Origin of the sequence: Nostoc sp., assembly GCF_036917415.1 — a bacterium.
GTDB lineage: Bacteria > Cyanobacteriota > Cyanobacteriia > Cyanobacteriales > Nostocaceae > Nostoc.
This window is the reverse complement of record NZ_JBALDJ010000114.1, coordinates 1-57671: the sequence shown is the minus strand read 5'-3', so window position 1 is coordinate 57671 and position 57671 is coordinate 1. Positions and strand designations below refer to the sequence as shown.

The window sequence follows — 57671 nt, the reverse complement described above, 5'->3', positions numbered from 1 at the left end:
TGAAAATGCCTAACAATATCAAGCAACAAATTCAAGCCGACCTGCAACAAGCAAAAGAAACTGGACAATTAAGAACTGAGCGGATTCGAGAAATAGTAAAATCCGCAGTTTCTCAAGTAGCTTCTGAGTTTAAACAAGGTTCTAGTGAAGTTCGTGGCCTTGTGAGAGATGCAGTATCTGCTGTAGTTGAAAACTTCCAAGAAAAAGGTAGTGAACTCAAAGATGAAGTGACAGCTTCCATTGAAGGAGCGCTGGAAGGAATTAATAGTCAAAGACACGAAAACATTGCTAAAACTCAAACAGATATCAAGCGGCTACAGGCTCAATTGGATGGTGAAGAAGAACAACTCCAACAAGAGGTTGATGTAATTCTGGCAGAAATTGAAGAGACAGGTAAGGAAAAACCTGCGAGTACCAAAACTGCTATTGATTCTGCTGTCAATGCTATTAAAGATAGTGAAGAAGTAGGATTGTTAAAGAAACGTTACGCGCAACTGCAAGCACAGCTAGCCATTGTTCGAGCTAATATGGCTGCACGCTATGGCGGACGGAATATGGAAGTTCAAGATTATCTAGACGAGGCTAAACACTGGTATGATAAAGCTCGTCCCCAAGCAGAATCTATGGTTGTACAGGTAGAACAGAAGCGATCGCAACTAGAAGAACAATTAGGAGAAGCTGGTACATCTTTAGCAAGAAAAGAGCGCCAAATCAAACAAACATTGAGGCAATTACTCTTAACGGCAGCTGACTTGTTCAAAGATAAGCAACCTGTTGAGAAAGAGCGTGAGACTATTCATAAATAGACTGTTTTAACGTTTAATTGACTTACAAAAGTAGGGTAGGAAATTCTCACCCTACTTTTGTTGAAACGGTAGTTTTCATCAGACTTTTTGTATGAATCAAAAGTTCTCATCCTAAATCCCTCTCCCCATCTGGGGAGAGGGACTTTGAAATTAGCTCCCCTTCTCTCAATTTGGGGAGAAAGAGTTGGGGGATGAGGGCTTTACATTGCACTGTATTATATATAAAAAATAGTAAATGGGTAATTATCTATCGTGCAACAATTACCCATTTATAAAACTCTTATTGCGTATTAGTAAATACGTCCTTCTTGATTAACTTGCTCGTCATGCTTGGCGATAACCCAAATTGCATGAATACTACCAGGAAGCCAACCTAAAACTGTGAGCAAAATGTTAATAATCAGAGTCGGGCCAACTCCAACTGTCAAGAAAACGCCTAAAGGAGGAACTAACAAACCTAAAAGAAAACGAACTAATTTCATGATGTTACAACTTTGTGATTTTGTTTAATTACATTTGAGATGCCGAATTAGGAAATCCATCTTCGGAGATTTTATCTAGGAGAGAAACATGACTTAACTTCCGTTTCTACTAGTTCTAACTTATCTAGAAGAAGGTAATTCAGCTTGATTCTTTACATCACCACTGCTGGTTAAAAGGTTTCTTTCAACAAAGTAGTTGTTAATAAATGTGTTAGCAAAAGTTAAAATTACTGGCCCAAGCAGAAAACCAATAATTCCACGAACTGCGAACCCAGGAACTAGCACTGCTGCTAACCAAAAACACAAACCGTTGACAACGAGCGAAAATGCTCCAAATGAGAGAAAGTTAAGTGGTAGGGAAAGAGCAGACAAAACTGGTTTAACTGAACCATTAATTAGACCAATTACTAAAGCAGCAATCAAAGCTGCGGGGAAATTGGCAATATTAACGCCTGGAACAACGATATCGACAATCAACAGGCTCAAAGCTGTAGCTAGTGCAGTTAAAAATGGAGTTAACATTGTTTTTACCAAATAACTAGAGATTTTTTTGCGACTTCTTATATCATCTTTGACTATCTGCTAGGGTTTCACCTCCCTTGCAAGATAGAATTTCTTTCTACCATTAGGTCTATCATTGATAAAAATATAGCGGTTTTAAATACATTTTATGGGCGCCCATCTGTACGCCTATACATTAGACATAGGAGTAGAGACATAGCAGTACTACGTCTCTATAAGGGTTGTGGATAACGCATATTAATTTCTGGAGATTTCTAACATATTGCAATATTTTTAAGGGCGCGTTAAACAAATTTAACGCACCATAAAAATTTAAGATTAATTTAATGTCACAAGGCAAAAATCACTCAGATTTTCCCAAATCAGGCTTATAATAAAGGGCTGATTTATATAAGACTTGTTCTTGATGGGTTTCTAAAGTGCAATCAGACAATGGGTAAGTTACACAAGTAACAACATAACCAGCCTGTACTTCATTTGGACGCAGAAATTTTTGCTCGCTTTGATCGACTTCACCACTAATAAGTTTAGCAATACACGCAGAACATTCGCCTTGTTTACACCCAGATGGTAGGCGGATACCAGCTTCTTCCGCCATATCCAAAATATATTGATCGTCTGGTACTGGAATGGTGCGATCTAATCCAAGTGTAGGATTGATAAATCGAACTTGATAAACTGCCATCTGCTGTTTCTAATTATTGTTTAACTGCTTTCATCGACAAACCAATCCGTTTGAGTTTCTCGTTGATTTCTAAAACCTGCACTTTGACTACTTGTCCAACTTTAACCACTTTATTGGGATCGTCTATAAATCTATCAGCAAGTTGGGATATATGCACTAAGCCATCTTGATGTACGCCAATATCGACAAAGGCTCCAAAGTTGGCGACGTTCGTCACAATTCCCTCTAATTCCATTCCCACATTTAAGTCCTTGATTTCCTTAATTCCTTCTCTGAAGGTGGCATACTTAAACTCAGCACGAGGATCTCTACCTGGTTTTTCGAGTTCGCTAAGGATGTCGCGCAGTGTGGGTTCGCCGACGCTATCGGTAACGTATTTCTTCAGATTGGTTTTTTTGAGTTTTTCGGCAATTTGTGTTACCTGATTTAATGGCACATTTAGATCGGATGCGATCGCTTCTACTACAGAATAACTCTCTGGATGCACTGCTGTATTATCCAAAGGGTTGTCACCGCCGCGAATCCGCAGAAAACCCGCTGCTTGTTCAAAAGCTTTTGGCCCCAACTTCGGAACTTTCAACAGTTGTCGGCGATTTTTAAAGGCTCCATGCTGGTTGCGATGGGCGACAATATTATTGGCGACTGTTGCCGTAATTCCAGAGACGGATGTTAAAAGTTCTTTGGAGGCGGTGTTTAAGTCTACGCCGACGTAGTTCACGCAGCTTTCTACAGTGTCATCCAATTTCTTTTTCAACAATTTCTGATCGACATCGTGCTGATATTGTCCCACACCAATAGATTTGGGATCGATTTTCACTAGTTCCGCCAAAGGGTCTTGCAAACGGCGACCAATGCTAATTGCGCCGCGCACGGTAATATCTAAATCGGGAAACTCTTCCAGTGCCACTTTGCTAGCAGAATATATAGATGCGCCAGACTCATTCACCATCACCTTAACTGGTTTGCGTTCTATGGTTTGTAATACTTGCGTGACAAATTCCTCTGTCTCGCGAGAGGCTGTACCGTTACCAATGGCAATTAACTCAATTTTGTACTTTTCAATCAGATTTTTGACAGTTTGTGCAGCTTTGAGTCGTTGTTCAGCCGCTTGGTGGGGAAATACCGCCTGATATTCCAAAAATTGTCCAGTTTGGTCGAGGACAGCAACTTTACATCCAGTTCTAAATCCAGGGTCTATCGCCAGGGTTGGTTTCATCCCTGCTGGTGCAGACAGCAGCAACTCCCGCAGATTAGTTTCAAATGTCTTGATTGATTCTATGTCTGCATAAACTTTTTTCTCAGAAATTACCTCTCCCATAAGAGAGATTTTCATCAAACGATTGAATGCATCCTTCAGCATCGCCTGATAAAAATCTCGAATTGTCCGTACTTTGGTTTTAATTTCTTTCGACTCAAGATAGTAAAGTAGGGTATCTTCATCGAAAGCAATTTCAAAGCTTAATATTTTTTCAGTTTCACCCCGACACAACGCCAGCATATTGTGGGGTGCAATATTTTTTACCCTAATTTGATAGTTACGGTACATCTCAAATTTGGTTGTACCTTCAGGATAATCATCTTTGATGCGGGAGAGAAATACCCCCTCTTCTAAAAGATAGTCGCGGATATATGCGCGTAACTCAGCTTTTTCAGCTACTTCTTCCGCCAAAATATCAGCAGCACCTTTTAGTGCTTCTTCTGCTGTTTTTACTCCCTTCGTTTCCGAAATATACTTAGCCGCTTCCTCTAGTGAAGCCGTTGTACCATTTTTAACATTTAGCGACTTGATAAACTCTGCTAGTGGTTCGAGTCCTTTTTCTCTGGCAATGGTAGCACGGGTACGCCGCTTTGGTCGATAGGGTAAGTATAAATCCTCAAGTTCAGTTTTTTGTAAGCAGGATGAGATTTTGGCTTTGAGTTCATCTGTAAGTTTACCTTGTTGGGCGATCGCACTTAAAATCACCGATTTCCGTTCTTCCAGTTCTGTTAAATAAGTATATCGATCGGCCAGTTCGCGTAGTTGCACTTCATTCATCTCATCGGTGCGCTCTTTTCGGTAACGTGCAATAAACGGAATTGTTGCACCCTCCGCCAAAAGTTCCAGCGCGTTTTGCACCTGATGGGATTTGAGGTTTATTTCAGTTGCCAGTATTTGAGGAATGTTCAGCATTAGGTGTCTAAAATGAAAATGCTACTTCTAAAGGTAATATGCTAAATCCTTATCCTGGCGCAAGGCCAAAGTTTTAAGCTAATTTACCAGATGATTGCTCACAAGAGTAAAATTGGCGAAATAGACAAAACGCACCTACGCAAGTTTTATAACCCTTTCAATTTGCGTAGATGAATGAGAATTTGTCTAGTATTAGCACCTTGGCTGAGTCGGGAGAACGGCAAAAGTAGCATCACCCACAGGAATTGTCTGTTCCTAAACACTACGCAACTTCCCATACCACCTCATACGTACTTTTAAAGCTTGCCGCGCACACCATCGACCGCAGAAAAAAGAGTTGTCAAGCTTTTAGGCGCTTCATGTGTCGCAATAATTATTCCAATTGGCGTAATATACGACGTTGCGTAATCTTGATTTTCTATAATATTTATTTCGCTCGACTGTTGTAGCTAAAACCTCATTGGATGTAAGATTAACCACACTTACAAAAAATTTGTTTTAAAAACACTGCAACCTTTAGTTCAGAGGTTAATAAAATGCCTTTGTTTTTCTTGATACCACTATGTACGGCTTTAGCTACTGGCTATTTCTTTAAAAAGAGTACTGATGAGATAGCATATCTTGCAGGTGTATTCGCAGCGATTAGCTCGATCTTAAGTTTAGTATTAGCACCTTGGCAGATTCAGTTTGGATTATTAATCATTGTCTTCGTCATTACCAACAGACTTTTACAGGATAATGAGTCCAAACAATAGGAAAACAACCTAGAGAAACCTCTATTCAGCCAAGGGAACTTAGCGTTGTTTTTCTTGATACCACTATGTCCTGTTTGAGCCACTGTCTCCTTGTTTAAAAAGAGTACTAATTAAATTGCATACTTTGCAGCTATTAGCTTGATTTTAAGTCTATATTAACACCTTGGCAGATTCAGTTTAGATGGTGAATCATTATTACCAACAGATTTTTGTGAGGATAATGAGTCCAAACAAGAAAAAAACCTCTATCCAGCCAAAGAAAATTGGCAGACTACTAACTCTGTCTGAAATATATAAATTTAGATGAAGACTTTTGTAAATAAATAAAAAACAATTCAAACTCTCGATTGTCATCTAAAAATTCAGGCTGTAATTTAGTATAATGTTGTGTGATATTATCAGCACAAGTACTGTTGTTCAAGGTTCAATTTTTTTTGGATCAACTCTTAGCTTTGTATTTATCGAGTCTAATACTAACTTTTTACTTATACAAGTTTAATACCCAGAAATTACTTCATAAATGTACAAATTTCCAAGACAAAAATTCATGATAGAGGAGGATTTGTGTTTTATGAAGTTTTTGTTTAAGTGTATTTGTGAGTAGATAAATTCTTGATAAAGTATGACGATAAATTTGTAACATGCCTTTCTCGTGGTATTCTAGTAAGTAATTACATGTAACAATAAATTTTGAGAAAACAGCTAATTTAAAATTATCATGAAAAATCAAGCAACCCTAATACTAAATGGTGTAGGAATATCTCAAATTCAATGCAAGCAACTTCAACTTAAAGTTGATTAGCCAACGCTAGTTTGAATTAGTTGTTTTGTTAAAAAGGCTCTATTTGGACATTCAGTAAAATTCCCTATAAACCTGTAAAGCGTATTACTGTAAATTGATTTATCTCTCTATAATTTATGCAGCCAGTCAGACTTGTATTACTTATTGTATTTCCATGCCCAAAAGAGCACGTATACATACTCAATTTGAGTAAAAACCATTACTTTTATAAATCGGCTTAATTTCCAGCCGAGATTACAGATACGTCTGTAAGCCAGGAGAAATTTGATGATATATCAATACATTAATTAACTTTCCTGGAGCAAATAGAGAATATTTATCAATCCAGCTAGGTTTTATAGTTTGAGAAGATCGATAGTATCTTCAAAAGATTCTACAACAGGATACAACTGATGAAAGTTAATGAATGGGTTAATCAAAAATTATAGCAATCCATTTTGATTTAGGTGCATCTGTTGAATATGTGCATGGAATCAGAGTTCAGTAGCAGCGATGTCTACGACGGGCTACATCTACGCACACTGCAAACTTTATGTATGTAAGAGAATTTGTGACAAAGTTCTTAACCTTCCTATGTCTGCATCTACTACTAGATTATCGCGATCGCGCTAAAAATAGTCTTGGAGCAAACCTGGGTAGCATAGAAAATATCTGTAATTTACAGTTGGGCAAACTCTAAATTGATTGTCCCAATTGTCAAGCAATAAACTGGTTTGCTTGGGAGTCTAATCCAGTAAAACAATTAAGCGTGCTTTACTTTGAATCATATCGAACGCTGCCATGATAGAGCAATCATCCTGGAATAGGACATAGTATTTAGTTTTTAACTCTAGAGCATGAGCTTCAACGATCGTTTTGATATCAGTCACTTCAATATAGTCTTCCTAATTTTGTTATCTATTTACTGAAGTGGAGGTCGAATTGTAGAGAAGGTTTCGCCGAGATATGAAACGTTCAAAACAACTGGTTTTTTACTGCCCAGTTCATACCTACTATCTTGATTAAGGCAAAGTAAGATGAAATCTATGTCGCAAAAAAGTTCAAACTTTAAAATAATCCCTTATATTATTTTGTTTGTAAGTATTTTATTTAGTATCTGTGGACAATTGCTGATGAAAAATGCCATGATTTATACAAATGAGGGAGTATTGAATTGGGAGTTTTTTCAGAAACTATCATTAGCTATTACTGTCTACTGTTTAGGAATAGTAAATTGGATCTTGGCTCTGCGATCTGTAAAATTGAGTATTGCTTATCCCCTAACTAGTTTAAATTATGTCGGGATACTTTTCGGTTCATACTACTTCTTTAATGAGGTGATTACATTAACTCGAATAGGAGGAGTAATCACTATCTTCTTGGGTGTTCTTTTAGTAGTTAATCCCATAAGAAAGTTAAAATTTAAATAATTAATTACTTAAAAAAACAAAAATGAGTATTTTTACCTGGCTAAATTTAATGCTTGTCGTTTTGTTTGGAACAACAGCTCAACTTTCACTCAAGTATGGACTTTACATTTCTAACTCTAATAAAGGAGAAAGCGGATCTATCAAAAATCTCTTATTATCTCGTTATTTTTTGATTTGGTTTATCTGCTATACATTTATGACTATATTGTGGCTTTATGTATTGCGGAAAATTCCTTTAAGTCAAGCCTTTCCAGTTTTAGGATTAATGTATGCATTTGTACCAATTGCCTCTCACTATCTTTTAAAAGAAGAAGTTATGTTTAGCCAGTGGTTAGGAATTTCCGTTATTATAACTGGCGTAATTCTAGTTGTACATTAATAGCTTAATAGGCAAATAATCAGATTATTAATCTTAACAGCTTCTGAACATCATCCTTTAAAACATTTTCACAAAATCTAAATTTAATTTATGAATATAGGTATCGTTGGCGGAGGCATAACTGGGCTAGTATTAGCTCAACGTCTTTCACATCAAGGACATAAAGTCACTGTCTTTGATAGTAACAAGCAGCTTGGTGGACTTACTACCTATCATGATTACGGATTATTTACCTGGGATCGCTTTTATCACGTTATCTTACCTTCTGATACTCACTTAATAAACTTTATCAGAGATATTGGTCTTGGAGATAAACTGCGTTGGCATAGAAGTTTAACAGGCTTTTATGACAATAAAAAGTTTTATTCTATTAGTAACACTATAGAATTCCTACGTTTTCCTTTATTTGGACTTATAGGTAAAATCAGATTAGCTTTTACTCTATTATATGGTTCACGCCTTAATAACTGGCGGCGCTTAGAGAAGATTTTAGTTGAAGATTGGCTATTAAAACTCGGCGGTAAAAACACATACGAAAAGCTCTGGAAACCTTTGCTTTTATCCAAATTAGGAGAAAACTATAAGCGAATATCAGCAGTTTTTATCTGGGCTTATATCAAACGACTATTTTCAGCGCGCGATTCTTCATTAAATAAAGAACAACTTGGTTATGTCTCTGGCGGTTATAAAACTGTTTTTGACCATATAGAAAAATTAATTTACGCGGCTGGAGGTCATATCCACAAAGGTGTTGCAGTTGAATATATTGCACCTCATCCAGGGGGTGGAATGTGGGTAGAATATCAGGGTAAAAAAGAGCATTTTGATAAAGTCATCTTTACTGGCCCAGTTAATATCTTGCAACAGGTTGTTGCCAAGGAACTAGTGAAAGTTTCAGGCACTGGTGAAACAGTAGAATACCTGGGTGTAATCTGCATGGTACTGATTACTCGTAAACCTCTAGTTCCTTATTACGTAGTAAATATTGCCGATAAAAATATTCCTTTTACCGGAGTTATCGGTATGAGCAACTTAGTTTCTTTGCAAGAAACAGCAGGATATCACATCACATTCCTACCAAAATATATACTTTCCACTGACCCTTTGTTAAAACAACCAGATGACGAATTACGTCCAATATTTTTCCAAGGTATACGTTTAATGTTCCCCGAACTCAAAGCAGATGACATTGTAGCAGCACATATTAATCGAGCGATTAAAGTACAGCCACTACAAGTTTTAAATTATTCAAGCCTTGTTCCAAAAGTGAGTACTGAAAACGATGATTTTTTCGTTGTCAATACCTCACAGTTGGTCAATGATAGCGTCAACAACAACGCAGTAGTTCGACAAGTCGATGAATTTCTCAAAAAATCAGCATTACTGAATTCTTGAAATTTGAGCGTTCGCATTTTATTTTAAAAATCACACGAGGTCTTTATGAGTCTTTTTGTTCTTTTACCCGCATATAACGAGCAAGAATCAATTCTACCCTTGTTCAAAAAGTTTCAAAGATTGCAGCAAATCTTTAATATAGAGATAGAACTGATTCTTGTCGATGATGGCAGTAGCGATAAAACTGCTCAGACTGCTTTAGAAGAATCTCAATCATTAGATATATCACTTAAATTAGTCCAACATCCCAAAAATGCTGGTTTAGGTCAAGCAATTAAAACAGGTTTTACGACTTTCTTAGAAATTTCTAAAGAAGGTGATTTTTTAGCGGCGATGGATTGCGACAATACTCAACCACCAGAACTGTTAATAAAAATGTATGACACTATGATAGCTGGTAGCTATGATATTGCGATCGCATCTAGATATCGAAAAGGTTCAAAAGTCATAGGCTTATCAAAATTTAGAGAACTGATGAGTTACGGAGCCAGCTGGCTTTTCAGAATTGCCGCCCGTGTACCAGGCGTAAAAGACTATACTTGTGGCTACAGGCTATATAACCGTACTTTCGTCAGTAAACTGGATATGTATTATGGTGACAGTTTATTCACTGAAAGTGGATTTGCTTGCATGATAGATTTATTGCTGAAAGCCAAAGTACTCAAACCAAAAATTGTAGAAATTCCAATGGTTTTGAGATACGATCAAAAGCCGACTGCTAGCAAAATGAAAATTCTTAAAACTATTACTCGAACATTAAAGCTCTTGTTTAAGAATCTAGCATCAACAGAGCCAACTTCCAATTTAGATCGGATTTTTCATGAGCAAGAAACAGCAAGAATTCCCCTGAAAATGGCAAATCGTAAATAAACCTGATAATAAATAGGTTTTCACTAAGAATTAACTCGATGGGAAAATACTAATTTATCAACGGTGGGATTATAGGGATGAGCAAGGCAGAAATCAAAAAGAAGTTTGTTTAATGAAATTGTTGCTTTTACTAATATATCTGGGTGGATCTTCCTTTCTATAGTTTCAGAAATTATAAGGCAGTCTTAGACTGTCTTATAATTATGTATGAAAAATATTACGTCCAGTATTGCAACTGATTCTCTAAGTATTCTCTTCATTGATTACCAGGGCGCAACTATGCTATAGATAATTTGAATATTTTGCTTCAAACCAAGGAACAGCGACAAGATATTGTAACAAGGCATCAACATCCTTAATAGCTTTAGCGGTAAGCCGAACTTTTCCAGTTGGTGTTTGTGTCCAAGAAAATGCCGGAATTGGAAAACCATGAGCAAAACTGTGTCTGACTTGCAGAATATCGTTTAGCATCTGTCGAGTGACGAGTGCATTCATGCTTCTTTTTGACCAAACCCAATCATTTATAGGGTCATAGCCAGTATATTGAAACAAAAGGTTACGCGAATTATCTGCATTTGGTGTATTAAATTGTTTAAGCGATCGCTCCCTCAAGTGCATTACTTCTAAGATATTTCTTCTTCTCCTGACTTTTATCTAGGCGTAGAAGCTAAAGTCCAAGTGCAGTGAGGAAACCCCTACTGCATAACTGCCAACTGTGGCTTTCACTCATTTGTTAGACTGAACACACCAGGATTTTTCAGTCAAATCTCTGAACTACGCCAGCAGACGAGGCTACCCATGCTTACAAGTACGCTACTTCTCTCGAATCAACTTCCCACTCTCCAATATTCCTCCACACCAGAGCGTTTCGATGAAACGTGGGAAGCCCCCCTGGCTACCCTTCTGGGACTAGGACGCGCCGCTGGTGCTGACTTCATCGAATTATTTTTAGAGCGTCGCAACTATATTAGTTCTCTTGCAGAAGATGACGCTATCACGAGTATTTCACCCAGTCTGTCTACAGGTGCGGGAGTCAGGGTATTTCGCGGCAAAGCTGACTGCTACGTTAGCACCAATGACCTTTCGTTTTCCGGTTTGAAAGCAGCCTTAGAAAAAGGTCTTTCTATCTTGGGATTACAGCTACCCAGTGCTAAGGCTTTCATTCCAGAAATCAATTTAGAATTACTCAGGGATTACGCCACCAAAAGAGGTAAAGATGCATGGCTACCGATGTGTAGCTCCATCCGAGAAATGGGAGAAATCCTCCTAGATGGTACAGCCCACCTGAAGCAAAAAGCTAACCACGTCCAATCGCGCCGTGCTACCTATTTCCGGGATTGGCAAGAAGTTTTAATCGCCGCTAGTGACGGGACTTTTGCGCGTGATATTCGCCTTACCCAGTCAGTAGGATTTAACCTGTTGTGTGCTGATGGTGCTAATCGTACCTCAATTGGCGATCGCGCGGGTAATACTAGTGATGCCAACTTCTTGAGAACTTGGGATTCTCAACAAGCCGCCGATAAAATAGCAGAATCGGCTGGAAAAATGCTTTACGCAGATTACGTGGAATCGGGTACTTATCCCATCATTATGGCCAATCACTTTGGCGGCGTAATCTTCCATGAAGCTTGCGGACACTTGCTAGAAACCACTCAAATAGAACGCAATACCTCTCCCTTTGCTGACAAAAAAGGCGAAAAAATTGCCCACGAAAGTTTGACAGCCTGGGATGAAGGGCGCTCTGAAAATGCCTTCGGGACTATTGACATGGATGACGAAGGTATGCCTGCTCAAAGAACCCTCTTAATTGAAAAAGGCGTTCTGAAAAACTTCTTAGCAGATAGAACAGGTTCCTCACGCACTGGACACCCCAGAACTGGAAGTGGACGCCGCCAAAACTATACCTATGCCGCTGCTAGCCGGATGCGTAATACTTATATTGATTCTGGCGAATATAGCATCGATGAATTATTTGCCTCTGTTGATAAAGGTATTTACTGTAAAAAGATGGGTGGTGGTAGCGTTGGTGCTACAGGTCAATTTAACTTTAGTGTTGATGAAGCCTATTTGATTGAAAATGGCAAAATCACCAAACCGCTAAAGGGAGCAATTCTCATCGGTGAAGCCAAGGAAATTATGAATAAAATTTCCATGTGTTCTCAAGATTTGGAGATTGCACCAGGTTTTTGTGGCTCAGTCAGTGGCAGTATTTACACCACAGTCGGACAACCTCATATTAAGGTTGATTCTATTACCGTCGGTGGACGATAACCTCATTTACTCGTCAACTTCCAGGTTCTACCTGGAAACGCCTTCTTCGTGGCTCTGCCACTTATTTTATCTAGGAGGTATTAAGCCCTCCATTATTACACTCCCAGTCTGAAGCAGGGAGCAAGAAAATCCAAAATCCAAAATTGACTATGCCGAATATCAATGAAATTGCAAATTCTGCCAAGAACAATGCTGATAAGCTTGGCATTAAGAAATTCGACATTTATGGTTCAACAGTCGATGACACTAGCGTGCAAGTAGACCAAGGTGAGCCAAAACAGGTCAAAGCTTCAAACCGCTCTGGCGTTACTGTTCGTGTCTGGAATGAAGATAATACAATGGGTGTCACCAGCACCACAGATGTAGACTCCAAGGGACTAGAATTAGCTTTGAAAACTGCCTACGAAGCCAGTTTCTTTGGTGTTAAAGAAAATGTTCCTGATTTTAGTCCAGAGGCTACTACTCCGATTTCAAGTAAACCTCAGGCTAAAACATCCCAAGCACCTGTTGCTGAACTTATAGAAAAATTGTTGGTAGCTGAAAAAGAATTACTAGCGGCTCATCCAGCAATTAAAGGTGTACCTTATAATGGTTTGTCACAAAGAGATATTGACAGATTTTATCTCAATAGCGACGGCGCAGTGAGAACTGAATCTCACTCTTTGGCATCAGTTTATCTGTATAGCAAAACTGAGGAAGATGGCAAAAAGCCGCGCAGTGCAGGCGCTTTTAGAATCAACCAAAATTTAGATAATCTAGATATTAATGGTTGCATCAAAGAAACCGCCGAGAAAACTATCAGTCACTTGAATTATGAAAAAATCAAAACTGGTAAATATCGAGTTGTTTTCTCTGCGGAAGCTTTCTTAAGTCTGTTGGGCGCTTTTTCTAACTTGTTCAATGCCCAAAGTATTTTAGACAATCAAAGTCTATCTACTCCTGATGATTTAGGTAAGCAAATTGCTTCTCCTTTGATTTCAGTTTTTGATGATGCGTTGCACCCAGCTAACGTTGGTGCGGAAAGTTTTGATGGCGAAGGGACCCCCACTCGTCAAATCTCGCTAATTGAAAATGGCGTTTTAACAAGCTTTCTCCACAGTGCTGGCACTGCTAAAAGGTTAAATGCCCAGCCAACTGGTAATGCTAGTATTGGCGCAAAAGTCAGCGTTAGTCCCAATTTTTATCACGTATTTTCAACAGCAACTCCTGAGCAAGAGTTTAGTTTAGAAACTGCTGAAAATGTGATTTTTATCGATGATTTACAAGCTCTCCATGCTGGAGTTAAATCCTTGCAAGGTTCCTTTTCTTTGCCGTTTGATGGTTGGCTAGTTAACAAGGGAGAAAGAACAAGTATTGAGTCAGCAACTGTTGCTGGCGATTTCTTGGAACTTTTGAAGTCAATTATTTATGTAGAAAAAGAGCCAGAGTTAACGCCAGGTGGGGTTTGCCCGAAAATCTGGGTTAATGAACTATCGATTACCGGCGAATAAAACTTAGGAAGTGATGAGTTAAGAGTTTAACTCTTAACTCATCACTTGGAAATCATGATTCACCATTAGTATTCACCACCAATGCTAATGGCAGTATTAAATACATCAGCACCGCTTAAATCAACACCAGCTAAAACAGCGCCATCTACGTCACTATTATATAAACGGGAATTACTTAAATTCACGTTGGTAAGATTGGCATTATTTAACATCGTATCGCTAACAAATGCTTGTGTGAGATTAGCGGACTTTAAATTAGCTCCAGTTAAATCTGCACCTTCTAAATTAGCACCTTCGAGATTAGCTCCTTTTAAATTTGCATTTCTCAAGTCAACACCGATTAGATGAGCACCCTTGAGGTTAGCTCCTGCTAGATTGCATCCCGAACATTCTCTAGTTTCTAACAAGCGGCGGACAGGGGCGGAATTTTCTGCTTTGACGGGAATGGGAGCAGCTAAGGATAGCGTGCTGAGTAAGGCTGCTGCCGTCAAAAAAATTCGTTTCATAATTTACCTCGGACACTTCTAGAAGTCATTAAATTCTCAACTTCTACGATACCAGTGTGCCAAGATTACAGAATTCTGTCCTCATGCGATCGGAAGAGTAATAAATTCTATGAGATTAGATATTTTTCTGTAACATAGTCCGATGGGAGGAAATTTGCAACTGAAATTATATTAAGCCTTGCCGCTACCTAATAGGTACAAGAGTGCCATCCGAACAGCAACACCGCTGGTAACTTGTGATTGAATCAGACTAAATTCTGGGTCATCCATCAATTCAGAACTAATTTCAACACCACGGTTGACTGGGCCTGGATGCAAAACTTTGACATTAGGTTTACAAAATTGCAGTTTTGTGCATGTAATGCCAAACAGCTGATGATATTCTCGCAAACTTGGCAATAAATGAGCCGTCATCCGTTCCTTTTGCAGGCGCAAAGTCATGACAAAATCGGCATTTTGCAAAGCTGGTTCTAACTGCCAATGTAAAAAAAGTTGGGGATTGGGAGAATAACTCCTGACTTCTGACTCCTGACCCCTACCTTCTACTTCCTCCGAGATAAACTCAGCAAAGAATTTAGGTAAAAGGGTTGGTGGTGCTGCCAGATGCACTTCGGCACCACTGGCAATTAAACTCCAAATATTCGATCGTGCCACGCGAGAATGGAGAATATCCCCAACAATGGCAATCTTTTTCCCCTTTAAAAGTTCCAGTCGGGGACGATCTGGGTCAATAAAAGTAGTTATGGTAAATAAATCTAACAGTGCTTGGGATGGATGCTCGTGTTGACCATCACCAGCATTCAGGACGCTAACTCGTACACCTAGACGATCCATTTCAGCCGCGATCGCATTCGGTACTCCTGCCTCTCGATGGCGAACTACCATGATATCAGTTCCCATAGCCAAATAGGTTTTCGCCGTGTCGAGAATTGTTTCTCCTTTAGTCATAGAAGATGTGGCGGCGGCGAAGTTCAGCGTATCCGCACTTAAGCGTTTGGCTGCGAGTTCAAAACTGCTACGAGTCCGGGTAGACGATTCAAAAAATAAATTCGCCACTACTTGTCCCTGCAAGGTTGGTACTTTCTTCGTCCGCCGTGATAGCACCTCTTGAAAAGAGGCAGCAGTTTGCAAAACTGTATCGTATTCAGCGGCAGTAAAGTCAGCTAGGGAAAGAATGTGATGACGATTCCACGTGGTAGTAGGCATAAATAGCAATTAGTTTCCTGGATAGAGATACGAGCGTAGACGCAAAGCGGCTTGTCGTCAGACATCGCGTCTCTTCAGCTTTTTAATTTATAGATGCACAGGAAATGATATCATCCGTCTTCTATCTAGGACTTACGCAATAACTCTCTGAAACTCTCATTCCTTTGTGTCCTTTTCTGACGAGACGCTGCGCGAATGCGTCTTAACCTGCAGGTTCGCTCTTAGCGTTCTCGTAAGAGTAGCCGCTTCGCGTCTATGCGGTTCGTTTTTTCATTATTTTGCGTAAGTCCTGTATCAAACTAGCTACTTGTTCTTTCTAGCATCAAGGATTTACATAGCGTTTGTCAATTGGATTAGGTATTACAGAAATCACCTTAATTTTTGCCCATCTCCCCCGAAAAAAATCGCTCTTTTGGTAATCCTGCCGCTGTCTGCCCTCTAACTTTCACTGCAACTACTAACCCTGTAGACCAGTTAATTTTTGAAAGCATCAAATCGCTCCTGGATTCTAAGTTTGAAATGAGTTGGCTAGCTTTTGAAGATTGATCCTCAGACCAGATGGCTTGAGGCAACATATCATCAATAACGTATAAGCCACCCAACTTAAGCAAATTGAGCGTATCCTCAAGGCAGCTATATTTTCCTACCCATGCATCAGCGAATATAAAATCAAACTTTTGAGCAGCTATTTTACCTAAAAAAATCGTCGCGTCCTCTGTATGGAAAACCACTCTCTGATCCTGGCCCAAATACTTTTTGGCAACAGCTATCACTTTGTCATCTTGGTCAACTGAGACTAGCTTGGATTCTCGATCCATACCGTTCAAAAGCCAAGCAGCAGACAGACCAGTTCCTGTGCCCAGTTCAAGAAACATACCAGCAGGTTTGCTCGCAGCAAGTGTTCTTAAAAAAGAACCTGTCAGTGAGTCTGAAGCCATACGAAAATTTAGGGCTTCAGATTCTGCCTGAATGTGCTTCAAAACGTTAGGATATTTCAGATTTTCTTGGTCTTTCATACGTCCATTAACTTGGTAAATGGAAAACGTTTAAAGCTAAAGAAATTAGGCTGAGGAACGTTAAAAACCCAATTGTATCTAGCATTGTAGTCACTAACGGCCCACTAACCAAAGCAGGGTCAAGCTTCAGCCGTGTCAAACCCATTGGCAGTAGAGTACCGAGTGTAACGGCCACAATTGTATTAGTTGCCATTACCATTCCGGCAATTAAAGCCACCCATCGCTCTTGGGGTTGTGCCCAAATTAAAGAAAGCAGGATCATCGTTGTAGCTAAAGCAAGAGCTGTACCTAAACCAGCTAGAAGTTCCTTGCGAAGAATTTTTAAGGTATCTTTGGGTGTTACCTCTCCCACTCCCAAGCCGCGAATTGTCACCGTTAATGATTGAATCCCAACAGTACCACCAGTGTTAGAAAAAATCGGCATGATTACTGCTAAAACTGGCACTGCGGCGATTACAGATTGAAAAGGCGCGATCGCACTGGCTGCACCAATATATAGTGCCATGATCCCCAACAGCCAAGGTAAGCGGTTGCGGATGGTGAGTAAGGGAGAGGATAAAGCAGCTTCATCACCACTCACACCTGCGAGTTTTTGGATATCTTCTGTGGCTTCCTCTTCCAAAATATCCATGACATCATCAATGGTGACAATGCCCACCAATCGGTCTTCTCGATCGACTACGGGGATCGCGATTAAGTCGTAACGCTGCATAATTCGCGCCACTTCTTCTTGAGGGGTTTCAGTTCTAACTTTGATGACGCGATCGCTAGCAATATCTTTAATGAAAACATCGGGAAAGGTAAACAGCAACTGGCGCAGTGAAACTACTCTCACCAGCGTCCGGTTGTCATCTGTGACGTATGCATAGTAAATCGACTCCTTATCTTCGTCCTGACGGCGGATTTTGCTCAAGGCTTCGCCTACAGTCAATCCTTGCCGCAACCGGACATATTCGGTTGTCATCACCCGCCCAGCAGTACCTTCTGGATAGCCGAGAATCGTTGCTGTTGCTTGCCTTTGTTCTGGACTCAGTTCTTGCAATAGCCGTTTGATTACCCCAGCAGGTAGTTCATCAAATAATTCTGCCCGTTCGTCAGGGCTCATCTCTTCTACAAGGTGCACCACCTGGACATCATGCAGAGAATTAATTAGTTCTTCCTGTACCTCTGTCGGCAGATATTCAAATACATTAATTGCCTGACCTTTGTTGAGTAAACGGAATGCGATCGCCCGCTGTTGTTCAGGCAATTGTGTAATGTATTCTCCCACATCCACAGGTTGCAAGCGATTTAAATCCCATTTCAACTGGTTTAAATCGGTAGTATCACTTAACAAATCACGAATATCTTCTGTGAGCATAATATATATCTCCTAAGTCTCCCCCGCGCTGGGAGACTTCCTCGCCACAGCTCAGAGGAGGTTGATACTGCCATCTTGTGGACTATGGTCCATAAAATTTCAACAATTCAATATCGATAGCTAAATCAAAGCATTGCTAGTCATCATCCTAACCCGGAATAGCACTCTCCGGTAGATACTGAGAAATTTTTAGATTTTTAGTAGCTTTATGTACATTTTTTAGCTTAATACCCGGATTTTTTGGGGAATTATTCTGCGTTCGTAGTAAGTTTTGCTACTTATATAATCTGTGATAACTGGCGATCGCTAATAAATAACCATACGGATGGCTAAAAAAAGGAGAGTCGTCTCCAAACAAGGGATTAGGAAACTTCTGCGTATTAACAAATGCTTGAGGTTCAGTAATCTAAATTGAAATACTCTTATAGGACTTACGCAAAATATCTCTCAAACTCTGATTTCTCCGTGCCGCGCCAGTTGCTACAAGTCGGGGAACCCGCCCAACGCACTGGCTTCTCTGTGCCTCTGCGGTTCGTTATTCCGTAACTTGTGCGTAAGTCTTATGTTACTTGAGTGTCGTTAACTAATTACTAAATCATAAATAGCTTCTAGCTTGGCAGTTTGCTTGCGAATATCAAAATTTTCGCCAATAAACTCTCGTCCTTTTTTACCCATACTTTTAGCTAAAGCCCGGTCAGACAAGAGAATATCTAATTTTTCCGCCAGAGAGCGATCGTCTTTTTCATCAACTAAAAAGCCAGTTTCTCCATCTAAAATAGCATCAGGGATAGCGCTATGCCAGGTAGAAGCTATTGGTAAACCAGAAGCGGCGGCTTCCAATATTGAAAGCGGTAAACCTTCGCTATCACCGTTCTTTGCTGTTTGACTCGGTAGAGAAAATATTTCTGCATTTCTCATAGTTTTTTGAATTACTTCATAAGGTTTTGCCCCCATAAAATTTACTCTATTACTAATACCAAGCTCATCTGCTAAAGTTTTGAATTTTTCAGTCATTGTGCCATTTCCAATTTGGATAACTGATACATCTGGATGCTTACTGGCAATCTGAGAAAAGGCTTTTAATAGGGTATCAATTCCTTTTTTTTCAGTATGTCTGCCTACACATAAAATATATCTTTCATCTTTTGATTCACTCGCTGGGGCAAACTTTTCTAAATCTATACCACTATTTAGTTTAATAATTTTATCTTCAGGATAACCATATTCAATCATCTTTTTATACAAGAAACTAGAAAAAGCAATAAATTTAGATGCTTTTTGTTTTAATTCTTCTTCATGCAAAAGAAATTGATAAAATGCCGGATTACCTGACAGCCACATAGATAAACGTGAAACTGTAATATCAAAACCGTAAAATGTAACGATGAAAGGAATATTTAATTTTTCTGCCAATCGCATTGCGTAAATACCATCTGGCCCAAAATGTCCGTGAATTAATTTTAGATTTTTTAGTTCAGCCTCTTTTCCAAACATATTTGGTGAAGCTGTAATTAGATGAAATAATTGCTTAATTTTCCATCGATCATTATTACTAACAGCAATACTGTCAAAAGGAATTTCTTCTAATAGTTTACAAGTAAGAAATAATGGTTTATATGTTTGTAAATTATGCGCTTGCTCTCCAATAAAGGTTTCTGATACTCTCGGATAAGCTCGACGATACATCCCAACTGTTTTCATTGTGTTACTCCTTTTAAGATTAATGTTTCTCTTTCCAAAAAATGAATAAGATATTTATTGGGTAAAAAACTTTTAAATTTGTTATACATTTACGCCCTCGGTTCTATGTGCTGCTATGTTGGATAAAATGGTAATTACCTGATTTATTCAGAACAGCAATAACAATAATAACTTTAGTTTTTTAAAGCCAATATTATTCTCAATCAGGGCTTCATCAATTATTTATATTAGTAAGTGAAATAATAATTTTTATTGAAACTATTATTTAGAAAACATCTTAGAGTGTAATAAAGCAAACTAGGATATTTATTATGTAAACAAACCGATTAATTTTTTATGACTTACGCATTAACAAAGAAGCCAAAATAGCAACTATGCTTTTCAAGGCTTATAGCTAGATTTTTGCTAGCCTACACAACTAACAAAATATGGTTTGTAAAAGACTGAATCAAGGTATTTATGTGAATGCACAAAATGATTTATTTGTACAGTGCATAAGCCCTATTTTTTATCAAACTTGATTGGGTTGAGGATAGCCTCCCTTTGTTTACTGCAATTATTTGCTGAATATTTAACATAAACACATCAATTTTAAAACATATTTACATTAAAATTATATTTATTTAATAAATATTTTTGTAAAAAAATGATTTAGTTTATACCAGCATAAGCATAACCTGGGAGTAGTGATTTAGTTTAGACTAGCATAAGCTCATCCTTCGGAGTTAGGCACTCTTGATTTTTTGACATCATCCCGCCACTGACTATTATGTCCGGCTAATTAGTTATAATTCCCGAATCTATGTAGAAAGCCCAAAAATCCCTCACCTCTGCGCTCCTAATGATAAGTCTTTAGCCGGACACGATATGATTTAGTACACCGAATCAATAGTGGATTCCCAAGACCACTTTTGAGAGTTCCTCTTTCTAAGACTCGACTTACTTGGAGGGATTTTTCCACCCACGCAGAGATCGATATTTCTAGAGGCGATTACATTTTTGTATACCCTACGGTACGGAATCTCATCTCAATCTTCCATTCTCCATAGCCCAAGTGCAAGAAACCCACTACTTTAAGGGGTTGAATTGTGCAAGTAGTTCTAAATCAAACCATGAAAACATCTACCAAATTGCTAACTCGCCTGGACTATTACTACATCTATACAAGTAGTATTTGGCATCAAGCAACTTCATGCATAGTCACCTGGACGACGGAGAATTAGAAATGGGTTGGCAGGTTTCACTTCATAGTCGCAGTAAGGTGTTTGAGCTTTAGCGATCGCAACTGAAGCAATCCACTCAGGATGGTTATCTTGCCACAGAGGATGGCGTAAAATCAATATTGTCTGACGCTTCTGATTTTGGTGTACGTAGCCAGTTAGAGTTCCGAACTGAGTGGGTAAGCCGTAACCAAGGCGTTGCAGGGTAGCGGCAATTGGTGCATTCATCCCTTGATATAGTTCACTCCAAGGATTTGGAATACTGCCGTTGGGGGAATTGAGATCAATTGCAGATGAGGCTGATAACACTAATTGCGCCATATCTAAAGCCAGTCGCCAATCTAATAACCCGTGATAAGCAAGGTTTTGATAATCTCGCAAACATAAGTTGCATGATGTATCACAGGCGTTTCCATGTGGCTGATTTATCCACTTGCTGGCAATGCTATTAAGAATATTGGGATTCGCCAAATCCATCAATTTTTTAAATTCTTTTGGTTTTTCCAGAAACCGACAATATCCTGCCCCATTTTCTAGATGATCGCACAAAAAAGCCTGCCCGATCGCAGTTCCATTTTGCTCTAGCGATCGGAACCCAGCTTGCAACTCCATTGCATCCACATCTAATTGGGTGGCGGCTGCTACCCGCAACCAAAAAGCAAAGGAATACCAAGCCGCACGTCCGATAACTGTAGTTGGATCTGCAAAAACACCAGTAGGCCATTCCTCAATATTTACCAACAAAATATCTGTTTTCCGCCGAGATAACAACGCCACCCGATAGGCAGCACCAGAAGTAGTTACTGAGTTATTCTTATCTGAAGAAACGGCATAAGCTCCGGGTTTGGGCTTACCATAAATTAAGGCATTTTGAAAGTCAAATCCGCCATTACCGCCGTTGTCATTCACAGAAATGATGTGGTCATTGAATGCAGAAACGGAAGCGTTAAGGATACGCTGGACATTGCCTACCTCAGCATTTACACTTAAAGATGGTCTGGTTGCGTTTGGTTGCCACTCAAATTGTCCATCAAAGTCTTCTGGTTGTAAGTTGGTAAAAAATCCTTTGGGTTCTCTAGCATCTAGACAACGCAAAGCATCCACCCCGCAGACTGGACAGGTATCTTTTGGCGGTTCCTGACCTCCTGGATGTGGTTTTTTTAACAATTTGTATGGGTAGATAACCGCTTGACAGTTAGCACAAAGTCCTAAAGATTTATTCTCTTGGGTGAGTGCTGGTACAAGTCCTGGTTTAGATTCTATATTCTTACCTTGGGGATATAACTCGACTACACCACAGGCTGTATGCACAGCTTTATCTTTCACCGTTTGGGAACGAGGGGCAAATTGGCTGAGGGCAATATCTAGATTGCGATCGACTACTCCCTCTGTTGGCGGCCATTGGTTGGCGCGTGTGGGAAAGCGGGTATAAAGCGATCGCACCCGCGTCGGAAAGCCAAACATCGGCAATAACCCAGCATTTGCCAGACGTTCACTCAATTTATCCTGGGTGTAAGTATCGTCTTCCACAACTGTTTGAATTTCTGGGATTAAATCATAGCGAAGAAAGCTCAACATTTGAGCATTGCTGGCATTTGGTAAGGCTGTCTGCACTCGCAAGCTATCTAATACAGTGATTATAGCTGGCTCATTCTGGCGATCGCGCAGCCAATCTTGAATATCTGGTTGGTAATTATTCCAATCAGCTACATTCCCAAACTCGCCGTGTACGTTATCGCTACCTCGACTAAAATTTGTCTGTGCAAAGGCTTGCCGCAAGACTTCCTTAATGAGAACACGCCGAAAAATGGGTTTGCTTGTCATATCGACATAAGGCGGCGGTGGCGGGTCGCCTGTGATGCTTTCCGGGCGTTGGAAGTAAAAATCATCGTGGCTTCTACCACGACAGAAGGTTACAGCTAAAGCAACTCCAGCAGAACGTCTACCAGCGCGACCAACTCGCTGTTGATAGTTGAAGCGACGGGGTGGCATATTTGCCATCATCACTGCCAACAGCGCACCGATATCAACACCCGCTTCCATTGTAGTTGTGACACTCAAAAGATCGATACCTTGGACACGGGCAATTTCATCATTGATAAAAATGTCTTGAAACCAGCGTTGGCGCTTAGTCCGTTCATCTCGGTCAGTTTGTCCGGTTAACTCGGCGGCGTTCATGCGGAAAGGCTGACCGGATTTTTCTGAAGACAGATAAGTATAATAATCGAAGTGTCCCGTGGGTGTTCCGGCGGTGAGTTGCTGAGGATTTTTGTTGGTGCTAGTACGGCTATTACATTCAGGACATAAGCCAGCAGCAGGATGTAGATAGAACGCATTGCAGCGATCGCACCGATATCCTTGATTTTTGGCCGACGGTAGCATTAAATAAAGTTTATTTGGATCTAGTGACAAACTACCACTAGCGGCAATTCCAGCTTGGGAGTTGAGTAATTGCTGTTGTATATCTTGAGGTTTTAAACCTGTAGACTCAATGTACTTTTGGGCAAAGCCAGGTAAGTTGTGATCTGTTCCAGGGTAAAAAAACTTAGAATACTGGTGTCGGCGACGGATGCCTAATTGTCTGATGACTGCATCAGTTGCTTGAATTATTTTAGATGGTGTATTTTCTAGCGGTTGATAGCTGACCCACCCTTGCCCAAAACCCTCCATTGTGCGTACCATGTGATCGAACAATGGATTCATTAGTTCAGCAGTGAGCATATCTTCCAGTCGGGTGGCATGGTCAGCCTGAGTTTGTGTAGCTGGAAAAATTCTCGTCACCGAATTATCAGACCAGTTGTAGCATTCAAACCAAGGATACCGTTGCTGACCCTGATTTTGTCCAACTAAGTAATTCAAGGCGCGAAAACTCGATCCGCCGGGACAAATACCACACTCTAATAAAGCATCTCTAACTTTTTGCCGTAATTCCAACAAAGGAATGCGTTCGGGATAGCGTTTGAGTAAACTAAGCCATGCACTACTCGCCTGTTGATTATTAGCGGGTAAACCCATCACCCAGAAAAGCGCCTCTGTAACTAAGGTAGGATTAGCATTAGCAAAGCGATCGCGCCGAGTCATATTATTTGCGGCTTGGGCAACAGCATTATAAAGATTAGCGTTTAAAGTCTGTAATTTCGCAAGACTGGCTGGGTTATTAGCAGCAGTAATCCGCAAAAAGGCGATCAGGTCATCCCAATATTGATAAAAGGACTGAATAAGTAGCAAACGCACCATATCGCGGTAATGGTCAAGTTCCATTCCCGCAGCCAGTTTCGCTGCATCTTGGCGACTATCAGAAAATATTACCAACTTGCGAGAACTACCTAATCCCTGTTGAGACGGTGCTGGCATTTCTCGTAACAATCCACTAGCAATAACTTGACAAGCCTTTTGAAAGCCGGTGCGGTGGATACGTAAAGGAGTTGGGAATTTCTCTCGTCTACCGTAGTCAGCATCACATCGGGGACATTTTGTTGGTAGTGCTGGTTGATCTAAATCGTCTCCTTTTACCTGATACAGCCACCCTGGAATCTCATCAGTTTTTGGTGCTGTGACATTCTGAATGAGTACGCCTGTTTGTTTGTCTAACTTTGCTTTTACCCACTGACGTTTTATTTTATCAACAGTCCATTCTAAAACTTGAGGTTGTGTAGTCCAAGCTGGTGTTTCTCCCGGTAATGGCCAAAATACCCGATAGTTGCCGTAACGTTGATTCATCACAACCAAATCGGGTATACCTTCTAAGTTCGGCTGATCTGGCGTGAGGATATCTACCGTCTGGTTAATTAGCTTGCGAGTACTTTTGTATCCTCCTAAAAAGACATCGCCACAGACTTCGCAGACAATTAAATCGAGAACGCGGGAACCACAACCGCAGCTAAGGCGATGGTTTGCATGGATAGCGCCAATGGTTGGTGGATCGCTTTGTCTTTTCACGTCATCTGGAAAACCTAACCCCCCAGCCCCCTTCCCTACAAGGGAATGGGGAGAATTCAAAGCCTCTCTCCTTGCAGGAGAGAGGTTTGGAGAGAGGTTTTCTAGATTCTGTGAAAAGTCAGGTGGATCGCTTTGTCGCTGAACTCGATCGATTTGGGTACAACTGGGGTTACAGCAAGCCCATAGGCTTTGCAAGTTGTGGAAAAATAAATGTCCGCGCACAGGTTGGGGCGATCGCCCGTTACTCAATTTTGACATCCCCAATGCTAACAGTAGTCCCCGCATCGAGTCGGATACCAAACTACTAGCCGCAGCGTTGGGGAAAAGTTCGTTATCTAAATCTGTTTGATGTTTTTGTTTCTTTGGATCTTTGACTTTCGCCGCCCGAACCGACGGCTGATTAGGTTGGCGAACAACGCGATCGACTTCTTGACAAGCATCGCGCAAAGCTTCACCAGCCCCAACAATCGCTAAAGCCTCACCGAGTTGCTTTTCTTTACTAATTCCAGATTCGGAGTATCCCAACTTGCTAGCTAAGGTAGACATAGCCACACTATTTGCCGTTGGATCTGGCTGTGTCATCGACTGTAATGGATCTGGCTGCACTGACTGGGCAAACTCTGCAAAGGCGCTTTGATATTTAACCAGAGATTTTCTCGCGTTGGCTTTTGGCTGTTGTTGTTGTCCAGAAATGAAAGCAAACTGTTTGTCATCACGTCCAAAAAATTCGCGCAGGAATTTTCTTCCTTCTGGGTTATCTTCCAAACTTGCTGTAGTCGTGACTATCCGCAGCTTTGGCGAATCTGGTGTTAAACCCAACCGAGAAAAAAGCAAGCGTAAAATATAGGCAACTTCTGTCCCCGGAGTGCCACGATAGGCGTGTAATTCGTCAATAATTAAGAAAAATTGCCGTTCTGGATGATTTGGTTCTGCCAACCAGTCACGAGTTATATCAAAAATATCGTTTTCAATGCTCCGCATCATCATAATGTTGAGCATCGAGTAGTTAGTAATTAGAATATCTGGTGGAGTATCTTGCATATCCCAACGCGACCACATTTCCCCACCATCAAGTCGGGGAAAGTAGTAAGGTAAATCGGGATTTAAAGATAAATTCGCCTGAAGTAAATTTTGTTGCTGCTTGGCACAGTCATCTAATTCGTTTCGCAGTCGTTTGATTTTATCAGGTGTTGGTTCACCCGGAATCGGGGTTTGTCCAGTGTAACGCCCAAAGGTGATCCGGTTTGTGCCGCGTTCTTTATCTAGCCAATCGTGGATTTCTGGCGCTTCCAGGGTTTTTCTGAGTCGTCGCAATTGGTCTTCTACCAAGGCGTTGAGGGGATAGAGTATCAAGCCCCGCATGGCTTTGGGGCGATTAACGTGTTTCCATTGAGATACGCGATCGCCTATTCCATCCCACCAGCAATGATTACTCGGTGGAGGCGGACTTGCCTCCCAAGTGCTGGATTCCCATGCTAAATGGGCGAGTAATGGCAATAAAAAGCACTCCGTTTTCCCGGAACCTGTACCAGTGGTAACAACTAAATCTTTTTGGTTGATTAAAACTGACTCTAAACTTTCCCATTGGTGTTGATAAAGTTCTATTCCCCCTTCAAACAGCATTTTTCCCAGTTGTGCCAAATCATGGTATTTTACAGGCAGTTGTTTGGCAGCAGTTTGTAAGTCTCTCCCTGATGAAGGGTAAATCGGAACTGGTTCAATTAAAGGTGGTTGGCTTAAAATACCTGGTTGTTGTAAAAGGCGATCGCGTTCTGCCGCTAAAGAGCGATAACGTAGTGGAAAGGCACTTTTAATATACAGCTGATAAATATGGTTAAGTCGTTGATACGCTCCAACTACGTCATGCACAAATTAATGCCTCTTCATATTTAACATTTAGCTTTTGACTCAATTGATGGGCAACTTCCCCACTCACGTTTTGATACAGCAGCCACTTGCCCTGATATGTTGGTAGTTGTCCAGATGCCAGCACCAAAGCACGTTCATATAGTTCAGGCCAGCGCTGCTTTACTGGTATTGCCAAACACTTTGTAGCAAAATTGTAATGAGCTTGGCAAGATGCACCATGATAATACAAAGCTAGAAAGCGCAAACCATACCAATCGCCTTGATGCCAAGTGTTAGTGTTTTGGTTGTAAAAAAGGGTGTAGCGGAGGTTTCGGTTTTCATCACACATCTGATACATCCCTGTTTCGTGAGGAATACCGCAGATTTCAAAATCATCACCGTCAAAGTGCTTCCATTCCCACCGACTCGGCACAATTCCTGGCATATTCCTGAGATTTTGCTGCCAAGTAGCGATATCAGGTAGAATTTGGGCAAGTCGTGTGGATACTTCACCCGCATTGATGATTGGAAAATTATTTGCGATCGCATCAGGGTTATTCACCACCAGTTGAATGCACGGTGGTGCTTCCCCTCTGGGTTGAGGAGTAATAGATGCTACAATACCATATTCTTCTAATTGTTTTATTAAGCCAATACTGCGTTGACCACACAGTATAAATCCGGTATCATACGAGTTAATTTTTACAATAGCTGAAGGAGCCGCCGACCATCTGGAACCGTCTAGTGAAGATTCAAGATGTCCTAATAAGCGCAACCGTCGTAAGATGCGTTTAGGTTCCTCAAGTTGGAGTGCGTTGCAGCTTTTTTGAAAGGATTCCCAGCTACCATTGCCGAGGGTTGATAACCAGTATAGGAAGCGATCGCTATTTTGGGAAGGTTTCACCCAATCAGCATCAGCATGATTAATAGAGTGTAATTCTGTGAAATCAAACGGGTTGTCAGTACTGATATTTTGTCTCGGTTGATAAGGAATAGGGCTAGTATAATCATAAACATCATGAGCTACACCAACCATAGGTTTTATCTGTTCATAAGTGAAGCCCCGACTATTTTTAATTGGACATTGGAAAAACGATAACTTCAGTAGACTTGCTTGCAATTCTGTAGGCAATTGACCGACTTGGTGACTTTCAATTGCTAGGAAGAAATAAAAAGGCTTTCGAGATTTTATACCCTTTTCTACTCGTAAAATCGGCACTAATTTAGTAAGATTATGACGCTGTACTTGTTCAGAAATTTGCTTGATGAGGTCTTGTGGATTTCCGCGATAAGAAAATCCTGTATACCATCTTTGTACTTGTGGCATGATACACCCTGATGACTCTAAAGAATTTAACAACCTTGCTCAATTACACTGCCAAAAATATGATATGCAGAATTAATTTGCATCACTTCCCGATGCACATATTTTTCTATGTCTAGATAATTCCAATTTACAATCTTGACTAAACGCTGACTCGATTCACCTGCAAAAGTCGCCTCAATTAGGTAATCCCCAGGATGAGCAAAATCAAGCGTTATAAAAGTATTTGTACTTTGTTGACTCTCCAGAATTGTCTGATTATCTGATAATCGAGTTACTTTTAATTCTGCGGTTGAATAAAAACCAAAAATAGTAATTTGTGGGCTATGATTCAGAAGCCAAGCGCCAATTTTTGGTACGCGCAAACCGCTAGAAAAACTGATTGATAATTTGACACTTGGTTGCAAAGCATACTTAAGAGTTTGATTTTTGATAAAGACTCCATCCCAAGCTTGAGAAACAACCATGCACTGCTGAAGTTCTACCCATCCAGAATTATTAAATATCGGTTGAGGTGTACAACTCGACTTTAGTAAATGCTCATCTTGCAAGCGTTGAATATCATTGAGTAATTCTTGTTTGCATAGGAGGATAAACTGAGTACCTAATGATGGGGCTTCCCAAGATGCATAAGCTCCAGAATCAGGATTTTCCGGATCGGGAATTAGTATCCAAAAGTCACGAGAAGGTAAAATTAGGTAATCTAAATTATCTGGAGAAGTAATTTGTCCCTCAAAGATGACTTTTCTTCTCACTGCTGTGCAGAAGTCATTAACCCAAGTACCACTTGTAGATAATTGCCCAAAATGATAGCCAATACGTTCTATTACATCTTCATCAACGCTCAAATAAATTTTTGTACCGTGTGGTGTACCTTTGATAAAATAATCAATTAAAGCCTGATTCCAATCTGTATAATTCGCCATTCGGGTTTAGTGCAAGCGCTCGTTAAATCACCATGATTGGTGATAATTTTTATAATGTAAGTAGGCACTTAAAAATTTAATTGGAAATGATGTTTTATAACACAGGTAATCATTGATGAGGGCTTGCTGTTTGCTTCGCCACTCAATCAAATATTTTATTTCCAACCTAAAAAATATTATAAAGTTATAATAGTCACTAATGCATACGTAATTTAACTGAAACTACTACTCGTCTATCTAGGTTAAATTATCAACAAAAAGAATTCGTTATGCCTTAAAAAGCTGAAAGTGAAAGTATAAAATTTTACTCACATTCATGAAGATTTGAACAAATATCATATTTTCGTTTGCGATCGCGGTCATTTTCTAACCCATGACTAAAAATTAGCTGTATTTCTGACTGTGTTAAACCCGTTTGGCAGAGGGCAAAAAATATATTTTCTTCCTCCTGCCTCCAGCAAGAACTGCCCTCTGCTTTTCTTCGGTAATTTTTAGAGATTTTCTCGTGTCCGTTTTGCTTCTATTAGTTTTTCCAGTTCACCAATTTCATCTATGGTATAAAACTTTGGGTTAGGTTCAGCGTTAATTTTATCCATTAGAGCGTGAAAAGCTTCTGTATCATTACGATTCTCTAATAAATAACGTTTTAACTCTATTTTACTCATTGCTGCAAACTTAGGCTTGGTCATTCGTCGTATCTCCATTTACCATTAGGGTTAATTACAATACCAGTTTCATCACCAGCCAAGATATAGATGTCTCCTCTTCGTTCATCTAATCTGACTATAAAGATAGGTAGTAGAAACGTTGTGAGGTTTTGGCAGAGGATAAAACAAATCAAATTTTGTTTGGGTGTAGGATACCTCATCAAGGTTGACTTACCTTTTTGATTGCCGCATCACACCACATCCTGACAGCTTCTTCCATTGCCTCACTGTGCCCTATTTCTAACTCAAGAGCTAGCTGTTTGAAAATTTTAACTAAATCCTTGGGCAGATAGGCAGCACTTTGGGTGTAATCGCTGTGGGTGCGTTTGTTAATTCGAGTTTCCATGATGAAAAAAGTTAATCTGCTGTTCTGCTAGCATACTAGCTCATATCCCCTAGATTGCACTCTGTAGCACGTAATTCTGACCACACCCAAAAATCTCCCCAATTTTTCACTATTTCGCCAGTGCCACGCCGAAATAAAATCGCTAAAATTCAGTACCCAGAGGCGTATTAACAGGAGATAATAATAAGCTCACACCACCCTTAGCTGTTGTCCCACCAACCTATTACAGAACTTATTCTGGCTTGGTTTAGGTAATTCACTTCACAGTCACAGGGTTGAATTCTGCAAGTAGTTCTGAACCAAACCATGAAAACATCTACCAAATTGCTAGCTCGTCTAGACTATTACTACCAGCAAATCAAAACGATCGTACTGACTCGCCAGAATCCAATTACGGGTTTACTACCCGCAAGCACAGCGATTACAGCCCACGGCGATTATACAGATGCCTGGGTGCGAGACAATGTTTACAGCATTTTGGCAGTTTGGGGTTTAGGACTTGCATACCGCAAGATTGACGACGACGAAGGACGCACCTATGAACTAGAACACAGCGTCATCAAACTGATGCGCGGGTTGCTATTTGCAATGATGCGACAGGCTCATAAAGTAGAGACATTTAAACATACTCAGTCGCTACTAGATGGACTGCACGCCAAATATAATACCGCGACTGGTGACATTGTTGTTGGTGATGACAAATGGGGACATTTGCAACTTGATGCCACATCTATATTTTTGCTGATATTGGCGCAAATGACGGCAGCAGGATTGCAAATAATTTATAGCATTGATGAAGTGAATTTCGTCCAAAATTTAGTTTACTACATTGGACGAGCTTACCGCACACCAGATTACGGCATTTGGGAACGTGGGAATAAAATTAATCGTGGTAGTGCTGAGTTAAATGCCAGTTCTGTAGGCATGGCAAAAGCTGCTTTAGAAGCTATCAATGGACTGGATTTGTTTGGTGTGCGTGGTAGTCAAGCATCGGTAATTCATGTGCTACCAGATGAAATCGCCCGCGCCCGGATTACCTTAGAATCCTTATTACCGAGAGAATCTGGTTCTAAAGAAATTGATGCAGCGCTGTTAAGTATTATTAGTTATCCTGCCTTTGCAGTGGAAGATTTGGAGTTACGCGATCGCACTTTAAACGATATTATCAATAAACTTGCTGGTAAATACGGCTGCAAACGTTTTCTGCGTGACGGACACCAAACCGTTTTAGAAGATCATCACCGCTTGCACTACGAACCGTGGGAACTCAAGCAATTTGAGCATATTGAATGCGAATGGCCGTTATTTTTCACTTATTTAGTTTTAGATGGATTATTTCGCGGCGAACAAGAACAAGTTAAAAAATATCAAAAGCTTTTAGAATCATTACTCATAGAACAAAATGGCTTGCGTTTATTGCCAGAACTTTATTATGTTCCAGCAGAAAACATAGAGGCAGAAAAGTTAGCACCCCAAACGCAGCCACGTTTACCCAATGAAAATATTCCCTTGGTGTGGGCGCAGAGTTTATATTTTCTCGGTGAAATGTTGAGTGAAGGGTTACTAGCGGTTGGTGATATCGACCCTTTGGGAAGACATTTGTGTGTGGGCAAACAGCGCGAGGCATTGGTACAAATTGCCTTGTTAGCAGAAGATGAAGATTTACAAACGAAACTAGAAGTTCACGGAATTGAAGCACAAACGCCTACTCAAGTAGAACCGATTCAAGTGAGAAAAGCTGGAGAATTTTCAGCTATTTATACCCAAATTGGACGTAATAACAAACTTGGTTTAACTGGGCGGCCAGTGCGGCGGCTGCGGAGTTTGACAACATCTAGAATATTTCGGATTAGCGGTGAAACAATTGTGTTTTTGCCTTCATTTTCTGATTCTCAACAGTTTTACTTAACCCTTGATTACCATTTTTTGCTGGATCAAATTAGAAGCGAACTAGCTTACATTCAAAAATATTGGAGCGATTTAGGGCGTCCTACTCTGACTTTAATGTTGACGCATACCATGTTAGAAAGTGGTTCTGAGGCATTACTAGAACTGATGCAAGAACTCAAAGATGGAGTTTGTAACGGTGTACGAGTGAAATTAGGGCGGCTAAATCAGTTAATGCTAACAGCTGGAATCCAAAGAATTGATTTTCTACCCAATGCAGAATTCTCGCAATCACCAGTAAAAAATGCTAGCCCACGTTGCTATTATTTAGCGTATCATCCTGAGAAAAACTGGCGCTTAGGGCATACCCAAGAATTTCAAATGGAGTGTGAAACCAACTTTGGGTTATTACTTTCTCATTTGCGCTCCTCAGAGAATATTTACGAACAAATTGAGTTATTGCAAACTTTAACTCGCTTGCAAGGAATGAAATTTGATACAGGGTACGGTGGGCCAGGATATCCTGTCACTGTAGGCGATTTGCTCGATGAAGTTTACACCAAAGCTGGAGATTTAGGCATTTGGGCAGTAGTGCGTCGGGCTGCGGGGTTACGGCAAATGGTTGATATCAGTTTATCAGATGCAGTCACGAGTATTTTGGTGCGAGGTAAGCAAATTGCTGTGGGTAAAGCTTACAGTGAAGCGTCCTTGATTAGCGTACCCATGTCCCACGATGAAATTGCCGATAAAATTAATCATTTTTGTCGTGAAGATATACGCGATCGCGTCCTCACTCAAGAGATTTTAATCTATGTTGGTATTTTAATTCGCTCAGAACCGGAACTATTCAAGGGACTACTAACCTTGAGAGTCGGCTATCTCATCCTGTTGATAACCAGCGAACTAGCGCGGGAATTACACGTCACTCAAGATGAAGCTTACGATCGCTTAATGCAACTTTCACCCTTTAAAGTGAAAATGCGCTTGCGTCAGGTATTAACTGGATATACTGGCATGAGTAACCTATTACGTCAGCAAGAATCACTCCACGTCAAACAAAAAGAAAGTGATATTGCTTGGGTGGTTTTACCAGGAATCGCCGAAGGGATAGAAGTTCCGCCGGGTGGGTGGCGGCGATTTCGCCAAGCCGAGGGTGCGACAGGGCGCGTACCAAAAGAATTTTTTAAGCAAATTTGGCTATTAATGCAACATTGCAAAGGTCTAGTAATTGGTGATAAACTAGAGCGCCGCAATCGTTTAGATAGTGAAATAATGCTGTCGGAAATGACAGCGGGGGAAAGAAATTTTGCTCTGTTAGTTGAGCATCTGTTGAATAAAATTGAAGCTCCAGAATATCGCCAAGTTAATATTGAAGCATTAATCGAATTAGGAGCGATCGCAGCAAATAATCCCAAGCTGCAAATTGAAGGATATATTGTGTTTGATGTGTTAATCGGTCATGCAGTGCGATTGGCGTGGTTAGAGAATCATAGTCAACGTAGCGATCGCTATGATGAGGATAAGGCGAGTGCGTGGCGATCGTTTTACAATACTTCTCCTAGAGATTGCGCTAGTTATATTTTGAAGGCATTCAGGTTCTTGACGGAGTTTGTGAAAGATTTTTAAACGCAGAGGGGCGCAAAGGGAAGCGCAGAGGAACGCAGAGGATGAGAGAGAATGAGTTGAGTGGGGTGATTATTGGTTGTGCGATCAGGGTGCATACTGCTTTGGGGCCTGGTTTATTGGAGTCGGCTTATGAGGAGTGCTTGGATTATGAGTTGAAGAAAGCCGGATTGAATGTTGGTAAGCAAATTCCATTGCCTTTGGTTTACCAAGATGTGCAATTGGAATGCGTTTATCGATTAGATTTGATTGTCGAAAACCAAGTAATTGTAGAGATTAAATCTGTAGAATCCTTCCACCCGATTCATTCCGTTCAACTTTTAAGCTATCTCAAACTCGCAAATTGCAAACTAGGTCTTCTGCTCAACTTTAACGTCCTCCACCTCAAGGAAGGTATTAAACGCGTAGCCAACAACCTCTAACTCCCCCTTTGCGAACCTCTGCGCTTCCCTTTGCGTCCCTTTGCGTTGAAAAAAAATATCCCCCACCTCAGATTCCAAAAGCAGGGGTTTTATTAAAACTACTTAACAGAAACAGCATCAACATCAACAGTGCTTGCAGTGGAAGTAGAACCCTCTGGAGTATTAGGTACTTCAGTACCCACCTCACCCTTACGAGCTTTCCAGCCTTCAATCACTAGCCCAGACACCTCACTAACTAGCAGAGTCAAGAGGAAAACATCATCAATCTGTCCCACAACGGGTATAAAATCTGGGAGAACATCAAATGGGCTGATTAAATAGACCAACGTTCCTAAAATTACCCACCAACGGTATTTGGGGTTACGAAGTACACTGCGATACCAGGTGTAAAGTGATTGGATTGAAAATTTCATATTTTGAACCTCCAGTTATCTTTTATTTTGACAAATTATGCTAAAAACTCACGGTGCGAATAACCGTCCTAGTTAGTTAGGAAGACGCTACTAGTAATTTGTCAACAAAGATAAATAAGTAGGTAGCGGGTTCATCCTAAACAGACATGAGTCCAATAAAGACCGAACAAGAACAACCCCTTTCCTACTAGCGTTGGCGAGTAAGATTCAAAGCTTTTCTCCTTTTTTACCCAATTTTCGGGTGCAAGGCTGATTAATCGCTTGGTGCTGATATCTGCTGCTCTACCCATAAGAGATATGCCTATGTACTGATTGTACTTTGCTAGAGATTTTATAAATTACTCGGTATAGTCTTGAACTTCTGTGCAGACCCCAAAGAATAATCTTCTAATTTAAAATCAGCAAAAGGTTTCTTTTCTAACCTATTTCGTAGCGCCTCGTCAACAATAACACCTGATGATTCTCTTTTAACACCAATAATTATTACACTTGTCTGATATGTCGTTAAATCCTGATTTGCCTGACAATCACTCCGTTGAAATTGACCCAAATTCAATAAGCGATAACTTTTGACTCTTGGGGTATTAATAAATAAATTTTTAACCAAAAGTTGTATTTGTTTAGAACGTTCTAAAGCCACACGTTCTTGAACTAATCTATCACCTTTACAAGAAGCTGTGCCAATAGAGATAATCTCATTGGGAGCTTCCATTATATTCTCTATACCTTCTTGTTCTAAGTTCAACTTCAAAAGGTCAACACTAATAATTTCATCATTGTATTTAATTTGAAATTTACTATTTAAAAACCATTTATATTTTAGTGATAAAACCGCTATATTAAACTCAGCTATCCTTCCCTGACTATCCCTACCTTCTTGATAAGAAAAATAATCGATATTACCTTTTTTTTCTGGATATTGTCTGTAATAAGATGTTTCGGAAAAATCTGATTTTCGCGTGGCTAAAGCCACTATACTAAGTAATCCTAATACTACTAATAAAACTGCAAAAAATGCTAATATCGGCACTTTTTCCGGCTGCTTATTTGGAGGTAATGAATTGTTATTAATATCTTCAGTTAAATGTTCAAGGTTAGAAGATTCTAGGATATTACTATTTGTCGGAGTCGTGTCTGTTAATTGAGTTTCGATTTTTTCTAGGGAATACAAAATTTCTTGAGTACTGGCAGGACGTTTTTCTATATCTGACGCTGTTAGCCAATCAATTAAATTCAATAGTAAGGGTGAAATATGGGTAGCATGATTTTGCCAGTGCAACAAATTTTGCTGGACATCATACATCTCCAAAGGATGATATCCTGTCAGCAAAAATACAAAAGTGCGTCCCAAAGCAAAGAAATCTGACTGCGGTACTGCTTGACCATTCATTTGTTCTGGGGCGCTGTAGCCAGATGACATAAGTGCTGTCATCTTGTCGCCGTTGCTTAGTTGGTCTTGGTAGGTTTTATTAATTTCACTGGCGGTGCCAAAATCAATCAGTACTAGATTCCCCCAATCCTTCTCAAGGGGGGATCTAAGCATGATGTTAGATGGCTTAATATCTCGATGTAGGTACTGTTTGCTATGCACTACATCCAAAATTTCTGTTAACTGTCTCAACCAGTCTATGGTTTGTTCTTGGGATATGGGGCTATTTTGTTGGTGTAGCCATTGTTCTAAGTTGTAGCCATCAATTTTTTCCATTGCAATGCAATGCAACACTAAACCATTTCGGGTTTGATACTGAAAGTAACTATCTTCTTTGGGAATTCCAGGATGCTTGAGTTGTCCCAACACCGTTACTTCTTGCTGAAATAGTTCTACTGCTTGGGCGTTGTCTGATAAATCTTCTTTGAGTATTTTGAGAATTTTGGGGGTATCTTGTTCGTATGCCTCATAAACTTTACTAAAACCTGTTTTGTCACTCAACAAGCACGTCACCCGATAACGTCCTAGCAATTCTAGATGGGAACCACAACTTTGACAAAAGCGGTTTTGCTGATTATTCGGGTGATTTGGTTTAGGGCAAACGGGATTGATACAAAGGCTCATGACAGGGGAGTGGGGAAGGTGGGGCCCCTCTGGGGATAAGGGGTAATGGGGAATGGGGAGTGGGGGAGTGCAGGAGATGAGGGAGTGGAAAAGCAGGGGAGCAGGGGAGCAGAGGAGAAGTTGCAGTAAGTTTTTCCCCTCTGCCCCTCTGCCTCTTGTGCCCAATGCCCAATCCCCTATGCCCCATACCCAATGCCCAATCCCCCTAGACATCGCTCCTATTAATTCTTCTGATGCTGTATGATAATCCCGTCCAATAATCATGAGATTTTTTATTTGTGTTCAGCCAAGAAAGCTGCCACAGTTTGGTTAAATGCCTCTGGTTGTGTTAAAAACGGCCAATGATTGCCGGGAACTTGGCAGATACGTAAGTTTTGAAGATAAGTTTTGTAAGGTTGAATTTGCCAATTTTGGCGGTTCAGTCCTTGTTGTGGTTGGACGAATAAAGCCGCAGTGTCAAGGGGAATTGTAAAACCAGGCACTTGCATTACTGCCTCAAAAATTCCGTCGCGGGCGGCTATGGTAAATTTGCTGCCCCAACTTCCATCGGGTTTTTGTTCTATTCCTGCTTGGAAGACTTGCTCTTGTAAGGAAGTCCATCCTTGATATTGCTTTAATTGCCGTGCTTGTTGTTCGGCTTCTTCTTGACTAGCAAAGGGCCCCATGCTTTTAAGAAAAGGCAAAAAGCGATATAACATTGGGAAAGTTACGCTGAAAAGACTGGGCATTTTCCAGATAAAAATCGGATCGACGAGAATTATACTCCGTAAACGCTTTGGGTTTTGTCTTGCCCAGATGACGGCTAATTTACCTGTCCAAGAGTGACTTACAATATGGGCAAAAGTCCATCCAAGACTATCCATAAGCGCTTCAAGGTCTGCGATCGCACTCTCAAAGCTATAATCTATTTCTGGCTTACTACTTTGGCCATGTCCGCGCATATCTGGCGCAACTATGTGGTAGTGTCCCGCCAAGTAATCTCCTAAACTAGACCACACCAGGGCATGATCGCCTAAGCCATGTAACAGCAGTAAAGGTTCTTGACCTTGATTCCATTCTAAATAAGAAAGTTGGATATCAGGCTTTGATAAAGTTTGACGTACAGGCATCATTGCACATCCAGCCGTAGATAGTTTTGCGTTTATATGGTACTGCGAAAGAAGATGGGGGAGTGGGGAGCAGGGGGAGCAGGGGAAGCAGGGGGAGATGAGGGAGAAGAATTAATAACCAATGACAAATGACAAATGACAAATGACCAATGACAAATTCAATTGTTACCATATACCACTTTATGACTCTGAGGATTGTACCAATTGACACGAAATAATGAGGCTAATGAATGCCAAGATCAAGAAAAGGATGCCCCAAGGATATTAAAAGTAATATGCCAGAATTACACCAATCGATTGCCCAGCATTATCACGAACGGACTAAATACAATCCTGAGACTCTCGCTTCCAAAAGTCAGCGGTTAGACTGGACTAAACAGCCAGTGCCCTTCAAAGAGTACAAAATTGGCTCTACTTTTGATCTCAAACCTTATATCCAAGAAAAAGCAGAGGCTTATGCTAATAACCCAGATGCTCAATGGTGGCAAAGACTTTCACGGCTATTGTTTCGCAGTTATGGATTGACGGCGAAAATGCCTTCTATGGGTAGTGCAGTGTATTTACGCGCTGCTCCCAGTGCAGGCGGACTATACCCTGCCGAGGTGTATGTGGTTTCCCGTGGTACGTCGTTATTGCCGCCTGGTCTATATAACTACCAGTGTCGAACTCATTCTCTCATGCATTATTGGGAAAGTGATGTTTGGCAAACTCTCCAAGCAGCTTGTTTCTGGCATCGTTCTTTAGAAAATACCCAATTGGCAATTATTGTGACTGCGGTATTCTATCGTTCTGCGTGGCGCTATGAAGATCGGGCTTACCGTCGGATTTTTCTGGATACGGGACATCTGTTGGGTAATATCGAGTTAGCTGGTGCGGTTACTGATTACCGCCCCCATTTAATCGGCGGCTTTGTGGATGAATCGGTTAACGATCTGCTTTATATAGATCCGCAACAAGAAGGTGCGATCGCTGTCTTACCTCTGGCAGACTTGTTAGATGTGAATCAAAATTTGCCATTGGGATGTACTGCTTTACCTTCCGCCACCGAAACTAGTTATCCTCAAATCCCCGATGGCGAGCTACTAACATATTTCCATCGACACACCCAAATCCAATCAAGTGTAACTGGTAATTTTAATTTACCAACTATTAAACAAGAAAAATCTTTAGAGGATAAATACAATTTTCCTTTCTGTTTAAAAATTCCCACCACCACCGCACCGATAAACTGGGGACAAAAACTATCAGAACTGGAAAGCACTATGTATAAGCGACGCTCTACCCGCGCTTACAATGGTGATGATTTAAGCTTCGATGAATTGAAAAGTTTACTCGATTTCACTTACCAACCGCAAAATTACATCGACCAAAGCTTAGATATTTCTCCAGACTACTTCGATCTAAATTTAATCGAAACATTCATTGCTGTTTGCGGAGTCAAAGGACTGGAGGCGGGTTGTTACTATTACGCGCCCAAAGCCCAAGAATTACGCCAAATTCGGTTTAAAAACTTTCGGCGAGAGTTACATTTTCTCTGTTTAGGACAAGAATTAGGACGGGATGCCGCAGCGGTGTTATTTCATACAGCTGATTTGAAAGCTGCGATCGCACAATATGGCGATCGCGTTTACCGTTACTTGCACATGGATGCCGGTCATTTGGGACAACGCCTGAATTTAGCTGCAATGCACCTGAATGTAGGCGTCAGTGGTATCGGTGGATTCTTTGACGATCGAGTAAATGAAGTTTTGGGTATTCCTGCTGATGAAGCTGTTTTATATATTACTACATTTGGACGCCCAAGATAAAAATAATTCCAGAGGCGCAAAGAATCCAGAGAATTTCTTTGTGTGTCCTTTACGTCTCTGTGCAAGCTTACGGGGCTACAAAAAGCGCTAGGATGGAGATAAAATAAGCCTCATCGCCCTTTCTCCTTGTTGGTAGTACTTGCGCTTGTTACGACTTAGTGTCAATAATTCGGCAACTAACTCGTAGTCATCTTCCATATCCATCCATATAATCCAATATAAAAACTGCTATGACGGCGAATAGTCCGTCTAGATTCTTTAATTCGACCGATATATTTTTGGATACCCATACATTTAATTTACGGTTGGGGTCTAAATACCCATCCATATTGCGAATTGCAAATGGGAGTTTTGGCATATCTAGGTAATTTACGTTTTGGTCAGTTTTTCCTGAATGAATGTCCTGTTTTGCATCTCGACTAGCTGTAGATGTGATTAGAAACGGATTATTAGGGAGAATTCTTTGAGCATCGAAAACGACGGTCGCGGCAGTGGCAGGTAGTGTTATGGCTTTTGTATTAGTTATAGATAGCGTCGGCGCAGCCCAACCAAGTCATCGCTATCGACTGGTGAAGCTCCGATATTAAACTGGTGTTATGTTGAATGGGGCAAGAGTGATTAAAAAGAGTTAATGTCTCTTACCTGCTCCCAGATATAGCTCACCCACTTTCGGGTCATTCAACAATTCTTCACCAGGGCCGGAGATCGCATCCCGTCCCGATTCTAATACATATCCACGATTAGCCATCTCTAAAGCTTTACGAGCATTTTGTTCTACTAATACGATCGCAGTACCTGCCTGATTAATTTGTTTAATCTGCTCGAACACTTGTGTCACCAAAATCGGCGACAAAGCAGCAGATGGTTCATCTAAAATCAGCAAACCAGGTTCGAGCATCAAAGCTTTGCCCATCGCTAGCATCTGGCGTTCTCCTCCAGAGAGAGTACCAGCGCGTTGACGACGGCGATCGCTTAATCTAGGAAACATAGTAAATATTTTATCTTTAATTGGTTTCAAAGGAACGTTAAGCACAAAAGCACCCATCTCCAAATTTTCTTCAACACTCAGAGAAGGGAAAACATTGGTGATTTGCGGTACGTAGCACATTCCTCGTTGGACAATTTGATTGGACTTTAGCCCCACGATATTTTCACCTTTGAAGGTAATTGTGCCTGTGTGGGGGAGCAAAAGCCCAAAAATTGCTTTTGCCAAGGTAGATTTACCCGCACCATTGGGGCCAATCACTGTCACCAATTCCCCTGGTGCAACCCGAAAATTCACACCTTGCAGGATATCTACATCTTTGATATATCCAGCGTGAACATTTTGAACTTCTAATAAATAATCATTTGTCATTGGTCACTTGTCATTGGTCATTGGTCAACAGTCAAGTCAAGCATAACTATTAACTATTGACTGTTGACTATGGACTATTACGGGGTTTTTTGCAACTCCGGTCGTTCTTCTGGAAGAATCGCCCCTTCTACTGGGCAAACTTGGAGACAGATGCCACAGTCGATGCAAGTGGCAAAGTCAATCCAGTACCAATCAGTTCCCTTGGCATTTTTGCCTGGGCCATCATGAATACAAGCTACTGGACAGGCATCTACGCAGTCAGCGACGCCTTCACAGACTTCTGTAACAATTGTATGCGGCATGTTCTCGATTCCCTCTCTTCTGTATCGGCTGTTTCTAGCCTAGCAATTAGTTTAGTTCTGTTGGCTGGCAAATCATAACGCTTCCTGAATCCTGATATCTTTTGAAGTGCTATGACAACTGCTTGAAACTAGGTGTAATACAGCTAAGAATCAAAGAACCCCGGATAAACATAGTAAACACAGAAAATAAGACAAAAAATGACGATTGGCTCCTATCGGTGATATTGGAATGGTATGACTAGTTTTTCTTCAGGATTTTTGATGAAATTATTAAGGCGACGATTCAGAATTTCCAATTCTGGGTCGTTGCGATTGGAGTAAGTTTTTATATCGCGATCGCCACTTTCATAACGTAATACAGCAACATAATCAGTCGTACTCCCGCCGTTATCTGAAGAATAGATACGAGTCTCAATATCCATTTCTTTAACATCTTTAATTTTCTCTTTTGAGGAGCACAGTAAAGCCTGATACGTCAGCGTGCAATCTATACGATTGGACTCCACATTTTGACAGGTAATTTCGATTGGTTCACCTATCCAAAGTACCCAGCAAAGGTAAAGTATAACAGGCGAAAATACTCTCCATTTTTGAAATGTATTCCTGATGCGCGATCGCAAATTTTGAGGGGATATTTTTGGCAAAGGTGGCTAGACGTTAGTCAAATTTAGATTTTAGATTCTGGATTTATTAACGAATCTAAAATCATTTGCTTATCTAATTCACTTTACAGATACAGGTGAACATTGCTTTCTATCATCGCAAGTAAGAAATATTGGGGGAGCTTTGAACTGGATGAATTCGTCTCGAAAATTTAAATACTCAGTTTTAGCGATCGCTATTCCCACACATCTATATAATAAGAAAACAGTCACGATGAGCGATAACTATATTTTGAAACGTATACATACATACAGACAGCAAATCCTAAAAGAAAATAAAGAAACCTGTTGTTTGCTTATCCAAATAATAAGATACTAATAGTAATAGGATATACAGAATATTGATTTGTAGCTTTATCAAACTCATATTTGAGTGCATCTGAGTACAGCTTAATAATATTGCAAAATATCTTGATGAAATGTTTGCAAAGGCTTACAGGTAAAGTTTCTTGTAGCAACTACATAAATTCTTAACCCCTGCCCCAAAAATACTAGTACCCCCATCATTAAATACTAACGCCCCTACCCCAAGACAAATTTTAAGTTTATCTTGAGTCGGGGTTTCGGCGTTTGAGTACAACCTCAATCAATCCAATAAATCCAATCAGCATTGGGTTTTCTATCGAGTTGGAAGTCACCTGATATAAGCATAAAAATAGCAGATGACTCTTTTTACCAGATAGACATTACCGATGCAACAGTCTTTAGACAGTATTAGCGATCGCCAAACTACCAAAACGCAGGATTCTACCCGCACATCTATGCTGAAAAATCTCCTCTCTGGCGTTTTTTTTGAGCCATTATTGAGTGATTTTCGCATTATTTTTGAGCGCGATCCAGCAGCACGTAATTGGCTAGAAGTGGTATTTTGCTACCCTGGATTGCACGCGCTATGTTTGCATCGTCTTGCTCACTGCTTAGATAGTCGAAGAGTCGGTTTTATCCCCCGCTTAATTTCTCACTTCGGGCGATTTTTGACCGGAATTGAAATTCACCCAGGTGCAGAGATTGGTCAAGGCGTGTTTATCGACCACGGAATGGGTGTTGTCATTGGCGAAACTGCGATCGTCGGCGAGTATACACTGATTTACCAGGGCGTCACCCTTGGCGGAACTGGTAAAGAAACTGGTAAGCGTCATCCCACAGTCGGCAAAAATGCAGTGATTGGGGCGGGTGCGAAAGTTTTGGGTAATCTGCAAATTGGCGATCGCGTCCGTATTGGTGCTGGTTCCATTGTCTTGCAGAATGTCCCCAATGACTGCACGGTTGTGGGAGTTCCCGGCAGAATTATTTCTCGCAACGAAAGCGCCAGCCTTTCTCCTTTAGAACATGGAAAGCTACCCGATGTGGAAGCAACCGTGATTCGTTCTTTGCTTTTGCGCATTGAGCAACTCGAAAAACAACTGCAAACTTTAGGCGTTAAGAGTCATTAGTCATTGGTCATTGGTCATTGGTCATTGGTCATTGGTCATTGGTCATTGGTCATTGGTCATTGGTCATTGGTCATTGGTCATTGGTCATTGGTCATTGGCAAATGACAAAGGACAAAGGACAAAGGACAAAGGACAAATGACAAAGGACAAAGGACAAATGACAAATCACGTTTTGCAGATTCCTTTGAGCGATCGCTGGCGAATCTATCACCGTTTGCAAGAGTTAAAAATTAATAGCTCTTGTCCCCCCGATGGTTCTTTACGAGTGCAAGTGAACAATTTGGTCGAAGTAATTCTGATTCGCAGTACAGTTATGCAATTTCTTGCTTCTCGTCACGAATTATTAGAGTGGCTAGAGCGTTGCTGGCATTATAGGGATGAGTCATGATTATTTCAAAAAGACCTAATTCAGAGACGATTAATCTTGAATTCATGACGCAAGTACTGGACTTCATCCTTTTTGTTCACTAATGCACAAAGCTCAAATAGGTTTAGAGTTTGAAGCTACTGTCCCCTAGCAGAATTTGTTGCAGACTGAGATGGATTAGACGGAATTTAGATTTTGTTAGGTCTACTAAATCTGAAATTTCCCTGACATATAGCAACAATTAAAAAGGTGAAATTCCCGAATATAAATTGGAATTTCTGATTTTTAATCTTTTCCCCAATTAAGAAATTGAAAGTTCGATTATGCCGACTCGGAACAGAGATATAAAACTACTCAATTTTTTGCACAATGAACTTGAACTTTCAAATGCCGATATTGCTGTAGCTCTGCGACACCGTGAATCAGAAAATGGCCCACTACCGATGCTCCTCTGGCAGTATGGTTTCGTTGATTTGGAACAGCTAGGAAAAATATTTGATTGGCTAGCAGACCAAAGTTAGTTAATTGGAATCCTGTAGCTCTGAGTACCATTACCTGCCTAAATTACACCCACATGCATTAGAAAAAATGAGGTTACGAAGATGATTACATCCTTAATTGCTGGGTTCTGTGTATTACTTTGTTCGGGATTTGCTAATAGTTATATTAGTTCATTGCTAATCGAAGACATTTCAAATGACATCGGTAAAAACGATTAGTAAATTATACATTGTTTTAGTTCCCTGCCATACAGATGTGATGCTACTAATGGGGCAATAATTAAGGATCATGTATCCTACATTATGAATTGTGATATTTTTAGCATTTACCATCACTAGGGATTGTAGAGGGAAAGGATATTAAGAATACTTCCAAGAGAGGGATATTTGCAATGAATCAAATCATAATTAATGACACTACATTACGTGATGGCGAACAAGCAGCAGGTGTTGCCTTTACTCTACAAGAAAAAGTAGCGATCGCTAAGTTTCTCGATGCCATTGGTATACCGGAATTAGAAGTGGGTATACCGGCAATGGGTGACGAAGAAACCCGTGCGATCGCCGCAATCTCCAATTTAGGTTTACAAGCAAAACTCTTGGGCTGGAACCGTGCTGTCATCTCAGATATCAAGGCTTCCATCGCTTGCGGTTTGAACAGGGTGCATATTGCTATTCCCGTCTCTGGTATCCAAATTGCCACTAAATTTCACGGTCAGTGGCGAGTAAGTTTACAAAAACTCAAAGACTCAATTAACTTCGCCCTCGATCGAGGTCTTTGGGTAGCAGTCGGCGGCGAAGATTCTTCCAGGGCTGATGAAAACTTCCTCTTAGATGTAGCACTTTATGCCCAAGAATGGGGTGCATCCCGCTTCCGCTTCTGCGACACTGTAGGAGTTCTCGACCCCTTCACCACCTACACCAAAGTCCAACGATTGGTTTCAGCGTTGACAATTCCCCTAGAAATCCACACGCATAATGATTTTGGTCTGGCAACTGCTAACGCCCTTGCGGGTATCAAAGCCGGAGCCTCATCAGTGAGTACCACAGTTAACGGATTGGGTGAAAGGGCGGGAAATGCCGCATTAGAAGAAGTTGTCATGGCGATCAAACGCATCTACGGCGTTGATTTGGGCATTCACACTCCTAGTTTGCTGGAACTGTCTCAACTAGTTGCAGCCGCATCCGGTGCAGATTTACCACCTTGGAAAGCGATCGTTGGCGAAAATACCTTTGCTCACGAATCTGGCATCCATGCTCACGGGGTATTGCAAAATCCCACTACCTACGAACCATTTGCTCCCGAAGAGGTGGGTTGGGAACGGCGTTTAGTAGTAGGTAAACATTCTGGACGGCATTTAGTTGCTAACTTGCTAGAACAGCATGGAATTTTCTTGAACCCTCAAGAAACCCAATCAGTTTTAGACGCAGTGCGCCATCAATCGGTACAGAAAAAACGCAGTTTGACGACAGAAGAATTATTGAATTTGGTCAGAGAACAGAGGTACTCTCATGCAACGCGATGAATTAGAACTAAACTTGCCACCTGCTTTTGAAATTGGTGAAAAGGTAAGAGTTCGTAAACTACTGAAAAACGATGGTACTTTTCCTGGTAAGGAAGTCGGCCAAGTTTTAGTAAACAAGGGAGATATCGGCTACATAGCAAGTATAGGCACATATTTGCAGACTTCCTATATATATGCTGTGCATTTCTTAGAAACAGGGTTCGTCGTCGGCTGTATGAAAAAAGAACTAGAATCTGTTGAGGAATCTCATGAAAGTAATGCTACGCATGAATGACGCCGGCACTTTAGTAGTTTACGTTGCTAAAAAAGACCTGGAAGAAGAAGTCGTCAAACAAACCGATGGAAATGATGGCAAGATTCTCACCCTAGCAAATGGTTGGGAATTAGAATTTCGTGATTTGCCAGACACAGCAAATTTACCTCAAACAGTAGAAGCTAAACGCCTCTCGTAAAGCGACTGGGGACTGGGGACTGGGGACTGGGAAATAAATATTTAGGAATATTTTCTCAGTACCCAATTCTCAATTCCCAATTCCCCATGCCCCATGCCCAATGCCCAATCCCCAATGCCCAATTCCCAATCCCCAATCCCCAATCCCCAATAACTTTTTATCAATCATGGGTAACAAGTATTTGACGTTATCAGAATTGAACCTTGAAGGACAGTTACTAGGTTTTGTTGGTGGTGAACCAGGAAAATATAAATATTTGCAATTAGCAGTTCCATCTGGAAATGTGGAAATTAAACTACCTAAAGAGTTGCGCCGTTTACTAAGTTCATCTTTAGTTCCCGGTCAGCAAATTCGCGTTTGTGGTCATAGTAAGGTAGACTCGCGCACAAGTAAAATAAAAATTAAAGCCTATCGAGTCACACCAATTGATGCGTGTCCAAAGCAAGATTTACCACCTCAACCCAAAGCGAGGATTATGGTATGTCAAAAGGGCGGTTGCCTGAAACGTGGTGGTAAAGGTTTATTATCAGAATTAGAAAAAACTTTGTGCGATCGCGGTTTGTTAGACAAAGTTAACATTGAACATACTAGTTGCCAAAAATGCTGTGGCAGCGCTCCCAACTGTGTTTTACAGCTTGGTAACAAGAAATACAAGAATATTCATCCTGAAGCGATCGCATCTTTGTTAGAAAGTCACTTAACTTCAGAGCAATAAACTTCTCTAGCTATTCTTAAAATAATACATAAATTCGTAGGGGTAAAAATTTTACCCCTATTTTTTGTTGGTATCGTATAGCACTCTTGTCAAACTGCGATCGGCTAAGTTATAACTACTGCACTGCTGGTAATACTGAATACAAGCAGAAATTATAAAAATTTTCTGTAGTTTTGTTTAAGCAGGACTACAAACCTAGTTATTGTGTATAAATCTTTTGGAATTAACTTAAATACTTAAAAATAAATGTCTTTGTTTACTAATTTACTCAATCTACATTCAGGAACTAAACCGCGTGAAGATTTTTTTACTGAGATAGTTGCTTATTTTTTATCCCTGAATAATCATATTTTAATTGATTGGTTAAAACATCACTCAATAATTAGTGATGAGAATTATTCCAGCATTAAGATTTCAACCCAACAAGAACATAAACGACTTGAAACCCATACTGAAGATAGTAAATTGGACATTGTAGTTGAACTGTCAAATGGTTTAAATACAGATGTAATATTTATTGAATCAACAATTGGCTCTACAGAAGGATGGCGACAATTAGAAAAATATGCTGAGATTCTGAGTAATTTACCAAATGTTAGACATCGAATTTTAATTTACATCACCCGTGATTATGATCCAAAAGAGGAAATCAAAACTCCAGCATTTAATTTAGAACCAAAGATAAATTTTTATCAATTGAGGTGGTATCAATTTTATGCCCGCTTACAACAACACGCGACTGATATATTAGCCCAAGAAATACTAATTTTATTTTTCCAAGAGTCAATAAAGGAATTAAAAACGGTTCAAGAACAATATTTTGATTTTCCCTGGAAAGGTGTAAGTATAGAAACAGTTACAGAAACTGATAAAGAACAAGACTTAGACACCTCACCATCTTCCATCGCAGAAGTTTAATTAGTTACAGCTATATTAAGATAAAAATAACTCTGCATTCTCGTAGTTGTTATGAGCCTTACCACCACCAAACGCTTTACTATATCTACTAAAACTCGTTTAATCATTTTGTGTTGCCCTAATCCCTAATTTCCAGGTTTAGCAACTTCAGAATCAGAAGAATACTGATTGTTTCCTGGTTTGCCACGCTTAAATATGCCGCGCACTCGTTTCAAACGTGGCAACTCTGTCACGGATTCTTCTGTCGCTTCTGCTACTTCTGGGAGTAAATGTGCAACTCCAAATAGTTTTCCCAAAGAAGATGTTTTTAAAAAAGCTTGCCTTTGGCCATGAGTCATCATCTCACTTGATCCTACTCTTATTTCATCACTGCTCATATAGCTTTGCTTCTCCCCATTGACTTTCGTGTAGCTGACAGAATTTTGCTGCTGCTGTTCGTGAAAATCTGAAGCCATATAAATCTTCTCCAGGAGTACTACGTGCGAACCCAAGATACTCCATTTGCACTTTATCTCTATAGTATGACACAGCTGTATCTAGAGCTTGCAAAATAACTAACGGCTCGTCTGCTTCTGTTTGACAAAATCCTAGACTCACCTTAATTGCATACCAGATTAACCATTTGCCGATTGGTTCAATCAACCGTTCAGCTACATCTCCTCGACTTGTAGGATGAGCTTCTATATGTTCTATTTCTAGAAAACGGGGATATCCAGGATGAGGATAAAGACCATATTGCACTAATCCCCAAACTTTACCACCATAAACGAGTTTGACTATGTTTTGACAATCAAAACTGGTATTTTTCCAGAAGTTTAACCAGTTACAAGACCAATCGGTTGGCATATCATTTTCTCTAGCTGGGGAAAGACAAACTATTTCCTCAGCTGTCGATTGGATTTGGACTTTTACCTGATAGGAGCCAATGGTAGTCAATTAAGTTTTACAACCTTTTAATGGAAAAATTTCACATCAAAAGATTATATATTATAATCCAGAATCCTTGTAGAGACGTAGCACTGCTACGTTTCTACATTCTTTTTCGGATATATCTATAGTCTGATATAGGTGTATCTAGAGCTTGCAGAATAACTAGCGTCTTGTCTGCCTGCGTTTGACAAATGTTATAAGCCTTACCGAGATTGTTTGGAGAATTGCCTGAGTAGTTTTTGTATTTGATAACTATCTTAAAGAAAAAATGCCCTTACTTTCTAGTAAGAGCATTGGAATTTACTTATTTAATGTTTAGTGGGGAAATCTATGGCGCTTGGGATACTTTTCGCTTAAGCTTTCTCCAAAGTTCCATTACTCTAGCTATCATTTTTCCTGAGGAAAATGTAGTCTTTTTTCGTGTCCATAATCACTGAGATAAATCAAGCTGTATTGCGAATAGTCCCTACCCAATTGCTACAATAGACCTCTTGCGCCGTTTGCTGCCAGCTAAGGCCAGACCGACGATTCCTAAACCAGCGAGACTAGCAGGCTCAGGAGTTGATTGGACAATAGAAGATTTCTTGAATTCAAATGCAATGGTTTGTGTGCCGTTGAACTTGTTGGCATCATAGCCAGTGGTTAGCAACTGCTGAGTTACATTACCCTGTGCGAGAAACGAGATTCCATTCAGATATTTTCCAGAGTCGATGACATTGAGATTAAATGTCTTGTCCTTGCCGTTATTGGTAAAGTAACTACTGGTCAAATCACCATAACCAACAACACCACCACCTTGTTTCACCTGAGTTTCGTAAGAAATCCATCCATCTCCTGCCAAACCACCATATCCAACAGTGTAGCCTTCTTTGATATTAGTAACTGTCTTTGCCTGAACACTACTATAAACACCTAGTTGTTGTACCCCTGAAGCATTTACTGAGGAGAAATGAATCCCAAACAAATCCCCGCTGCTCATAGCATTTTCAAAAGTTTTGCCCGCCATATTGAAGAACAAATCACCATATCCAATCTGACCACCTGTAGCACCCTGTTCACCCTCTCCTGTTAATTTCATATTGCCGTTGATTGCCACAATCACGCTGGTAGCAGTTTCTTTGATAGCCATACCAGAGATATCGTAGGGATTTACTTTCCCTGCCGCGGCACCAACCCAGTAGTTCCCGTTCATCCCATCTTTGTTTGAATCAAATGCATACTGCCACCCGCTAGCATCAGTGGAGTTTTGACCCATTAAAAGACCAGTAGTATCATTCATACACTCCAAAGAGATGCTAAATGCTGTTCCCTTTAAGTCGGAGGCATACGCTCCTTGACCAGCCACAAAGAAGATTCCAAAAGTAGCAATACCAACCTTCAGTAAATTGAATAAGCTTTGAGTTTTCATTATTTATAACTTAATCTAGAGAATCACAATTTCCTGGACTTATCTATTTTTAATTTGAATTCCAAAAACAGAAAAGCGTGATTCTTCTGAAAATATAATTTAGATAATTTAACGGTAATTTTATAAAACTCAAATAACAAATGACATATTTACTTAAAATTGCTTTTGTCTAACCCATTGGATGAAATGGGAAATAGGAGCAAAGCCAAGCTGGTCTAGTAGCCTACGATTTTCTGCACCCATTTACTTAGACAGTTTTGAAAAACTTTTGAGTTTGTGCAAGCTTAATAAACCATATCCCCTAGCATCTCCGTACAGGGCATCTAAAGCCGCGATCGCTAGAAGTTTTTTGTTTGCATCGATCGCTTTAGAAAGTAATATCCGATTCGGATGAACACTTGGGTATTTACATAGCAGCTTGCTAGTTAAGGGAGTCAGGAGGCAGGGGTCGAAATCAATAAGCCTCCTGACGACTGACAGCTTTATTATGGTTACTAGCAAAAAATGCAACCCTTTTAATCAAATCAAACCTTCCAACGCATGTTGTAAATCATTTGTTACATCAGCAACAGCTTGTCTAGCACCTAAACGATTTTCCTTATACGCCGGGTAACGCTCAGAAATAGATATTGGTTCACCCACAGTAATTTTTACTTTTTGCTTACCCAATTGCGGACGCTGCACAGTTTTATTACCTTTGATTTTAGCAATCATTTGCCATAAAATTAAAGTCGTCTCAGCAAACCTTTCTACGGTTGGGTTTTCACGAATATAATTACCAGAAACAGCGACAAAACTTTCTACTAAACGCATGTGCCACATCCGCGCATTTGCTTCTTCTGCAATGCGATCGCCTAAAGCTCTTTCAACAGCAGAGACTCCTTTTACATCCTTAAAATCTTCTCTAAATATATAATTCCACCCAGCTTGTTCTACTCGCCGACATCGATCACTCAAAGTACCTTTTGACTGCAAATCAAAATACTGTTCTGATATTAGTAGCGCCGCATTCAACAACGCTTGTAAACGAACAGCTAATGCTTCATTTCTATTTTCGATTTCTTTTCCTACTGTTTTGGCATCTGTAAGCTTTAGATGATAAAAGCGCGTGTAAAATTTTTCCATCAGCGAAAGTAAATGTTCAGCCAAAGTCAATAACCGAGGATAAAGCGACTCTATAGAAGCATTTTCTGGTGCATTCACTGGTAAACCACTAGCCGCTTCTAATTCACTTAAAAGATTGGCGATCGCATCCCAAGGAGCATCAACGTAACTATATTTAATCCCAACTGGTACAATTAAAACCTGTTGGTCACTTCCAGCTTTGTGCAAATCTTCAGCACACCAAAAGCCTAATTGGGCGATACCAGGTTCTAGAGGGCTAATATTCTCTGATAAACCATTGGTAGCACCTTCTGGCGCAGCTGCCATCGGGAATTTCCCATTAGCAAACAACTCACGCGCCGAACGTAACCCCATCCAGTCAGCCTTACCTCGCTGAATTGGAGTCCCACCTAAATGAGAAACAATCCAGCCAACGTGGGAACCTGCCCATAAAGGAATGCCGCGATCGTAGATAAAATGAGCGTGAATGGGAAGTTGTAGTGTTGTACCTTGCGATCGCGCTGTCTTTGGTACGAGTTGAGACAGCAAGTAACCCAAACAAAACGGATCGTCTGTTTTCGGATGACGAAATGCCAGCATAAAACGGATCTTACCTTCCTGAAACTGGCGATAGAGATCCACCAGAACTTCTACGTTGTCTGCTTCAATTTGGGTAATAGGTGTTTGCCAGTTTATCCAACTGGGTAGCAACAGATGGACAACTCGTAGCAATAAAGGGTTAAACGCGGGGGGAATAAATTCTAAGGGTGCTTGTGCTTGATAAATTACATTTGACAAAGTAGTCTCTCCTAAAGATGCCCTGATTCTAATCGCCTGATGGTTATTTCTTTTAAGATATCCTAACGGCTGTAATATGCACGCGAACGGCAAGGCTTCTCTACGAGAGGCTACGCCAACGCCAACACACTAAAATTTATTGGTTGAGATGATAATTTTTCAATCACCAACTTCCCCAAATTTCTTGGTCATGCTGTTGACAAAATCTCTACCTTATCGAATGAAACAGCCCTGCTTTACAAGAGGAGGGTTAGGGTGGGGGCAAAACTCCATAGAAACGGTTCCCTGTAAAGTAAATGGTGCTTAGGGGAAGGTGAGGTAGTCGTTTGATTCATAATATTTGATATTAAAGATGTTCTTAAAGTTGAGCGCAGCCCGCCAATTATCACGTTTATAAGAGATAGAAGCGTCGGTTCTGACATAAGAGGGAAGGGACGTATGACTTGCTGTTACTGTAGACAGGACAAGAAGCTTATCAAAGCGCACATCATCCCAGAGGGCTTTTTTCGCCGACTTCGTGAAGAGCAAAATCCACCTAAAATGCTGACTAACACACCTGGCAAATACCCAAAGACAATGCCCATCGGTGTTTATGATAAAAATATTCTGTGTGACGAGTGTGAAAAGATATTTGGTGTTTGGGATGAGTACGCACAGCAACTCTTAACAGATGAGCCTTTACATGGGGAAACGATCCTAGATGGCACACAGTGTATAGGGTGGCGTGTGACGGAATACGACTACACCCGGCTGAAACTGTTTTTCATCTCATTGTTATGGCGTGGCTCTGTATCTAAACAGGACTTCTATCGAAAGGTAAACCTCGGTTCATTTGAGGAAAAAGCCAAAGAATTGATAGTACAGAAGAATCCAGGGACTTCAGAAGAATTTGGCGTGACCCTAGCCAAGTTTGACCATCCCTTAAGCAGCGCCATGCTTGACCCTCACCCAGAAAAATTTTCTAGAGTAAATTATTACCGATTCTATATAGCTAGCTATGTTGCCTACATCAAAGTAGACAAGAGGAAAGCACCTGAGCCACTTTCAGATTTCCTGTTAAAGGAAGGACAGCCCCTAATTATCATAGGCAGGAACTTTACAAACAGTGCGGAGTTGCAGCTGATGCACAGCATAGTGAAAAAGTAGCGGTGCGATCGCATTGCCTGACTCTTAGTTCTCTTGCCTTTTCAGGGATCGCTCCCCTGGTTATGGGGGAAATTGATCATATTTTAACGTGAGTTCGACGGCTCATGTAGTAACCGCTTAATTGGCGTAAATAAAGAAACCTCTCCCTGGTTTTACTACGCAAAACCGTCCCTCTCCGACTCGGAGAGGGACAGACTTGAACTAAAGTTCAAGGCAGGGAGAGGTTCGTCGAAATCACGTTATTTTAAATAAAATTTAACTGTCACGTATATGGCATAAAACTCATAGAAGATGAGGCGATGCAGATGATGGCTAGTCTTGCCCTAATGATAGTTTGAGTGTGTGATTAAACTTTGTCCCGTCTTGCCAGAACAACATTCCCTTTTTTACTTGAAGCCGTCGAGTAAGTCCTCCTTTTTCAAGTGCTTCATTTACCGCAGATGCATATTGATCAGCAAACATTGGTAATAAGCTTGGGTCATAGAAGATTATCAATTCGGGAGTGGATGTGGAAGTAATAGCTACTATTCGATCACAAACTCTAACTTCTCCATCATCAAAACTTATTACCGCTCGTCTGTAGTACCATCGGCAGTCCTCATTGGTCATGGCAACAATTACTGGAGGCTGGAAATAATGCATATAGAGTGCTAAATCCTTAGTACTACTTTGTTTGGGTACTTAGTATATTGCCACCATATTAAATCATCGCCCTGATTGTCTAGAACCCAATCACCGAAACCGCCTTTCGCTTCTGCTCTGGCGTTACCTCTAGATAGCGTAGTGGAGGTTTAGCAGCACTTGCAAATCTTAATAACAGGATAGACTCAAGCTAAATCCTGGCAATACATTTTCACCTGATAATTGTGTGGGCAGATTTCGCACTTCCACATCTTGTTTTTGGCGATAAATTTCTACTTGCTGATGTTTTGGGTTAATTAACCATGCCAATTGCACCCCTGCATCTATATATTCTTGCATTTTGGAACGTAACATTTCCAAATCATCTGTTGCTGACCTTAATTCAATGACAAAATCGGGTGCAATAGGGGGAAATTTGCGTCTTTGTTCAGGTGTAAGTGCTTGCCAACGTTCTCGTTGAATCCAAGCGGCATCTGGGGAACGATCAGCACCATTGGGTAATTTGAATATAGTAGAAGAACTGAAGGTAAATCCGAGGCAAGTTTGCCGATTCCAGATTCCCAGATCAATAATTAAATCTGCTTCTCGATTGCCGCTTTCACCTCCAACGGGGGACATGATGATTAATTCTCCCTTGGCAGTGCGTTCAAATTTCAATTCGCGGTTATTTTGACATAAGTGATAAAATTGTTCGTCACTTAAATGAACAGCGTCTAGTTTTAATGTCAAAGGACTCATAACCTAGACCTAGATTAAATAGTTGCAAAGATTATATCATGCCATATCTTAACGGCTGTAAGATGCCGATCGCACACCACGCAAGTTAAAAAACTAAGATGCCTTCTTAGTCCGCCCAGGCAAAAAGAGTTTGTGTAGCCAAGCCAGTGCGTGGGCGGGTTTCCCGACTTGAGGCGACTGGCGACTGGCGTCCTGCCGACTTGTTCGCGCAGCGTCTCCGACAGGAGAAGCATCTGGCGCGGGATTTCTAATCGCCAGGTGGTTTATAAACAAATTAGAGATTCTGGAAAGGAATAAACGATGCGACTTTCACAAATGTTATTTGTTACACTGCGGGACGATCCGGCTGATGCTGAGATTCCCAGTCATAAATTATTACTCCGTGCAGGTTACATTCGTCGCATCGGTAGTGGTATTTATGCTTATCTCCCTCTGATGTGGCGGGTATTACAAAAAGTTTCCCAGATTGTGCGGGAAGAAATGAACGCTACAGGCGCACAAGAATGTCTCCTACCACAATTACAGCCTGCTGATTTATGGAAAGAATCGGGACGCTGGGACACTTACACCAAAGCTGAGGGGATTATGTTTTCCCTGATTGACCGCCGTGAGCAACAATTAGGATTAGGCCCAACTCATGAAGAAGTAATCACAGCGATCGCTCGTGATATGATTCGCTCGTATCGCCAGTTACCACTGCATCTCTACCAAATTCAAACCAAATTCCGCGATGAAATTCGTCCCCGCTTTGGTTTAATGCGCGGACGGGAATTTATCATGAAGGACGGCTACTCTTTCCACGCCGATGAAGCCAGCCTCAAAGAAACTTACCAGGATATGTATAAAGCCTACAGCAATATCCTACGGCGTTCTGGTTTAGCTTTTCGGGCAGTAGAGGCTGATTCTGGTGCAATTGGTGGTTCTGGTTCCACAGAATTTATGATTTTGGCGGAAGCTGGCGAAGATGAAGTTCTCTACACTGAGGATGGTAAATACGCCGCTAACGTAGAAAAGGCTGTTTCTTTACCAATTGACACCGAAACCTCACGGTTTACAACCTATGAAAAACGCGATACACCTGGAACAGAAACCATTGAAAAGGTCTGTCAACTCCTCAACTCTTCTCCCACTCAATTAGTGAAAAATGTCCTTTATCAGACAGTTTATGATAATGGTTTAACGGTGTTGGTTTTGGTAAGCATCCGAGGCGATCAGGAAGTTAATGAAGTCAAATTGCAAAATGAATTGACCAAATTAGCTTCTGAATATGGTGCTAAAACTATTATTAGTTTGGATGTACCAAATATAGAAGCCCAGCAAGCATGGACAGCTAAATCTTTACCTTTAGGTTACATTGCGCCAGACATCGCAGATGAGTATATTACCGCCAACAAGCAGATCCATCCCAAGTTTTTGCGCTTGGTAGATCAAACAGCCGTTGATTTAAAAAACTTTGTTACAGGTGCGAATGAAGCTGGCTATCACGTAGTTGGTGCTAATTGGGTTGAGCAATTTAAGTTACCAAAGCAAGTAGTAGATATACGTAAGTCAAGACCAGGCGATCGCGCCATCCATAACCCAGAACAAACTCTCTTCAGCGCTCGTGGAATTGAAGCAGGTCACATTTTCCAATTAGGCACTAAATATTCCCAAGCAATGGGAGCAACTTATACCAATGAACAGGGTGAAGAAAAGCCGCTATTTATGGGTTGTTTTGGTGTAGGTGTGTCACGATTAGCACAAGCTGCTGTAGAGCAATCTTACGATAAAGATGGGATTATTTGGCCAGTTGCGATCGCACCCTACCACGCGATCGTCACAATTCCCAACATTAAGGATGCTCAACAAATCGAAATCGCCCAAAAACTTTACACAGAACTCAATCAAGCAGGAATTGAAACCCTACTAGATGACCGCGATGAACGTGCTGGAGTGAAATTTAAAGATGCTGACTTGATTGGCATACCTTATAGAATTGTAACCGGGCGGGCGATCGCTAATGGCAAAGTTGAAGTTGTAGAAAGAGCCACCCGTAAATCTCAAGAAATAGTCATTGATGAAGTTACAACAACACTTCATAAGTGGATTACGGAAGCAATAGAGTGAAGTAGGGAGTAGACAATTTTCCATTCAACCTAACTTTTCACCTCATCTGTAAAGACCCACGAAAAACCTAACCCCCTTCCTACGATTGTAAGGCGGAAAATTCAAAGTCTCTCTCCTTCAAGGAGAGAGATTTAGAGAGAGGTTTTCCAGTACCGATGAAAAGTCAGATTTCCCAGAGACGATATTAATCGCGTCTTTCCAAAATTTACATAATTTGGTAGGTGACGGATTAAAAGTAAAAATTCTAGAATTCAATTAGGCACTTACAGAATTAAAAGGCATAAAGTCTTCTCTAGGTTGTGGGAAACTCTCTACTTATAAGTATCGTCGTTAACCAGGCTGCTCCTCACATAACTACCATATCAGCCCTCAGTTAGGAAGGTTTTGAACATGAAAGACCAACAAGGATCTAATCGTATTTCTTCAGGCGTAATTGCAGCTGTGTCAGCAGCAGTTGTAGCGGTGGGTGGCGGTGTAGCTTGGTTTACCACACAGTCCAGCAATACTCCCACACCATCAAACCCTTCTGCACGCATCGATCAGCCAGCACAGCCATCAACTAGGCAGCCAGCTAATGAGCAAACTCCTAATGTTTATTGGCTAAGATCGAACAACAAAAATATTACTTTGGTTCCCCAACCTGTTAAAGTCGCTTCTATTCGACCCAACCAGCCTTTAGAAGCAGCTTTCCAGAGTTTGTTAGCAGGCCCAACAGAAGGGACAGATACAACAACTATCCCTAAAGGAACCAAGCTATTGGGGCTGAAGGCTGAAAATAATCAGGTTCACGTTAATTTATCTGAAGATTTTACCAGCGGTGGTGGTAGCACCTCAATGATGGGCCGCGTCGGACAAGTTGTTTACACTGCAACAACTTTAAATCCAAAGGCCAAGGTGTACATTGACGTGAACGGCAAACCGTTGGATGTTTTAGGCGGTGAGGGTGTAGAGTTACAACAACCGCTAACTCGCGAACAGTTTCAGAAAGATTATCCCCTTTAGTCATTAGTCATTGGTCATTGGTCATTAGTCATTAGTCATTAGTTTTGGATAAATAACAAAGGACAACTGACAAAGGACAAATGACACCTGACTTACCGTTTGCTATTTAACATTT

The 57671-nt window shown here is 40.6% G+C and carries 53 protein-coding genes and 1 pseudogene; 23 read left to right on the top strand and 31 right to left on the bottom strand.

Annotation, left to right across the window (positions count from 1 at the left end; translation table 11 throughout):
* Positions 1–5 precede the first annotated feature (5 nt).
* The gene (locus V7K41_RS25620; RefSeq protein ID WP_334852757.1) at positions 6–806 is read left to right on the top strand and encodes a histidine kinase; all 801 of its coding nucleotides are present in this window, start codon (positions 6–8) and stop codon (positions 804–806) included.
* Positions 807–1096: 290 nt separating this feature from the next.
* Here the strand turns inward: V7K41_RS25620 and V7K41_RS25615 are convergent, their stop codons facing one another.
* The 4 genes from V7K41_RS25615 to V7K41_RS25600 all read right to left on the bottom strand — a co-directional run bounded on the left by V7K41_RS25615 (position 1097) and on the right by V7K41_RS25600 (position 4665).
* Positions 1097–1288, bottom strand: a complete 192-nt coding sequence (locus V7K41_RS25615; protein WP_334698891.1) for a YqaE/Pmp3 family membrane protein — start codon at positions 1286–1288, stop codon at positions 1097–1099.
* 120 nt (positions 1289–1408) lie between these two features.
* A complete protein-coding gene (locus V7K41_RS25610; RefSeq protein ID WP_292867426.1) occupies positions 1409–1810 on the bottom strand; it encodes a phage holin family protein in 402 nt (133 codons plus the stop codon).
* Positions 1811–2153: 343 nt separating this feature from the next.
* Positions 2154–2495, bottom strand: coding sequence for a 2Fe-2S iron-sulfur cluster-binding protein (locus tag V7K41_RS25605; RefSeq protein ID WP_334852754.1), 342 nt, complete (start codon positions 2493–2495; stop codon positions 2154–2156).
* Positions 2496–2508: 13 nt separating this feature from the next.
* Positions 2509–4665, bottom strand: a complete 2157-nt coding sequence (locus V7K41_RS25600) for a Tex family protein (protein ID WP_334852752.1) — start codon at positions 4663–4665, stop codon at positions 2509–2511.
* Positions 4666–6772: 2107 nt separating this feature from the next.
* Between V7K41_RS25600 and V7K41_RS25595 the strand changes: the two genes are divergently transcribed.
* Positions 6773–6901, top strand: a complete 129-nt coding sequence (locus V7K41_RS25595; protein WP_334852750.1) for a hypothetical protein — start codon at positions 6773–6775, stop codon at positions 6899–6901.
* Positions 6902–6947: 46 nt separating this feature from the next.
* On the opposite strand, the gene V7K41_RS25590 is transcribed toward V7K41_RS25595, so the two are convergent.
* Positions 6948–7091, bottom strand: coding sequence for a hypothetical protein (locus tag V7K41_RS25590; RefSeq protein WP_334852748.1), 144 nt, complete (start codon positions 7089–7091; stop codon positions 6948–6950).
* A 147-nt stretch (positions 7092–7238) separates the two neighbouring features.
* Here V7K41_RS25590 and V7K41_RS25585 point away from each other — a divergent pair, with 147 nt between their 5' ends.
* The 4 genes from V7K41_RS25585 (at position 7239) to V7K41_RS25570 (ending at position 10275) form a co-directional block, all read left to right on the top strand.
* Entirely contained in the window at positions 7239–7631 is a 393-nt protein-coding gene (locus V7K41_RS25585; protein WP_334852746.1) for an EamA family transporter, read from the top strand.
* Positions 7632–7653: 22 nt separating this feature from the next.
* A complete protein-coding gene (locus V7K41_RS25580; protein ID WP_334852745.1) occupies positions 7654–8010 on the top strand; it encodes an EamA family transporter in 357 nt (118 codons plus the stop codon).
* Between the two features lie 90 nt (positions 8011–8100).
* Positions 8101–9405 carry an NAD(P)/FAD-dependent oxidoreductase gene (locus V7K41_RS25575; protein WP_334852744.1) on the top strand — a complete coding sequence of 435 codons (1305 nt, stop codon included), beginning with the start codon at positions 8101–8103 and terminating at the stop codon, positions 9403–9405.
* 45 nt (positions 9406–9450) lie between these two features.
* Positions 9451–10275 (top strand): glycosyltransferase family 2 protein, encoded by an 825-nt coding sequence (locus V7K41_RS25570; RefSeq protein ID WP_334852743.1) that lies wholly within the window; start codon positions 9451–9453, stop codon positions 10273–10275.
* Between the two features lie 282 nt (positions 10276–10557).
* Here the strand turns inward: V7K41_RS25570 and V7K41_RS25565 are convergent, their stop codons facing one another.
* Positions 10558–10893, bottom strand: a complete 336-nt coding sequence (locus V7K41_RS25565) for a hypothetical protein (RefSeq protein WP_334852742.1) — start codon at positions 10891–10893, stop codon at positions 10558–10560.
* A 180-nt stretch (positions 10894–11073) separates the two neighbouring features.
* On the opposite strand from V7K41_RS25565, the gene V7K41_RS25560 reads away from it, so the two are divergent.
* Both V7K41_RS25560 and V7K41_RS25555 read left to right on the top strand, forming a co-directional pair.
* Positions 11074–12546, top strand: coding sequence for a TldD/PmbA family protein (locus V7K41_RS25560; protein ID WP_334852740.1), 1473 nt, complete (start codon positions 11074–11076; stop codon positions 12544–12546).
* Between the two features lie 149 nt (positions 12547–12695).
* Positions 12696–14036, top strand: a complete 1341-nt coding sequence (locus V7K41_RS25555) for a TldD/PmbA family protein (protein WP_334852738.1) — start codon at positions 12696–12698, stop codon at positions 14034–14036.
* Positions 14037–14101: 65 nt separating this feature from the next.
* Here V7K41_RS25555 and V7K41_RS25550 read toward each other — a convergent pair whose 3' ends face one another.
* The 11 genes from V7K41_RS25550 to V7K41_RS25505 all read right to left on the bottom strand — a co-directional run bounded on the left by V7K41_RS25550 (position 14102) and on the right by V7K41_RS25505 (position 30135).
* Positions 14102–14542 (bottom strand): pentapeptide repeat-containing protein, encoded by a 441-nt coding sequence (locus V7K41_RS25550; RefSeq protein ID WP_104907237.1) that lies wholly within the window; start codon positions 14540–14542, stop codon positions 14102–14104.
* 171 nt (positions 14543–14713) lie between these two features.
* Positions 14714–15748: an aspartate carbamoyltransferase catalytic subunit gene (locus V7K41_RS25545; protein WP_334852736.1), complete on the bottom strand. Its 1035-nt coding sequence runs from the start codon at positions 15746–15748 to the stop codon at positions 14714–14716.
* 374 nt (positions 15749–16122) lie between these two features.
* Positions 16123–16764 carry an O-methyltransferase gene (locus tag V7K41_RS25540; RefSeq protein ID WP_334852734.1) on the bottom strand — a complete coding sequence of 214 codons (642 nt, stop codon included), beginning with the start codon at positions 16762–16764 and terminating at the stop codon, positions 16123–16125.
* A 7-nt stretch (positions 16765–16771) separates the two neighbouring features.
* Positions 16772–18124 (bottom strand): magnesium transporter, encoded by a 1353-nt coding sequence (gene mgtE / locus V7K41_RS25535; protein WP_334852732.1) that lies wholly within the window; start codon positions 18122–18124, stop codon positions 16772–16774.
* Between the two features lie 579 nt (positions 18125–18703).
* Positions 18704–19825, bottom strand: a complete 1122-nt coding sequence (locus tag V7K41_RS25530) for a glycosyltransferase (RefSeq protein ID WP_334852730.1) — start codon at positions 19823–19825, stop codon at positions 18704–18706.
* 1190 nt (positions 19826–21015) lie between these two features.
* Positions 21016–26853: a DEAD/DEAH box helicase gene (locus V7K41_RS25525; protein ID WP_334852728.1), complete on the bottom strand. Its 5838-nt coding sequence runs from the start codon at positions 26851–26853 to the stop codon at positions 21016–21018.
* Complete coding sequence (locus V7K41_RS25520) at positions 26846–28159, bottom strand: hypothetical protein (RefSeq protein WP_334852726.1); 1314 nt, start codon at positions 28157–28159, stop codon at positions 26846–26848. Before V7K41_RS25520 ends, V7K41_RS25525 begins: the two co-directional genes overlap by 8 nt.
* A gap of 26 nt (positions 28160–28185) precedes the next feature.
* Complete coding sequence (locus tag V7K41_RS25515) at positions 28186–29082, bottom strand: hypothetical protein (RefSeq protein ID WP_334852724.1); 897 nt, start codon at positions 29080–29082, stop codon at positions 28186–28188.
* Positions 29083–29573: 491 nt separating this feature from the next.
* Complete coding sequence (locus tag V7K41_RS25510; RefSeq protein ID WP_094341389.1) at positions 29574–29771, bottom strand: DUF6887 family protein; 198 nt, start codon at positions 29769–29771, stop codon at positions 29574–29576.
* Positions 29768–29950: a DUF6888 family protein gene (locus V7K41_RS33010; RefSeq protein WP_334921756.1), complete on the bottom strand. Its 183-nt coding sequence runs from the start codon at positions 29948–29950 to the stop codon at positions 29768–29770. Before V7K41_RS33010 ends, V7K41_RS25510 begins: the two co-directional genes overlap by 4 nt.
* Positions 29950–30135: a ribbon-helix-helix protein, CopG family gene (locus V7K41_RS25505; RefSeq protein ID WP_094328789.1), complete on the bottom strand. Its 186-nt coding sequence runs from the start codon at positions 30133–30135 to the stop codon at positions 29950–29952. Before V7K41_RS25505 ends, V7K41_RS33010 begins: the two co-directional genes overlap by 1 nt.
* 306 nt (positions 30136–30441) lie before the next feature.
* On the opposite strand from V7K41_RS25505, the gene V7K41_RS25500 reads away from it, so the two are divergent.
* Together V7K41_RS25500 and V7K41_RS25495 are read left to right on the top strand one after the other, a co-directional pair.
* The gene (locus V7K41_RS25500) at positions 30442–33648 is read left to right on the top strand and encodes a glycoside hydrolase family 15 protein (protein ID WP_334852722.1); all 3207 of its coding nucleotides are present in this window, start codon (positions 30442–30444) and stop codon (positions 33646–33648) included.
* 41 nt (positions 33649–33689) lie between these two features.
* The gene (locus V7K41_RS25495; RefSeq protein ID WP_334852720.1) at positions 33690–34067 is read left to right on the top strand and encodes a GxxExxY protein; all 378 of its coding nucleotides are present in this window, start codon (positions 33690–33692) and stop codon (positions 34065–34067) included.
* Positions 34068–34165: 98 nt separating this feature from the next.
* Here V7K41_RS25495 and V7K41_RS25490 read toward each other — a convergent pair whose 3' ends face one another.
* The 3 genes from V7K41_RS25490 to V7K41_RS25480 all read right to left on the bottom strand — a co-directional run bounded on the left by V7K41_RS25490 (position 34166) and on the right by V7K41_RS25480 (position 37642).
* Entirely contained in the window at positions 34166–34480 is a 315-nt protein-coding gene (locus V7K41_RS25490) for a YkvA family protein (protein WP_334852718.1), read from the bottom strand.
* A gap of 331 nt (positions 34481–34811) precedes the next feature.
* On the bottom strand, positions 34812–36533 hold the full coding sequence (locus V7K41_RS25485) for a serine/threonine-protein kinase (RefSeq protein ID WP_334852716.1): 1722 nt from the start codon (positions 36531–36533) through the stop codon (positions 34812–34814).
* Between the two features lie 272 nt (positions 36534–36805).
* On the bottom strand, positions 36806–37642 hold the full coding sequence (locus tag V7K41_RS25480; RefSeq protein ID WP_334853200.1) for an alpha/beta fold hydrolase: 837 nt from the start codon (positions 37640–37642) through the stop codon (positions 36806–36808).
* 275 nt (positions 37643–37917) lie between these two features.
* Here V7K41_RS25480 and V7K41_RS25475 point away from each other — a divergent pair, with 275 nt between their 5' ends.
* The gene (locus V7K41_RS25475) at positions 37918–39450 is read left to right on the top strand and encodes a SagB/ThcOx family dehydrogenase (RefSeq protein ID WP_334853197.1); all 1533 of its coding nucleotides are present in this window, start codon (positions 37918–37920) and stop codon (positions 39448–39450) included.
* Between the two features lie 87 nt (positions 39451–39537).
* Here V7K41_RS25475 and V7K41_RS25470 read toward each other — a convergent pair.
* The 4 genes and pseudogenes from V7K41_RS25470 to V7K41_RS25455 all read right to left on the bottom strand — a co-directional run.
* Positions 39538–39749, bottom strand: a pseudogene (locus V7K41_RS25470) (IS4 family transposase); the annotation flags it as partial.
* 329 nt (positions 39750–40078) lie between these two features.
* A complete protein-coding gene (locus V7K41_RS25465) occupies positions 40079–40807 on the bottom strand; it encodes an ABC transporter ATP-binding protein (RefSeq protein WP_334852714.1) in 729 nt (242 codons plus the stop codon).
* 77 nt (positions 40808–40884) lie between these two features.
* A complete protein-coding gene (locus V7K41_RS25460) occupies positions 40885–41109 on the bottom strand; it encodes an indolepyruvate ferredoxin oxidoreductase subunit alpha (RefSeq protein WP_104907250.1) in 225 nt (74 codons plus the stop codon).
* A gap of 212 nt (positions 41110–41321) precedes the next feature.
* Positions 41322–41753: a hypothetical protein gene (locus tag V7K41_RS25455; RefSeq protein WP_334852711.1), complete on the bottom strand. Its 432-nt coding sequence runs from the start codon at positions 41751–41753 to the stop codon at positions 41322–41324.
* Positions 41754–42463: 710 nt separating this feature from the next.
* Here V7K41_RS25455 and cysE point away from each other — a divergent pair.
* The 8 genes from cysE (at position 42464) to V7K41_RS25415 (ending at position 47682) form a co-directional block, all read left to right on the top strand.
* A complete protein-coding gene (gene cysE / locus V7K41_RS25450; protein ID WP_334852709.1) occupies positions 42464–43204 on the top strand; it encodes a serine O-acetyltransferase in 741 nt (246 codons plus the stop codon).
* A 157-nt stretch (positions 43205–43361) separates the two neighbouring features.
* Positions 43362–43592 (top strand): Asr1405/Asl0597 family protein, encoded by a 231-nt coding sequence (locus V7K41_RS25445; RefSeq protein WP_334853195.1) that lies wholly within the window; start codon positions 43362–43364, stop codon positions 43590–43592.
* Between the two features lie 302 nt (positions 43593–43894).
* On the top strand, positions 43895–44092 hold the full coding sequence (locus V7K41_RS25440) for a DUF2949 domain-containing protein (protein ID WP_104909030.1): 198 nt from the start codon (positions 43895–43897) through the stop codon (positions 44090–44092).
* 371 nt (positions 44093–44463) lie between these two features.
* On the top strand, positions 44464–45597 hold the full coding sequence (gene nifV / locus V7K41_RS25435) for a homocitrate synthase (protein ID WP_334852704.1): 1134 nt from the start codon (positions 44464–44466) through the stop codon (positions 45595–45597).
* Positions 45584–45871 carry a nitrogen fixation protein NifZ gene (locus tag V7K41_RS25430; protein WP_094327372.1) on the top strand — a complete coding sequence of 96 codons (288 nt, stop codon included), beginning with the start codon at positions 45584–45586 and terminating at the stop codon, positions 45869–45871. Before nifV ends, V7K41_RS25430 begins: the two co-directional genes overlap by 14 nt.
* Positions 45846–46049 carry a putative nitrogen fixation protein NifT gene (gene nifT / locus V7K41_RS25425; protein WP_298921155.1) on the top strand — a complete coding sequence of 68 codons (204 nt, stop codon included), beginning with the start codon at positions 45846–45848 and terminating at the stop codon, positions 46047–46049. Before V7K41_RS25430 ends, nifT begins: the two co-directional genes overlap by 26 nt.
* A 166-nt stretch (positions 46050–46215) precedes the next feature.
* Complete coding sequence (locus V7K41_RS25420) at positions 46216–46764, top strand: (2Fe-2S) ferredoxin domain-containing protein (protein ID WP_334747424.1); 549 nt, start codon at positions 46216–46218, stop codon at positions 46762–46764.
* A 246-nt stretch (positions 46765–47010) separates the two neighbouring features.
* The gene (locus V7K41_RS25415; RefSeq protein ID WP_334852702.1) at positions 47011–47682 is read left to right on the top strand and encodes a PD-(D/E)XK nuclease family protein; all 672 of its coding nucleotides are present in this window, start codon (positions 47011–47013) and stop codon (positions 47680–47682) included.
* A gap of 125 nt (positions 47683–47807) precedes the next feature.
* On the opposite strand, the gene V7K41_RS25410 is transcribed toward V7K41_RS25415, so the two are convergent.
* The 3 genes from V7K41_RS25410 to V7K41_RS25400 form a co-directional block, all read right to left on the bottom strand.
* Positions 47808–48023: a hypothetical protein gene (locus V7K41_RS25410; protein WP_334852700.1), complete on the bottom strand. Its 216-nt coding sequence runs from the start codon at positions 48021–48023 to the stop codon at positions 47808–47810.
* A gap of 25 nt (positions 48024–48048) precedes the next feature.
* Entirely contained in the window at positions 48049–48618 is a 570-nt protein-coding gene (locus V7K41_RS25405) for a hypothetical protein (RefSeq protein ID WP_334852699.1), read from the bottom strand.
* Between the two features lie 460 nt (positions 48619–49078).
* Entirely contained in the window at positions 49079–50020 is a 942-nt protein-coding gene (locus V7K41_RS25400; protein ID WP_334852697.1) for a PEP-CTERM sorting domain-containing protein, read from the bottom strand.
* Positions 50021–50201: 181 nt separating this feature from the next.
* Between V7K41_RS25400 and V7K41_RS25395 the strand changes: the two genes are divergently transcribed.
* A complete protein-coding gene (locus V7K41_RS25395; protein WP_334852695.1) occupies positions 50202–50414 on the top strand; it encodes a hypothetical protein in 213 nt (70 codons plus the stop codon).
* Positions 50415–50539: 125 nt separating this feature from the next.
* Here V7K41_RS25395 and V7K41_RS25390 read toward each other — a convergent pair whose 3' ends face one another.
* A complete protein-coding gene (locus V7K41_RS25390) occupies positions 50540–51922 on the bottom strand; it encodes a 1-acyl-sn-glycerol-3-phosphate acyltransferase (protein ID WP_334852693.1) in 1383 nt (460 codons plus the stop codon).
* 438 nt (positions 51923–52360) lie between these two features.
* On the opposite strand from V7K41_RS25390, the gene V7K41_RS25385 reads away from it, so the two are divergent.
* Positions 52361–53068 carry a hypothetical protein gene (locus V7K41_RS25385; protein ID WP_334852691.1) on the top strand — a complete coding sequence of 236 codons (708 nt, stop codon included), beginning with the start codon at positions 52361–52363 and terminating at the stop codon, positions 53066–53068.
* A gap of 312 nt (positions 53069–53380) precedes the next feature.
* Here V7K41_RS25385 and V7K41_RS25380 read toward each other — a convergent pair whose 3' ends face one another.
* The 3 genes from V7K41_RS25380 to V7K41_RS25370 form a co-directional block, all read right to left on the bottom strand.
* The gene (locus V7K41_RS25380; protein WP_334852690.1) at positions 53381–53677 is read right to left on the bottom strand and encodes a hypothetical protein; all 297 of its coding nucleotides are present in this window, start codon (positions 53675–53677) and stop codon (positions 53381–53383) included.
* 201 nt (positions 53678–53878) lie between these two features.
* A complete protein-coding gene (locus V7K41_RS25375) occupies positions 53879–54448 on the bottom strand; it encodes a Uma2 family endonuclease (protein WP_334852688.1) in 570 nt (189 codons plus the stop codon).
* 93 nt (positions 54449–54541) lie between these two features.
* The gene (locus V7K41_RS25370; protein WP_334852686.1) at positions 54542–54721 is read right to left on the bottom strand and encodes a hypothetical protein; all 180 of its coding nucleotides are present in this window, start codon (positions 54719–54721) and stop codon (positions 54542–54544) included.
* A gap of 27 nt (positions 54722–54748) precedes the next feature.
* Between V7K41_RS25370 and V7K41_RS25365 the strand changes: the two genes are divergently transcribed.
* Together V7K41_RS25365 and V7K41_RS25360 are read left to right on the top strand one after the other, a co-directional pair.
* Positions 54749–56554 (top strand): proline--tRNA ligase, encoded by a 1806-nt coding sequence (locus V7K41_RS25365; RefSeq protein WP_334852684.1) that lies wholly within the window; start codon positions 54749–54751, stop codon positions 56552–56554.
* Between the two features lie 390 nt (positions 56555–56944).
* Entirely contained in the window at positions 56945–57556 is a 612-nt protein-coding gene (locus V7K41_RS25360; protein WP_334852682.1) for a GerMN domain-containing protein, read from the top strand.
* Positions 57557–57671: the final 115 nt, after the last annotated feature.

Bases quoted from the DNA above. Each gene is read 5' to 3' on its own strand.
- V7K41_RS25555 (WP_334852738.1), top strand. From the start codon at position 12,696: ATGCCGAATATCAATGAAATTGCAAATTCTGCCAAGAACAATGCTGAT.
- V7K41_RS25385 (WP_334852691.1), top strand. From the start codon at position 52,361: ATGACTTGCTGTTACTGTAGACAGGACAAGAAGCTTATCAAAGCGCAC.
- V7K41_RS25530 (WP_334852730.1), bottom strand. From the start codon at position 19,825: ATGAAAACAGTTGGGATGTATCGTCGAGCTTATCCGAGAGTATCAGAA.
- V7K41_RS25360 (WP_334852682.1), top strand. From the start codon at position 56,945: ATGAAAGACCAACAAGGATCTAATCGTATTTCTTCAGGCGTAATTGCA.
- V7K41_RS25515 (WP_334852724.1), bottom strand. From the start codon at position 29,082: ATGGCGAATTATACAGATTGGAATCAGGCTTTAATTGATTATTTTATC.
- cysE (WP_334852709.1), top strand. From the start codon at position 42,464: ATGCAACAGTCTTTAGACAGTATTAGCGATCGCCAAACTACCAAAACG.
- V7K41_RS25560 (WP_334852740.1), top strand. From the start codon at position 11,074: ATGCTTACAAGTACGCTACTTCTCTCGAATCAACTTCCCACTCTCCAA.
- V7K41_RS25570 (WP_334852743.1), top strand. From the start codon at position 9,451: ATGAGTCTTTTTGTTCTTTTACCCGCATATAACGAGCAAGAATCAATT.
- V7K41_RS25540 (WP_334852734.1), bottom strand. From the start codon at position 16,764: ATGAAAGACCAAGAAAATCTGAAATATCCTAACGTTTTGAAGCACATT.
- V7K41_RS25430 (WP_094327372.1), top strand. From the start codon at position 45,584: ATGCAACGCGATGAATTAGAACTAAACTTGCCACCTGCTTTTGAAATT.
- V7K41_RS25440 (WP_104909030.1), top strand. From the start codon at position 43,895: ATGCCGACTCGGAACAGAGATATAAAACTACTCAATTTTTTGCACAAT.
- V7K41_RS25410 (WP_334852700.1), bottom strand. From the start codon at position 48,023: ATGATGACTCATGGCCAAAGGCAAGCTTTTTTAAAAACATCTTCTTTG.
- V7K41_RS25445 (WP_334853195.1), top strand. From the start codon at position 43,362: ATGACAAATCACGTTTTGCAGATTCCTTTGAGCGATCGCTGGCGAATC.
- V7K41_RS25550 (WP_104907237.1), bottom strand. From the start codon at position 14,542: ATGAAACGAATTTTTTTGACGGCAGCAGCCTTACTCAGCACGCTATCC.
- V7K41_RS33010 (WP_334921756.1), bottom strand. From the start codon at position 29,950: ATGAGGTATCCTACACCCAAACAAAATTTGATTTGTTTTATCCTCTGC.
- V7K41_RS25575 (WP_334852744.1), top strand. From the start codon at position 8,101: ATGAATATAGGTATCGTTGGCGGAGGCATAACTGGGCTAGTATTAGCT.
- V7K41_RS25415 (WP_334852702.1), top strand. From the start codon at position 47,011: ATGTCTTTGTTTACTAATTTACTCAATCTACATTCAGGAACTAAACCG.
- V7K41_RS25420 (WP_334747424.1), top strand. From the start codon at position 46,216: ATGGGTAACAAGTATTTGACGTTATCAGAATTGAACCTTGAAGGACAG.
- mgtE (WP_334852732.1), bottom strand. From the start codon at position 18,124: ATGCTCACAGAAGATATTCGTGATTTGTTAAGTGATACTACCGATTTA.
- V7K41_RS25495 (WP_334852720.1), top strand. From the start codon at position 33,690: ATGAGAGAGAATGAGTTGAGTGGGGTGATTATTGGTTGTGCGATCAGG.
- V7K41_RS25520 (WP_334852726.1), bottom strand. From the start codon at position 28,159: ATGCCACAAGTACAAAGATGGTATACAGGATTTTCTTATCGCGGAAAT.
- V7K41_RS25620 (WP_334852757.1), top strand. From the start codon at position 6: ATGCCTAACAATATCAAGCAACAAATTCAAGCCGACCTGCAACAAGCA.
- V7K41_RS25400 (WP_334852697.1), bottom strand. From the start codon at position 50,020: ATGAAAACTCAAAGCTTATTCAATTTACTGAAGGTTGGTATTGCTACT.
- V7K41_RS25565 (WP_334852742.1), bottom strand. From the start codon at position 10,893: ATGCACTTGAGGGAGCGATCGCTTAAACAATTTAATACACCAAATGCA.
- V7K41_RS25460 (WP_104907250.1), bottom strand. From the start codon at position 41,109: ATGCCGCATACAATTGTTACAGAAGTCTGTGAAGGCGTCGCTGACTGC.
- V7K41_RS25505 (WP_094328789.1), bottom strand. From the start codon at position 30,135: ATGGAAACTCGAATTAACAAACGCACCCACAGCGATTACACCCAAAGT.
- V7K41_RS25365 (WP_334852684.1), top strand. From the start codon at position 54,749: ATGCGACTTTCACAAATGTTATTTGTTACACTGCGGGACGATCCGGCT.
- nifV (WP_334852704.1), top strand. From the start codon at position 44,464: ATGAATCAAATCATAATTAATGACACTACATTACGTGATGGCGAACAA.
- V7K41_RS25465 (WP_334852714.1), bottom strand. From the start codon at position 40,807: ATGACAAATGATTATTTATTAGAAGTTCAAAATGTTCACGCTGGATAT.
- V7K41_RS25490 (WP_334852718.1), bottom strand. From the start codon at position 34,480: ATGAAATTTTCAATCCAATCACTTTACACCTGGTATCGCAGTGTACTT.
- V7K41_RS25605 (WP_334852754.1), bottom strand. From the start codon at position 2,495: ATGGCAGTTTATCAAGTTCGATTTATCAATCCTACACTTGGATTAGAT.
- V7K41_RS25485 (WP_334852716.1), bottom strand. From the start codon at position 36,533: ATGAGCCTTTGTATCAATCCCGTTTGCCCTAAACCAAATCACCCGAAT.
- V7K41_RS25475 (WP_334853197.1), top strand. From the start codon at position 37,918: ATGCCAGAATTACACCAATCGATTGCCCAGCATTATCACGAACGGACT.
- V7K41_RS25380 (WP_334852690.1), bottom strand. From the start codon at position 53,677: ATGACCAATGAGGACTGCCGATGGTACTACAGACGAGCGGTAATAAGT.
- V7K41_RS25610 (WP_292867426.1), bottom strand. From the start codon at position 1,810: ATGTTAACTCCATTTTTAACTGCACTAGCTACAGCTTTGAGCCTGTTG.
- V7K41_RS25375 (WP_334852688.1), bottom strand. From the start codon at position 54,448: ATGAGTCCTTTGACATTAAAACTAGACGCTGTTCATTTAAGTGACGAA.
- V7K41_RS25480 (WP_334853200.1), bottom strand. From the start codon at position 37,642: ATGCCTGTACGTCAAACTTTATCAAAGCCTGATATCCAACTTTCTTAT.
- V7K41_RS25615 (WP_334698891.1), bottom strand. From the start codon at position 1,288: ATGAAATTAGTTCGTTTTCTTTTAGGTTTGTTAGTTCCTCCTTTAGGC.
- V7K41_RS25510 (WP_094341389.1), bottom strand. From the start codon at position 29,771: ATGACCAAGCCTAAGTTTGCAGCAATGAGTAAAATAGAGTTAAAACGT.
- V7K41_RS25580 (WP_334852745.1), top strand. From the start codon at position 7,654: ATGAGTATTTTTACCTGGCTAAATTTAATGCTTGTCGTTTTGTTTGGA.
- V7K41_RS25585 (WP_334852746.1), top strand. From the start codon at position 7,239: ATGAAATCTATGTCGCAAAAAAGTTCAAACTTTAAAATAATCCCTTAT.
- V7K41_RS25600 (WP_334852752.1), bottom strand. From the start codon at position 4,665: ATGCTGAACATTCCTCAAATACTGGCAACTGAAATAAACCTCAAATCC.
- nifT (WP_298921155.1), top strand. From the start codon at position 45,846: ATGAAAGTAATGCTACGCATGAATGACGCCGGCACTTTAGTAGTTTAC.
- V7K41_RS25500 (WP_334852722.1), top strand. From the start codon at position 30,442: ATGAAAACATCTACCAAATTGCTAGCTCGTCTAGACTATTACTACCAG.
- V7K41_RS25545 (WP_334852736.1), bottom strand. From the start codon at position 15,748: ATGCCTACTACCACGTGGAATCGTCATCACATTCTTTCCCTAGCTGAC.
- V7K41_RS25395 (WP_334852695.1), top strand. From the start codon at position 50,202: ATGAAATGGGAAATAGGAGCAAAGCCAAGCTGGTCTAGTAGCCTACGA.